Source organism: Janthinobacterium sp. GL_088 (genome assembly GCF_057837845.1).
Genome location: NZ_CM174453.1, coordinates 1,710,966 through 1,764,395, shown reverse-complemented (window position 1 = coordinate 1,764,395; position 53,430 = coordinate 1,710,966). Strand labels below are relative to the sequence as shown.

At 57.9% G+C, this 53,430-nt stretch carries 67 protein-coding genes, 1 other RNA gene and 1 pseudogene (1 of these 69 cut by a window edge); 53 read left to right on the top strand and 16 right to left on the bottom strand.

What is annotated here, in order from left to right:
• The first annotated feature begins 578 nt into the window (after positions 1-578).
• The 9 genes from ompA (at position 579) to AC3IQ7_RS07990 (ending at position 7,199) form a co-directional block, all read left to right on the top strand.
• The gene (gene ompA / locus AC3IQ7_RS08030; RefSeq protein ID WP_034782001.1) at positions 579-1,289 is read left to right on the top strand and encodes an outer membrane protein OmpA; all 711 of its coding nucleotides are present in this window, start codon (positions 579-581) and stop codon (positions 1,287-1,289) included.
• A gap of 127 nt (positions 1,290-1,416) precedes the next feature.
• Positions 1,417-2,112, top strand: coding sequence for a bifunctional 2-polyprenyl-6-hydroxyphenol methylase/3-demethylubiquinol 3-O-methyltransferase UbiG (ubiG, locus tag AC3IQ7_RS08025; RefSeq protein ID WP_489208891.1), 696 nt, complete (start codon positions 1,417-1,419; stop codon positions 2,110-2,112).
• A 68-nt stretch (positions 2,113-2,180) separates the two neighbouring features.
• A complete protein-coding gene (locus AC3IQ7_RS08020) occupies positions 2,181-2,885 on the top strand; it encodes an HAD family hydrolase (RefSeq protein ID WP_489208889.1) in 705 nt (234 codons plus the stop codon).
• 119 nt (positions 2,886-3,004) lie between these two features.
• Positions 3,005-3,365, top strand: a transfer-messenger RNA (tmRNA) gene (ssrA, locus tag AC3IQ7_RS08015).
• A 406-nt stretch (positions 3,366-3,771) separates the two neighbouring features.
• A complete protein-coding gene (locus AC3IQ7_RS08010; RefSeq protein ID WP_489208887.1) occupies positions 3,772-4,026 on the top strand; it encodes a type II toxin-antitoxin system HicA family toxin in 255 nt (84 codons plus the stop codon).
• A 7-nt stretch (positions 4,027-4,033) separates the two neighbouring features.
• Complete coding sequence (locus tag AC3IQ7_RS08005; RefSeq protein WP_489208885.1) at positions 4,034-4,501, top strand: type II toxin-antitoxin system HicB family antitoxin; 468 nt, start codon at positions 4,034-4,036, stop codon at positions 4,499-4,501.
• Positions 4,459-4,968 carry a hypothetical protein gene (locus AC3IQ7_RS08000; protein ID WP_489208883.1) on the top strand — a complete coding sequence of 170 codons (510 nt, stop codon included), beginning with the start codon at positions 4,459-4,461 and terminating at the stop codon, positions 4,966-4,968. The genes AC3IQ7_RS08005 and AC3IQ7_RS08000 overlap by 43 nt, the downstream gene beginning before the upstream one ends.
• 732 nt (positions 4,969-5,700) lie before the next feature.
• Positions 5,701-6,003, top strand: coding sequence for a hypothetical protein (locus tag AC3IQ7_RS07995; protein ID WP_489208881.1), 303 nt, complete (start codon positions 5,701-5,703; stop codon positions 6,001-6,003).
• Positions 6,004-6,536: 533 nt separating this feature from the next.
• On the top strand, positions 6,537-7,199 hold the full coding sequence (locus tag AC3IQ7_RS07990; RefSeq protein ID WP_489208879.1) for a hypothetical protein: 663 nt from the start codon (positions 6,537-6,539) through the stop codon (positions 7,197-7,199).
• Here AC3IQ7_RS07990 and AC3IQ7_RS07985 read toward each other — a convergent pair.
• Genes AC3IQ7_RS07985 through AC3IQ7_RS07975 form a run of 3 tightly spaced genes read right to left on the bottom strand, consistent with a single transcriptional unit; the run spans position 7,182 to position 10,284 of the window.
• A complete protein-coding gene (locus tag AC3IQ7_RS07985) occupies positions 7,182-7,412 on the bottom strand; it encodes a hypothetical protein (protein WP_489208877.1) in 231 nt (76 codons plus the stop codon). The two genes, AC3IQ7_RS07990 and AC3IQ7_RS07985, sit on opposite strands and share 18 nt — an antisense overlap.
• Complete coding sequence (locus tag AC3IQ7_RS07980) at positions 7,409-8,476, bottom strand: phage portal protein (RefSeq protein WP_489208875.1); 1,068 nt, start codon at positions 8,474-8,476, stop codon at positions 7,409-7,411. The genes AC3IQ7_RS07985 and AC3IQ7_RS07980 overlap by 4 nt, the downstream gene beginning before the upstream one ends.
• Positions 8,473-10,284: a terminase ATPase subunit family protein gene (locus AC3IQ7_RS07975; RefSeq protein WP_489208873.1), complete on the bottom strand. Its 1,812-nt coding sequence runs from the start codon at positions 10,282-10,284 to the stop codon at positions 8,473-8,475. The genes AC3IQ7_RS07980 and AC3IQ7_RS07975 overlap by 4 nt, the downstream gene beginning before the upstream one ends.
• Before the next feature lie 136 nt (positions 10,285-10,420).
• Between AC3IQ7_RS07975 and AC3IQ7_RS07970 the strand changes: the two genes are divergently transcribed.
• From AC3IQ7_RS07970 to AC3IQ7_RS07845, 26 genes are all read left to right on the top strand, one after another.
• The gene (locus AC3IQ7_RS07970; RefSeq protein ID WP_489207891.1) at positions 10,421-11,209 is read left to right on the top strand and encodes a GPO family capsid scaffolding protein; all 789 of its coding nucleotides are present in this window, start codon (positions 10,421-10,423) and stop codon (positions 11,207-11,209) included.
• A gap of 48 nt (positions 11,210-11,257) precedes the next feature.
• Positions 11,258-12,277: a phage major capsid protein, P2 family gene (locus tag AC3IQ7_RS07965; RefSeq protein ID WP_489207892.1), complete on the top strand. Its 1,020-nt coding sequence runs from the start codon at positions 11,258-11,260 to the stop codon at positions 12,275-12,277.
• Positions 12,277-12,993 carry a phage terminase small subunit gene (gpM, locus tag AC3IQ7_RS07960; protein ID WP_489207893.1) on the top strand — a complete coding sequence of 239 codons (717 nt, stop codon included), beginning with the start codon at positions 12,277-12,279 and terminating at the stop codon, positions 12,991-12,993. Before AC3IQ7_RS07965 ends, gpM begins: the two co-directional genes overlap by 1 nt.
• 107 nt (positions 12,994-13,100) lie before the next feature.
• Positions 13,101-13,604 (top strand): head completion/stabilization protein, encoded by a 504-nt coding sequence (locus AC3IQ7_RS07955; RefSeq protein ID WP_489207894.1) that lies wholly within the window; start codon positions 13,101-13,103, stop codon positions 13,602-13,604.
• A complete protein-coding gene (locus AC3IQ7_RS07950; RefSeq protein ID WP_034778648.1) occupies positions 13,604-13,819 on the top strand; it encodes a tail protein X in 216 nt (71 codons plus the stop codon). The genes AC3IQ7_RS07955 and AC3IQ7_RS07950 overlap by 1 nt, the downstream gene beginning before the upstream one ends.
• A gap of 73 nt (positions 13,820-13,892) precedes the next feature.
• Positions 13,893-14,264, top strand: coding sequence for a hypothetical protein (locus tag AC3IQ7_RS07945; protein ID WP_489207895.1), 372 nt, complete (start codon positions 13,893-13,895; stop codon positions 14,262-14,264).
• Positions 14,264-14,824 (top strand): glycoside hydrolase family 108 protein, encoded by a 561-nt coding sequence (locus AC3IQ7_RS07940; protein ID WP_489207896.1) that lies wholly within the window; start codon positions 14,264-14,266, stop codon positions 14,822-14,824. The genes AC3IQ7_RS07945 and AC3IQ7_RS07940 overlap by 1 nt, the downstream gene beginning before the upstream one ends.
• On the top strand, positions 14,821-15,333 hold the full coding sequence (locus AC3IQ7_RS07935) for a lysis system i-spanin subunit Rz (RefSeq protein WP_489207897.1): 513 nt from the start codon (positions 14,821-14,823) through the stop codon (positions 15,331-15,333). The genes AC3IQ7_RS07940 and AC3IQ7_RS07935 overlap by 4 nt, the downstream gene beginning before the upstream one ends.
• Positions 15,317-15,805, top strand: coding sequence for a phage tail protein (locus AC3IQ7_RS07930; RefSeq protein WP_489207898.1), 489 nt, complete (start codon positions 15,317-15,319; stop codon positions 15,803-15,805). The genes AC3IQ7_RS07935 and AC3IQ7_RS07930 overlap by 17 nt, the downstream gene beginning before the upstream one ends.
• Positions 15,802-16,260 (top strand): phage virion morphogenesis protein, encoded by a 459-nt coding sequence (locus AC3IQ7_RS07925; protein ID WP_489208870.1) that lies wholly within the window; start codon positions 15,802-15,804, stop codon positions 16,258-16,260. Before AC3IQ7_RS07930 ends, AC3IQ7_RS07925 begins: the two co-directional genes overlap by 4 nt.
• Positions 16,261-16,534: 274 nt before the next feature.
• Positions 16,535-17,242: a hypothetical protein gene (locus AC3IQ7_RS07920; protein ID WP_489208868.1), complete on the top strand. Its 708-nt coding sequence runs from the start codon at positions 16,535-16,537 to the stop codon at positions 17,240-17,242.
• A gap of 140 nt (positions 17,243-17,382) precedes the next feature.
• Positions 17,383-18,309, top strand: a complete 927-nt coding sequence (locus tag AC3IQ7_RS07915) for a restriction endonuclease (RefSeq protein ID WP_489208866.1) — start codon at positions 17,383-17,385, stop codon at positions 18,307-18,309.
• Positions 18,310-18,320: 11 nt separating this feature from the next.
• On the top strand, positions 18,321-19,136 hold the full coding sequence (locus AC3IQ7_RS07910; RefSeq protein WP_489208864.1) for a hypothetical protein: 816 nt from the start codon (positions 18,321-18,323) through the stop codon (positions 19,134-19,136).
• Positions 19,137-19,315: 179 nt separating this feature from the next.
• The gene (locus tag AC3IQ7_RS07905) at positions 19,316-19,978 is read left to right on the top strand and encodes a phage baseplate assembly protein V (RefSeq protein ID WP_489208862.1); all 663 of its coding nucleotides are present in this window, start codon (positions 19,316-19,318) and stop codon (positions 19,976-19,978) included.
• A complete protein-coding gene (locus AC3IQ7_RS07900; protein WP_489208860.1) occupies positions 19,975-20,319 on the top strand; it encodes a GPW/gp25 family protein in 345 nt (114 codons plus the stop codon). The genes AC3IQ7_RS07905 and AC3IQ7_RS07900 overlap by 4 nt, the downstream gene beginning before the upstream one ends.
• Positions 20,316-21,227, top strand: a complete 912-nt coding sequence (locus AC3IQ7_RS07895) for a baseplate assembly protein (protein WP_489208858.1) — start codon at positions 20,316-20,318, stop codon at positions 21,225-21,227. The genes AC3IQ7_RS07900 and AC3IQ7_RS07895 overlap by 4 nt, the downstream gene beginning before the upstream one ends.
• Positions 21,220-21,840, top strand: coding sequence for a phage tail protein I (locus tag AC3IQ7_RS07890; RefSeq protein WP_489208856.1), 621 nt, complete (start codon positions 21,220-21,222; stop codon positions 21,838-21,840). The genes AC3IQ7_RS07895 and AC3IQ7_RS07890 overlap by 8 nt, the downstream gene beginning before the upstream one ends.
• Entirely contained in the window at positions 21,837-23,405 is a 1,569-nt protein-coding gene (locus tag AC3IQ7_RS07885) for a phage tail protein (RefSeq protein WP_489208854.1), read from the top strand. The genes AC3IQ7_RS07890 and AC3IQ7_RS07885 overlap by 4 nt, the downstream gene beginning before the upstream one ends.
• A 2-nt stretch (positions 23,406-23,407) precedes the next feature.
• Positions 23,408-23,932 (top strand): hypothetical protein, encoded by a 525-nt coding sequence (locus AC3IQ7_RS07880; RefSeq protein ID WP_489208852.1) that lies wholly within the window; start codon positions 23,408-23,410, stop codon positions 23,930-23,932.
• 36 nt (positions 23,933-23,968) lie between these two features.
• On the top strand, positions 23,969-25,144 hold the full coding sequence (locus tag AC3IQ7_RS07875; protein WP_489208850.1) for a phage tail sheath protein: 1,176 nt from the start codon (positions 23,969-23,971) through the stop codon (positions 25,142-25,144).
• A 59-nt stretch (positions 25,145-25,203) separates the two neighbouring features.
• A complete protein-coding gene (locus AC3IQ7_RS07870) occupies positions 25,204-25,713 on the top strand; it encodes a phage major tail tube protein (RefSeq protein WP_070300979.1) in 510 nt (169 codons plus the stop codon).
• Between the two features lie 38 nt (positions 25,714-25,751).
• Positions 25,752-26,060: a phage tail assembly protein gene (locus tag AC3IQ7_RS07865; protein ID WP_489208847.1), complete on the top strand. Its 309-nt coding sequence runs from the start codon at positions 25,752-25,754 to the stop codon at positions 26,058-26,060.
• An 8-nt stretch (positions 26,061-26,068) separates the two neighbouring features.
• Positions 26,069-26,182, top strand: a complete 114-nt coding sequence (locus tag AC3IQ7_RS07860; protein WP_071650284.1) for a GpE family phage tail protein — start codon at positions 26,069-26,071, stop codon at positions 26,180-26,182.
• Positions 26,183-29,269 carry a phage tail tape measure protein gene (locus AC3IQ7_RS07855; protein ID WP_489208845.1) on the top strand — a complete coding sequence of 1,029 codons (3,087 nt, stop codon included), beginning with the start codon at positions 26,183-26,185 and terminating at the stop codon, positions 29,267-29,269. It abuts the gene before it with no gap.
• Positions 29,270-29,284: 15 nt separating this feature from the next.
• Complete coding sequence (locus AC3IQ7_RS07850; protein ID WP_034785845.1) at positions 29,285-29,893, top strand: phage tail protein; 609 nt, start codon at positions 29,285-29,287, stop codon at positions 29,891-29,893.
• Positions 29,890-31,122 (top strand): phage late control D family protein, encoded by a 1,233-nt coding sequence (locus tag AC3IQ7_RS07845; RefSeq protein WP_489208843.1) that lies wholly within the window; start codon positions 29,890-29,892, stop codon positions 31,120-31,122. The genes AC3IQ7_RS07850 and AC3IQ7_RS07845 overlap by 4 nt, the downstream gene beginning before the upstream one ends.
• A gap of 84 nt (positions 31,123-31,206) precedes the next feature.
• Here AC3IQ7_RS07845 and AC3IQ7_RS07840 read toward each other — a convergent pair whose 3' ends face one another.
• The 5 genes and pseudogenes from AC3IQ7_RS07840 to AC3IQ7_RS07820 all read right to left on the bottom strand — a co-directional run bounded on the left by AC3IQ7_RS07840 (position 31,207) and on the right by AC3IQ7_RS07820 (position 34,501).
• Positions 31,207-32,229 (bottom strand): hypothetical protein, encoded by a 1,023-nt coding sequence (locus tag AC3IQ7_RS07840; RefSeq protein WP_489208841.1) that lies wholly within the window; start codon positions 32,227-32,229, stop codon positions 31,207-31,209.
• Positions 32,230-32,432: 203 nt separating this feature from the next.
• A complete protein-coding gene (locus tag AC3IQ7_RS07835; RefSeq protein WP_489208839.1) occupies positions 32,433-32,843 on the bottom strand; it encodes a hypothetical protein in 411 nt (136 codons plus the stop codon).
• Between the two features lie 33 nt (positions 32,844-32,876).
• Positions 32,877-33,071 (bottom strand): annotated as a pseudogene (locus AC3IQ7_RS07830) (YdcA family protein); the annotation flags it as partial.
• A gap of 237 nt (positions 33,072-33,308) precedes the next feature.
• The gene (locus tag AC3IQ7_RS07825) at positions 33,309-33,803 is read right to left on the bottom strand and encodes a hypothetical protein (protein WP_489208837.1); all 495 of its coding nucleotides are present in this window, start codon (positions 33,801-33,803) and stop codon (positions 33,309-33,311) included.
• A gap of 254 nt (positions 33,804-34,057) precedes the next feature.
• Positions 34,058-34,501: a helix-turn-helix domain-containing protein gene (locus AC3IQ7_RS07820; protein ID WP_489208834.1), complete on the bottom strand. Its 444-nt coding sequence runs from the start codon at positions 34,499-34,501 to the stop codon at positions 34,058-34,060.
• Between the two features lie 296 nt (positions 34,502-34,797).
• On the opposite strand from AC3IQ7_RS07820, the gene AC3IQ7_RS07815 reads away from it, so the two are divergent.
• The 10 genes from AC3IQ7_RS07815 to AC3IQ7_RS07770 all read left to right on the top strand — a co-directional run bounded on the left by AC3IQ7_RS07815 (position 34,798) and on the right by AC3IQ7_RS07770 (position 40,679).
• A complete protein-coding gene (locus AC3IQ7_RS07815) occupies positions 34,798-35,001 on the top strand; it encodes a hypothetical protein (protein WP_035820909.1) in 204 nt (67 codons plus the stop codon).
• Positions 35,002-35,038: 37 nt separating this feature from the next.
• A complete protein-coding gene (locus AC3IQ7_RS07810; protein WP_046682347.1) occupies positions 35,039-35,227 on the top strand; it encodes a hypothetical protein in 189 nt (62 codons plus the stop codon).
• Positions 35,224-35,487, top strand: coding sequence for an Ogr/Delta-like zinc finger protein (locus AC3IQ7_RS07805; protein ID WP_070300963.1), 264 nt, complete (start codon positions 35,224-35,226; stop codon positions 35,485-35,487). The genes AC3IQ7_RS07810 and AC3IQ7_RS07805 overlap by 4 nt, the downstream gene beginning before the upstream one ends.
• A gap of 120 nt (positions 35,488-35,607) precedes the next feature.
• Entirely contained in the window at positions 35,608-36,009 is a 402-nt protein-coding gene (locus AC3IQ7_RS07800) for a hypothetical protein (RefSeq protein ID WP_489208831.1), read from the top strand.
• A gap of 101 nt (positions 36,010-36,110) precedes the next feature.
• Positions 36,111-36,464 (top strand): hypothetical protein, encoded by a 354-nt coding sequence (locus AC3IQ7_RS07795; RefSeq protein WP_489208829.1) that lies wholly within the window; start codon positions 36,111-36,113, stop codon positions 36,462-36,464.
• Positions 36,454-38,292, top strand: a complete 1,839-nt coding sequence (locus AC3IQ7_RS07790) for a replication endonuclease (protein ID WP_489208827.1) — start codon at positions 36,454-36,456, stop codon at positions 38,290-38,292. The genes AC3IQ7_RS07795 and AC3IQ7_RS07790 overlap by 11 nt, the downstream gene beginning before the upstream one ends.
• Positions 38,289-38,441: a hypothetical protein gene (locus AC3IQ7_RS07785; RefSeq protein WP_175539401.1), complete on the top strand. Its 153-nt coding sequence runs from the start codon at positions 38,289-38,291 to the stop codon at positions 38,439-38,441. Before AC3IQ7_RS07790 ends, AC3IQ7_RS07785 begins: the two co-directional genes overlap by 4 nt.
• Positions 38,435-38,674, top strand: coding sequence for a hypothetical protein (locus AC3IQ7_RS07780; RefSeq protein WP_489208824.1), 240 nt, complete (start codon positions 38,435-38,437; stop codon positions 38,672-38,674). The genes AC3IQ7_RS07785 and AC3IQ7_RS07780 overlap by 7 nt, the downstream gene beginning before the upstream one ends.
• Positions 38,671-39,369 (top strand): hypothetical protein, encoded by a 699-nt coding sequence (locus AC3IQ7_RS07775; RefSeq protein ID WP_489208821.1) that lies wholly within the window; start codon positions 38,671-38,673, stop codon positions 39,367-39,369. The genes AC3IQ7_RS07780 and AC3IQ7_RS07775 overlap by 4 nt, the downstream gene beginning before the upstream one ends.
• Before the next feature lie 164 nt (positions 39,370-39,533).
• Positions 39,534-40,679, top strand: a complete 1,146-nt coding sequence (locus AC3IQ7_RS07770; RefSeq protein ID WP_489208818.1) for an Arm DNA-binding domain-containing protein — start codon at positions 39,534-39,536, stop codon at positions 40,677-40,679.
• 744 nt (positions 40,680-41,423) lie between these two features.
• On the opposite strand, the gene AC3IQ7_RS07765 is transcribed toward AC3IQ7_RS07770, so the two are convergent.
• Positions 41,424-42,644 carry a hypothetical protein gene (locus AC3IQ7_RS07765; protein WP_489208816.1) on the bottom strand — a complete coding sequence of 407 codons (1,221 nt, stop codon included), beginning with the start codon at positions 42,642-42,644 and terminating at the stop codon, positions 41,424-41,426.
• A 477-nt stretch (positions 42,645-43,121) separates the two neighbouring features.
• On the opposite strand from AC3IQ7_RS07765, the gene AC3IQ7_RS07760 reads away from it, so the two are divergent.
• The 3 genes from AC3IQ7_RS07760 to AC3IQ7_RS07750 all read left to right on the top strand — a co-directional run bounded on the left by AC3IQ7_RS07760 (position 43,122) and on the right by AC3IQ7_RS07750 (position 44,825).
• Positions 43,122-43,439, top strand: coding sequence for an HNH endonuclease (locus tag AC3IQ7_RS07760; protein WP_489208814.1), 318 nt, complete (start codon positions 43,122-43,124; stop codon positions 43,437-43,439).
• Positions 43,440-43,644: 205 nt separating this feature from the next.
• Positions 43,645-44,196, top strand: coding sequence for a GNAT family N-acetyltransferase (locus AC3IQ7_RS07755; RefSeq protein WP_489208812.1), 552 nt, complete (start codon positions 43,645-43,647; stop codon positions 44,194-44,196).
• 209 nt (positions 44,197-44,405) lie between these two features.
• A complete protein-coding gene (locus tag AC3IQ7_RS07750; RefSeq protein ID WP_099378885.1) occupies positions 44,406-44,825 on the top strand; it encodes a hypothetical protein in 420 nt (139 codons plus the stop codon).
• A 406-nt stretch (positions 44,826-45,231) separates the two neighbouring features.
• On the opposite strand, the gene AC3IQ7_RS07745 is transcribed toward AC3IQ7_RS07750, so the two are convergent.
• The 5 genes from AC3IQ7_RS07745 to AC3IQ7_RS07725 form a co-directional block, all read right to left on the bottom strand.
• Positions 45,232-45,600 (bottom strand): hypothetical protein, encoded by a 369-nt coding sequence (locus AC3IQ7_RS07745; RefSeq protein WP_489208810.1) that lies wholly within the window; start codon positions 45,598-45,600, stop codon positions 45,232-45,234.
• Positions 45,601-45,613: 13 nt separating this feature from the next.
• Positions 45,614-46,075 (bottom strand): penicillin-insensitive murein endopeptidase, encoded by a 462-nt coding sequence (locus AC3IQ7_RS07740; RefSeq protein ID WP_489208808.1) that lies wholly within the window; start codon positions 46,073-46,075, stop codon positions 45,614-45,616.
• A 211-nt stretch (positions 46,076-46,286) separates the two neighbouring features.
• Entirely contained in the window at positions 46,287-46,739 is a 453-nt protein-coding gene (locus AC3IQ7_RS07735) for a hypothetical protein (protein WP_489208806.1), read from the bottom strand.
• A gap of 14 nt (positions 46,740-46,753) precedes the next feature.
• Entirely contained in the window at positions 46,754-47,599 is an 846-nt protein-coding gene (locus AC3IQ7_RS07730; protein ID WP_489208804.1) for a hypothetical protein, read from the bottom strand.
• Positions 47,600-47,724: 125 nt separating this feature from the next.
• On the bottom strand, positions 47,725-49,326 hold the full coding sequence (locus tag AC3IQ7_RS07725; RefSeq protein WP_489208802.1) for a sensor domain-containing diguanylate cyclase: 1,602 nt from the start codon (positions 49,324-49,326) through the stop codon (positions 47,725-47,727).
• A gap of 361 nt (positions 49,327-49,687) precedes the next feature.
• On the opposite strand from AC3IQ7_RS07725, the gene AC3IQ7_RS07720 reads away from it, so the two are divergent.
• Positions 49,688-50,029, top strand: coding sequence for a hypothetical protein (locus AC3IQ7_RS07720; protein WP_099378878.1), 342 nt, complete (start codon positions 49,688-49,690; stop codon positions 50,027-50,029).
• Between the two features lies 1 nt (position 50,030).
• Positions 50,031-50,399, top strand: coding sequence for a hypothetical protein (locus AC3IQ7_RS07715; protein WP_099378877.1), 369 nt, complete (start codon positions 50,031-50,033; stop codon positions 50,397-50,399).
• Between the two features lie 46 nt (positions 50,400-50,445).
• On the opposite strand, the gene AC3IQ7_RS07710 is transcribed toward AC3IQ7_RS07715, so the two are convergent.
• Entirely contained in the window at positions 50,446-50,688 is a 243-nt protein-coding gene (locus tag AC3IQ7_RS07710) for a hypothetical protein (protein WP_070303981.1), read from the bottom strand.
• A gap of 274 nt (positions 50,689-50,962) precedes the next feature.
• Between AC3IQ7_RS07710 and AC3IQ7_RS07705 the strand changes: the two genes are divergently transcribed.
• The 3 genes from AC3IQ7_RS07705 (at position 50,963) to AC3IQ7_RS07695 (ending at position 53,050) form a co-directional block, all read left to right on the top strand.
• Positions 50,963-51,712: a hypothetical protein gene (locus tag AC3IQ7_RS07705; protein WP_489208799.1), complete on the top strand. Its 750-nt coding sequence runs from the start codon at positions 50,963-50,965 to the stop codon at positions 51,710-51,712.
• A gap of 5 nt (positions 51,713-51,717) precedes the next feature.
• Positions 51,718-51,960 carry an Imm32 family immunity protein gene (locus AC3IQ7_RS07700; protein ID WP_489208797.1) on the top strand — a complete coding sequence of 81 codons (243 nt, stop codon included), beginning with the start codon at positions 51,718-51,720 and terminating at the stop codon, positions 51,958-51,960.
• A gap of 76 nt (positions 51,961-52,036) precedes the next feature.
• Positions 52,037-53,050, top strand: a complete 1,014-nt coding sequence (locus AC3IQ7_RS07695; protein WP_489208795.1) for an SMP-30/gluconolactonase/LRE family protein — start codon at positions 52,037-52,039, stop codon at positions 53,048-53,050.
• Here the strand turns inward: AC3IQ7_RS07695 and AC3IQ7_RS07690 are convergent.
• On the bottom strand, positions 53,037-53,430 hold the 3' portion of the coding sequence (locus AC3IQ7_RS07690; RefSeq protein WP_489208794.1) for an SDR family oxidoreductase. Its footprint extends 674 nt past the window's final position; the window shows 394 of its 1,068 coding nt (coding positions 675-1,068); its start codon lies off the right edge, out of view; it ends in the stop codon at positions 53,037-53,039. The genes AC3IQ7_RS07695 and AC3IQ7_RS07690 overlap by 14 nt on opposite strands.

Sequence of the window (53,430 nt, the reverse complement as noted above, 5' to 3'; positions counted from 1 at the left end):
GCTGTCGTCGTGGACGCCGCACCGCGCGCTGCTGGCGCGGCCCGGCTTCCATGTCGCAGAGTGCCAGAACAAATCGGCGGGCTGGCGGCGCGGCCAGTACGGGTACCGCAGTGGTACGTGCTGGCCATGCAGTGCCGCCGTGGGCATTTGCCCGACACTCTTAACAGTCAAGCGCACGATTTTAGCATGCGCGCCCTGCTACCTGTACAAATTGGCCATACCAACAAGATTGGCAGTTTGCACCGGAGCCGTGCAAGTTGACCTGTCGATAATGCACAATGGCAATATCAGTTCAAGACACCTGCCCTTAAAAGAGGCAAAAAAAGCGATCAATTGTTACAGACGCGTTACAAATGGGCATTTTCGTTGCGCAAAAACAACGCACGGTCTAAAATCGGGCAAGCTTTGATTTAACCACGGTCGTGCGCCCCTGATGCGTGTGGCAAAATGACTGGGAAGTTAATTGCTAGTTTCGCAATCTGAAACGAGCGCATATGGTCTACATGATAAAATCTTGGCACGTAGCACCAGTAGCGCAGTGTTGTTCTGCGGATATCACCCCCCGAAAGGAAAAAAGAATGAATAAATTTGTAACGCTGTTTTTCGCTGCATCCGCAGTGATTGCTGGCTCGGCTTCGGCCCAAACCCCAACCTCCCCACCATTCGCGCCAGTTACCACTGACATCAAAGCACCAAGCCCAAAAAGCGCTTACGTGCAAGATGCCCGCGGCGTAATCGTGCGTGACCCATTCGGCCTGTGCTGGCGTACCGGCTACTGGACACCTGCTGACGCAGTGCCAGGTTGCGACGTGCCACTGTGCGTAGAGCCAGAAACCCTGCAAGACGGCAAATGCGTGGCTCCTCCAGCACCAGTCGTACCAGCACCGGCACCAGTCGTTGTCGTACCAGTACCAGTTGTTGTTGCTCCTACCTCGGAAAAAGTCAGCTTCGCTGCTGATGCATTCTTCGATTTCGACAAAGCTACGCTGAAGCCAGAAGGCAAAGCCAAGCTGGACGAGCTGTCCGCACAACTGGGCGGCATCAACCTGGAAGTCATCATCGCTGTGGGTCACACCGACTCCGTCGGCACCGATGCTTACAACCAAAAACTGTCGGTACGTCGTGCTGATGCTGTCAAAGCCTACCTGGTCACCAAAGGCGTTGAAAGCAACCGCGTGTACACCGAAGGCAAAGGCGAGAAACAACCTGTTGCTGATAACAAAACTGCCGAAGGCCGTGCGAAAAACCGTCGCGTGGAAATCGAAGTTGTTGGTACCCGCAACAAGTAATAGCTGAACTCCTGGACTTGCCGCAAGTCATCGCGCAAGTCAAGAACAGCATGAAAAACCCCGCCACGGCGGGGTTTTTTTTCGTCCGTGGCTGCCCAATTGTAAAATTGCCGCTATTATTCGACCTATGAACGCCGACCCTCTCGAAATCCAAAAATTCAGTGAGCTGGCCCACCGCTGGTGGGACCCCACTTCCGAGTTTCGTCCCCTGCACGAAATTAACCCCCTGCGCCTGGAATGGATCAACGCGAAAGTGCCGCTGGCCGGCAAGCGCGTGATCGACATCGGCTGCGGCGGCGGCATCCTGGCCGAATCGATGGCCCGCAGGGGTGCCGACGTAACGGGCATCGACCTGTCCGAGAAGGCGCTAAAAGTTGCCGACCTGCACAGCCTGGAATCGGGTGCCAAGGTACGCTACAAGCTGATCGCCGCCGAAACCATGGCCGAGGAAGAGCCGGGCCAGTACGACGTCGTGACCTGCATGGAAATGCTCGAGCACGTGCCGGACCCTGCCGCCATCGTCAAGGCTTGCGCCACCCTGGTGAAACCGGGCGGCCACGTGTTCCTGTCGACCCTGAACCGCAACCCGAAAGCGTATCTGTTCGCCATCCTGGGCGCCGAATACCTGCTGCGCCTGCTGCCGAAAGGCACGCACGACTATGACAAATTCATCACCCCGGCCGAACTGTCGCAATACCTGCGCAGCGCCGGCCTGGACGTCAACAGCATGCGCGGCATGGGCTACAATCCGCTGACCAAGATTTACTCACTTAATAGCGATACCAGCGTCAATTATCTGGTGGCCTGCACCCGGCCGCTGTAACCATCACGCACATTACAAGGCGGCTGCGGCCGCCATTTTTCATTCCTACTTGACACACTTTGCCCGCCATGATCACTGACCCTCTGCCAGCCCCGCGCGCCATCCTGTTCGACCTCGACGGCACCCTGGCCGACACCGCGCCCGACCTGGCGGCGGCCATCAACCTGCTGCGCGCACGCGCCGGCCTGGCACCGACCCCGTATGACATCCTGCGCCCCACGGCCTCGGCCGGCGCGCGCGGCATGATAGGCGCGTCATATGGCATCGGCCCAGGCGAAAGCGGCTACGAAGCCCTGAAAGACGGTTTCCTGAACAATTACGAAGCGGCCCTGGCCGTGGAAAGCCGTTTATTCGACGGCATCCCCGCCATGCTGGAAGGCCTGCAAGCCCTGGGCCTGGCCTGGGGCGTGGTCACCAACAAGGCCGCCCGCTTCACCGACCCGCTGGTCGGCCAGATCGGCCTGGGCGCCGCCGGCTGCGTGATCTCGGGCGACACCATGGCGCACCCGAAGCCGCACCCCGCCCCGCTGCTGGAAGCGGCGCGCCGCCTGGACCTGGCGCCGGAAGACTGCTGGTACGTGGGCGACGACCTGCGCGACATCCAGGCCGGCCGCGCCGCCGGCATGCGCACGGTCGCCTGCGCCTGGGGCTACTGCGGCCCCATCGAACCGCAGCACTGGAACGCCGACCATTTGCTGGAGACGCCGCAAGCGTTGCTTGAACTGGTCAGCGCCGTGGTGAAGGCAGCGCAGGAGCGGCAGCTGGCGGCTTGAGGCACATCCCTTTTCGCAGCAGAAAGCTGGCGTCTGACCCGACGGGTCAGACGCCTTACGTCAATGGCGCGAATGCAGCATGCAAGAGTGGGCAGATTGCGCTACAATGAAGGTTCTGTGGGGACGACCTGGTTTCGACGTGGGTTGCAAAGCAGCGCAGGGCATACCGAGGGCGGGCTACCTCGTAAATACAACCTGAAAAAACTTAACTGCAAACGATAACTCGTACGCACTGGCAGCTTAATCGCTGTTAGCTCTAGAACACCTCGTCCCTGGGGTGGGCCGTCAAAAGCTCTAGAGTCATTTACAGGGACTCGTCGTATGCTGGGTTACTTAGCGTCCGACTAAATAATAGGTAACTCGCTTGCCCATAACGTGCACATCCGTGCTGGCTGAGTTAAATTAAATGATAGTGCTAAGTATGTAGAACTGTCTGTAGAGTGCTTGCGGACGCGGGTTCGATTCCCGCCGTCTCCACCACTGAATTCTTTAGAATCAAGTAGTTAGAAAAAAGAAGGCTGTCATTATTTGGGTTGTTTTTGGGCTGTTTTAGCCTAGGAATGACAACAAAATGACAGCCTTTTTTCTATGCGCGCCCCTCAAGCCATGAACCGGAGATCTGCTCTCTACGCGCACTCAGCATCATCAGTACGGGAACAGATCGACTTACCTCCAAAGAAGCACTTTTGTCGTGCCACGCAAAGTGGGACGCCCAATGCCATCAATAGGTTTTTTGCCAATTCAGTAAAATTCGTTACAATGACATACTGAAGCAAATGCATTATTAGCAACCAACGAACATGACACTGATGTAGGTCATGTGTTTGCACAAATGCCCTGCAACTATTTTTTAGTTGCGGTACACTGAACTCTAATCCACAATCCCGTGACTAAAAAAGAAAAACTACTCCAAAAACTATGCAAAAATCCGGCACCGACCGACTTTGCTTGGTCGGACCTAGTGACCCTACTCCGCCAGTGGGGCTTTAGCGAGCACTGCGATGGAGGGTCGCATTATACTTTTGAGCACTCTTCAGGATTTCGCTTCGGGGTATCAAAAACACATCCTTCCGGGGTTTTGAAGCGATACCAAATCGATGCCGCAAAAGCGGCAATTGAAACAGTTAAAGGGGAAGAATGATTTCATTATGAGCAAAAAATTAAATAATCTGATCCATAAAAATTATTCCGGCAGTAGCGAAATTAGTTACGAAGATAATTGCTTACATGGAAAAATATTATTTATTGACGATTTAATTACCTATGAAGGTGAAAATCCAATACAACTAAGAGAATCATTCATCAATGCAGTAGATCGATATTTAGAGTATTGCAAAAAAACTGGCAAAGGAGCCAACAAACCTTACAGTGGAACTTTTAATGTAAGAATTGGTTCGGAGTTACATCGTGATGCATGCAAAGTAGCTTCAGAAAATAACCAGTCTTTAAATGAGTTTGTTCGTGAATCCATTGTTGCAACCCTTACTAAACGGAATATGGTTTTAGAGGTTAAAGAGAACCACCATCACTATCACCAAGAGCAAAATACGTATAACGAGGATACAACCGCGCTATGGCCACAAAAAAAACAATCAGTAAAAAGTCTCCCTCACTAGAGACATCTACACAGAATGAATCTCAAGTAGGTGAATTCTTACTTGTTGATTACCGCATAGTTAAAATTATTGCTGAGCAACACATAAGTCCCGAATTAGCGAAAAAGGGGATGTTTGTAATTAATGAAAAAACAGGCGAAATTTCAATTCCAGACGAAGGCGAGCCTACCAACGGAAAATTACGTTACTTCATAGAGCTCAATGGGTACAAATCCGATGAAGAATCCGATGAGAACAAGGAAAAATCTTTTCATATAGAACTAGAAATAGAAGGAAACTTCAAAATTATCGACTGCAAAATAAGTAAAGGCGATGACATGAAAAATTTGCTTCCTCCAATCTATCAGCAAATACGTGTCATAGCCATGGAAAAGGTTCGCAACCTTGCTCACGATTTGGGCTATAGAGGTGTCAGGCCAATTCTGGGTCTTAAGCGCTTAATATTGAGTGAAATTTCTGAGGCCTAATTTTTTATATCTAAGTATTATCCCATGCCATTACACCGCACAAACGCCTAACACGCCATCGCTGTCGCGAATTCTTATTCCATCCGCAGGATCAAAGCTTGAATATCTCGCGCCAACGCATCAGTCAATAGCCCGCTGGAGAGATCGGCTACAGGGCTGCTCCCGGCGCCAATGGCGCTGGTCGGGACTGCATGTCCACCACGTGCACAGAAGGCATGTAGTCACATTCGCTCAATAGCAAGGCAAGATCTTCAGTACTAATTTCCTCATCGTAGGCTTTCGTAATGTCCAACGCAGTTGCGGCCGATTTTCTTGTGAATATGAAGTTCTCGGCGACGCGTTCTGGGGAGGCGAGGGGGATGCGAGGGCCAGTTCTACCATTCAGACACAGGCTCATGCGTTGTGCGCTGCAAAAGCCAGCTCATTCGAAACCCTAATTAGAGCCACTAAGCGCGCCCACGGCGCGCGGAGCTGCCGCGCAGCGGCAGCAGGCGAGCGATTCGGGGCGGGCTGGGCCGGTAGGCGCCCTGCTCGCTTCCGCCAGGCAGTAATACAAAAAATAAGCGCTCCTGCCACTCCTAAGGCATCAAAAAACTTCATACCTACAAAAATACCTACAGCAGAAAATTGCAAAAAAATCTTTCCTAAAAGTACCGTTGAAATCCCATGTTCTGCCTCAATGTTGATGAACGGGATACGAGTGGCGTATCCAACTGACAACAGTGAGTTTATATGACGAAATATTGTATTACGGGAGCAAATCGAAACAACTCGGAAGATGACCGCGCCTCAGAGTTCAAAGTCTGGGAGTGGAAGTGGCACGACGATGAAGGAAAACGGGTCTGGTTTCCCCTCGGCAAGAAATCTCTAGCACAAGTTGCGGGTTTACTGATCGACGGAGATGAAGTTGTATCTGGTAAGGAAGGCGTCAAGAATGGCAAAGGTGTAATAACAGAAGGTGCAGCAATAGAAATTTCTTTACGTATCGCTAAGAATGACGCCCAGTTCAAGATTACCGATTTGCCAGAATTTTAAAATTCTCTCAGCAGGGCTACTGCCCTCAAAAAAGTTAGAAAAACATCTTCTGGGCTCCAATCTAGCCCAGAAGAGACAAAAGTTACTATGGCTACCACTCTTTAAAAAAAATCCTTAAGAATGCGTCAGAACGCGTCAAATTTGACGCGCCCTTTTCGCCCAGCCGCGCCAGTCCTCATGCGCCTTCGGCCATGGCGCAAATTTGAGTCAAAAGACCCCTATATAGCGGGCAGGTGTGGAGCGGGGACAACTGCGCGCGCCGGGCCGAAATGGGCTTTTTTCTTACATCCAAAGCAACACCAATCGTCGGGACATGAAAAAAACGCCTCGTGGGCGGCTTGCACGGTGGGAGGAGAACTCCGGCGTGGAGGAAGTGTGCGGGGCCACGCCCTGCCGACTATAGCGGCGTGGCGGTCATCCTGGTGCGGAAGGAACGGGTAGCGGAGTGACGGGCCAGCGTACAATCGGAGGCCAATAATGATAACCTCTCGACAACTCCTCCTTGCAGACAGCGATATACCCTGAGACACCTTATGAAAAAGATGACGGCGACAGAAAAGAAGGCGATTACTCAAGACTGGAAAGAAGCGATTGGTGCGTATGAAATATATAAGCCACTTCACTTATTGAAGCGTAACGGCCCTCTACTGACTGGCATTTATCTACAACCCGTGTATGGCGAGGAACACTATGTTCCCGTGTTCCACACGCACTCACTGATGACGCCGTTTCCTGTGGTTTCGCTGGCCACACCGAGTCCTTTACTGAATGGTAAAGGCGTAGATGAGTCAATAAGTCCCTTGCGCCACTCAACCAAGTTCGATGAACTAGTTGAACGGTTTGGATTGCAATGCCCTACTGCATTTCTCAACACACTTACCTGCTCCACGCTGGACACCCTGTATCAAGATGCTGTAGCAAGTGCGCATAACTTCCCGATACAAGCCATGACCGACAATGTCTTGTTGCTGGCTTGGTGCAAAAAGGAGGCAAGGGTCGCCGAACGTATTGCTTATTACAAACTCATCTTGCAGGGATGGCCGGAAGGTGTAACCCAACACGTAGGGGGAGCTACAGGCTGGGAGCGTGAAATCAAGAAGTTATTAGAACCTCAACGTCTTGTAGAGTCCGTTACACAAGAATTGAAAAAATTCAAGTTGAGCCACTTCCCAGATCACTCACTGACATGTGATTAATCCTGTGCGGCCGGCGCGCGCCTTGGCCGCTTGCTCCTTGTCATAGTCGTCGCGGCAGTCCACGCCGCAGAACAGCAGCGCGGGCGCCAGCGACTCGTCGCAGTAGTGGCAGCAGCCATGCGCCACCAGGGCGGGCCGGCGGCGCACGGCAGCCAGGCCGCGCGCCACCTCGGCAAAGATGATCTTGTCGGTGTTGTCGACGTGATCGCTCATTGCGCGCCCTCCCCGCCCGTGGCCAGGTCATACGGGGCGAAGCGCACCACTTCTACCCCGGCCCACTCGTTGATCGCTTCGAACTGCGCCTGCAGGGGCACCAGCTCATTGCGCGCGAACACGCGCGCGGCCGGCTCGACGGCGCCGAAGCCGCCGGCATTGTTCGGCAGGATGCCCATGAGCTGGGGCGGCACGCGGTGCGCGGCCAGTTGATCGTCGCGCGTGACGCTCTTGATGTTGAAAAACTCGTCCTTGGCGGCCACGTCCGACACCGGCAGGATCTGGATACCGTCCTTCTTGCCGTTCGGCGCGTACATAAACAGGTTGCGGAAGTTGCCCGGCCCCTTGCTGTCGCGCATGGCCTGGCGCAGGTTGTCCACGTCCTGGGTGTTGGCGGCGGCGTCCGTCATGTAGAACACGAAGCCGGCATGCGAGCCGTTCTTGTAATACTTGCGGCGGAACAAAGTAGCCGCCTCATTGAGCCAGGCCGACTGCAGCGCGCTCAAGTACTGCGGCACGCCATACAGCTCCTGGTTCACGTCCGGTTCCATCAAGTGAAACACGCGGCCCTTATCGAACTGGTGCGCCGTACCGTGATTGGTGACAAAAAAATACGTGTCCCAGTCGACGCCACGCCGCATGTACTTGGCCAGCGCATGCGCATAGCTCAACGGACGCCCGCTGCGGCTGGGCCTGTCTTCCAGGTAGCAGTTGCCGAAGGTGAGGAAGTCGAGCGCCAGGCGTTTAAATGCATCGCGCGACAAATACTTGCTGGGCACCAGGGTGGACGCCAGCACGTTGGCCTTGAAGTGAATGGCGCTTGAGTGATGCACGCCGGCATTGAATGACTTGGCCAGGCCGGCCAGGTTAATGGGCGGCTCATACCATTGGCCATTCTTCCAACATTCGAAGCAATCGAGAATGTCGGCGTGCTCGAGCACGGGCGTCGGGTCGCCGAAGGAAAACGCCTGGATGCCGGCGGCGTCCGGCGCCGCTGGCGTGGCTGCGTTCGTGTTGGCGCCGGGCGCGGAAGGCGCGCGGGCGCGCTGATGTCGTTTGCTCAAGAGTAAATCTCCATGATGGATTGGTTGTTGTCGGTACTACCTTCGAAGGGTTCGTGGTCGAGCGCGTGCATGCAGGCCCATGCCAGGTCGGCATGGCCTGTCTCGTCGCTGCGCCCGGCCACATAGGTGACGTGCCGCCCGCTGGGCGTGAGGGTCTTGCGGATCGCCATGAAGGACTGCGCGATGTCGATCCAGCCGGCGTCAAACTCCAGCCGGCCCTTGCTGATGATGTTTTTCGCCTTCAAGACCATGCGCGTTTTGACTTCGGGCGAATAGTTCAGGGCCGTCACGGCGGGGAAGAAGCCGCGCACGATGGGCAGCACGCCGATGCCCATGCCGGTCGTGTCGATGCCGATGTATTCGACGTTGTAGCGCTGGGTCATCTGGCGGATGGCGTCGGCGTGATCTTCGAAACTCTGCCCGCGCCACTGGTGGCGCTCCAGGATGCGGAACTTGCCGCCTGCCGTCATCGGCGGCGCCAGCACGACGCAGCCGGCGCTGTCGCCGTTCAAGGCCGGGTCGTAGCCGATCCACACGGGCCGGTTGCCGAACGGGCGCAGGCCCAGCAAGGGCTTGTAGTCATCCCACTCCACCCAGGAATCGACCATGCAGCGCTGCAGCTCGGCCAAGGGGAAGACACTGGCCGAGTCGTCGATAAAGTTGCACATCAGCAGGTTGTCGAACTGGTCCGGGCTGTATTCGAAGTTGCGCAGCTCGTCAATGTCGAACAGGTTGCAGCCGCCGCGCTCGGCGTCGAGGATGGTGACGATCTGGCGCCAGATTTTGTCATCGCCCGTGAATCCCGACGAGAGGCGGCCATGGCTCACGTCGATATTCACCTGGTCGGCCTTGGCGCGGCGCTTGTTGAACAGCTCGCCCGTCCAGAATGGATAGGCTTGGTGTGTGGTCGAGGATGGTGTTGAAAAGTAGGTCTTGCGCCATTTCTTGTGGATGGCCATACCCGAGGCCACCTTGTTGAGTTCCTGGAAATTCTGCGTCCAGAAGAATTCATCGAAGTAGAAATTGCCGTGGTAGCCCTGCGCCGTACGCGCATTGGTGCCCAGGAAATACAGGTGCGCGCCGTTCGGCAGCACGATGGGGTCGCCCGTCAGCTCGATGCCGGCCGCCTCGCGCGCGAATTGCACGATGTATTGCTTGAAGACGTGGGCCTGCGACTTCGACGCCGACAGGAAAATCTGGTTGCGGCCTGTTCCCATCGCGTCGGCCAGCGCCTCGCGGGCGAAGTACCAAGTGGCGCCGATCTGGCGGGACTTGAGGATGGCGCGCGTGCGCTGGTCGCCGTTGCGATACCAGACCTTTTGATAGTCGAAGAGCGAATCCTGGAAGGCGTCGAGCAGCTGGATTTTCTGTTCTTCGCTGAAGTCGTTGCGTGTCGGCTTCTTTTTTGGTGCGGCATTGCGGTTCGCCAGCTTGGGGTTGAGATCAACCTCATTGCCGCCCGGCTGCTCATAGCGCCGCACGCGCGCCATCTGCACGATGGTGCGCGCGAGTAAATCGATTTCCTTGTAATCGCTGCCGCTCTTGACCTCTTTTTCGATCAGTTTCACCAGACGCAGCTCGGCCGATGCCTCAACGTGCTCGATGGCCTGCGCCTTGTCCCACTCGTCGCGCAGCTTCCAGCTATTGATCGTGCTGCGCTTGATCCCCAGGTGACGGGCGATGGACGAAATGCGCCATCCCTTCCAGTACAGGGCGCGCGCGGCACGGCGCGGCTCGGATTCGGGCACGGCCAGTTCGGCGATTTTTTCGTCGGGGGTTTGTTCGCTTGTTTTCTCGATTGTCAGCATGCCGCCAGCGTAGGCCGCGCGCGCGCGGAGCGGGGAAAGGCAAAAGTCGCTATGGCCCATAGCAACCCGCACCGCATTGAATCGTAGCGCCAAGACGTTGACCATGGCGTTATCCGATCAACCGAGACACGCCACCATGCCTAAATCCCAATTCTTCCGCGTCGCCACCGAAGGCGCCACCACGGACGGTCGCAACATCGACCGCGCCACCATCGAGCAGCTCGCCGCCACCTACAACCCGAAAACCTACGGTGCGCGCATCTGGCTCGAGCACATTCGCGGCATCCTGCCCGACAGCCAGTTCAAGGCTTACGGCGACGTGATCGCGGTGAAAGCCGAGGAAGTAGACACCGACAGCGGCAAGAAACTGGCCCTGTTCGCGCAGATCGAACCCACGCCCGAACTGGTGGCCATCAACAAGGCGAAACAAAAGCTGTACACCAGCCTGGAAATCCAACCCGACTTTGCCGACTCGTCGCAGCCCTATCTGGTCGGCCTGGGCGTCACCGACAGCCCGGCCAGCCTTGGCACCGAGGCACTGAAATTTTCCGCCGGCCGCAAGCAGCAAAGCGCCAACCTGTTCACCTCTGCCGTCGAGGTGACGCTGGAATTTGACGAGCCGCAGGGCATCAAGCTGGCCGACGCCGTGAAAAACCTGCTGTCGCGCTTCTCCAATAAATCCGGTACCGACGCCGCGCAGTTCGCCGACATCAGCGAAGCCGTGCAGGCGCTGGCCGGCCACGTCGTCACCGCCAACGACAACTATGCCGACACCCTCAAGCGCCTCGACGCGGCGGAAAAGGCGCAAAAAGCGACGCAGGAAGAGCTGGCCACCTTCAAGGCGCAGATGGACGAAGCGCCCGGCAACGGCCCGCGCCGCCCTGCCGCCACCGGCAACGACGGCGCCGTGCAGACCGAGTTTTAAGCGCCCGCGCCATCCACCTACCCCAATTCAACAACGGAGCAATGATTTATGAAAAAGCAAACGCGCCAGGTATTTGGCCAATATGAAACCCGCCTGGGCCAACTGAACGACACGGACAACGTGGCCAAGACCTTCAGCGTCACGCCCAGCGTGCAGCAAAAACTGGAAAACAAAATGCAGGAATCGAGCGAGTTCCTGTCGAAAGTGAACATCATCGGCGTGGGCGAGCAGGAAGGCGAAAAACTGGGCCTGGGCGTGTCCGGCCCGATTGCCAGCCGCACCAACACCAAGGACAAGGAACGAGAAACGCGCGACCTGTCCACCATGGACAGCACGAAGTACCGCTGCGAGCAAACCAACTTCGACACGCATTTGAGCTATGCCAAGCTGGACGCCTGGGCCAAGTTCCAGGACTTTCAATCGCGCGTGGCCAATGCCATCCTGACGCGCCAGGCGCTGGACCGCATCGTCATCGGTTTCAATGGCGTGAAAGTCATGGCCACCACCGACCTGGCCGCCAATCCGCTGCTGCAGGACGTAAACAAGGGCTGGCTGCAGCACCTGCGCGAGCAGGCGCCCGAACGCGTGCTGGGCCTGGTCGCCGCAGGCATGCCGGGCAAGGTCATCATCGGCGACGTGGACGGCGCCGACTATGCCAACCTCGACGCGGCCGTCGCCGATGCCGTCAACCTGCTGGACCCGTGGTATCAGGAAGACACCAACCTGGTGGCCATCGTCGGGCGCAAGCTGTTGAACGACAAGTATTTCCCGTTGGTCAACACCAAGCAGGCGCCCACGGAAACCCTGGCGGCCGACATCATCATCAGCCAGAAGCGTATCGGTGGCTTGCCGGCGGCGCGCGTGCCCTTCTTCCCTGACAACGCCATCCTGATTACGCGTTTCGACAATCTGTCGATCTACTTCCAGGAAGGCGCACGCCGCCGCCGCGTCGAGGACGTGCCCAAGCGCGACCGCATCGAGAACTACGAGTCGTCCAACGACGCCTACGTCATCGAAGACCTGGGCCTGGCCGCGCTGGTGGAAAACATTGAGCTGAAAGACAAGTAATGGCGAACCAATCCCCCGCCCTGCGCCACCGCGCGCGCATGCTGGCCGAGCGCACGGCCGGCGCCGCGCCGCCGCAAGGCGTGACCACCGGCACGGCCTACGAAATGATGCTCTACAAGCTGTCCGACGACCGCCGGCGCCTGAAATCCATCCAGTCGGTGGAACGCAAGATCGAAGTCAAGGCCACCTTGCTGCCCGACTATGCGCAGTGGATCGACGGCGTGCTGGCCGGCGGCAAGGGTGCGCAGGATGACGTCTTCGCCACTTTGCTGGTGTGGCACATCGACACGGGCGAGTATGAGCGCGCCCTGGTCATGGCCGCCTACGCCCTGGAGCACAAATTCACCTTGCCCGACACCTACAGCCGCGACATCGCCACCCTGATGCTGGACGAGTTCGCCGAAGGCTATTTGCACGGCAAGCTGGCCGCCGATCCGCAGCACGCCGCGCAGGTGCTGGGCCAGGTGGAACAGTTGACGGCCGCCAGCGATGCGCCCGACCAGGCGCGCGCCAAGCTGCACAAGGCCATCGGCCTGGCCATGATCGCCGTGCTGGATCAGGCCGACGATACCGACATCGCCCCGGCGCTGGTGGCACAGGCGGAAACGGCCATGGGCCAGTTGAAACGCGCCCGCGCCCTGTCGGAGTCCTGCGGCGTCAAGAAAGATATGGAACGGCTTGAGCGGCGCATCAAGCGCGCGGCCGGTTCCACGTAAAGAGCATCCCCCGCAGCACGGCGGCACGGGGGGATTCTGGCCACGCATCGTCAACGATATTTGACCTGATGAACCCCGTCCACCGCCCATTTTTGAAAGCGCCCCGTATGTCCTTCATGGCCCTGCCCCCGTCAACCCAGCCTGGCGCCGCCCCGGCACCGCCAGCGCCGCCCCCTGGCATCATCGAGAACGACGGCTGGTTTCCCGACATCCTGCTTACCGATATGCGCGACGCCATGCGCCTGGACGGCACCGTCACCGACGCGCGCCTGGTACAAGCCGTGGTCGATGCCATCCTGCAGGTCAACCGCGAGCTGGCCGACTGGCAAGGCAAGCAGGCCGCTGCCGGTATCGCCACCCTCGTGGATGTGCCGGCCACGCACATCAACCGTGAATCCCGCCTGCTGGCGCAGTACCGGCGCGCTGTCTACAGCACGGCGAAAGCGGACCTAATCGAGCGTTACCGCGACTACGACAGCACGGCCACGTCCGTCAGCGACAAGAAAAGCATGGAATGGCTGGATGAGGCGCCCGGCGCACAGCGGCGCAATGCGCAATGGGCCATCGCCGATATCGTCGGGCGCACGCACCTGACCGTGGAATTGATCTGATGCAGGTACGCACGCAACAGCACGACACGGTAGACGCCCTGGTGTGGCGCTACCTTGGCGACGGCGCGGGATACGTCGAGCACACCCTGGAAATGAATCCCGCGCTGGCGCGCCACGGCGCCGTGCTCCCTGCCGGCCTGGTCGTCACCCTGCCCGAGCCGGCGCCCAGCACGGGCCAGGTGGCCGCAGCCGATCTTGTGCAGCTTTGGGACTGATCCTGGCATTTACCCTTTATCCATCATGAAAAATCTCTCACCCCTCTCACCCCTCTCACCGGAGAATCAAGCAATGTCCGCAGAATCGTTTGGTGGTTTCGCCACCCTGGTCAAACTGTACGGCTTCAAGGCGGCGCTGGGCATGGTCGGCGCGGCCATGCTGTACATCGTGCTGCCGCCCTTGAATGCCGACGGCACCTTCAACAAGGGCGAATTCGTCGCCCGCCTGGCCTGCGCCGGCGTGTTCTCGTGCCTGCTGGGCGGCACCGTCTACCAGCTTCTATGCGCCCAGGTCCCTGCCATCGGCGCCATGGTCAACGCCTCGGCCATCGACCTGATCGTGGGCGCCCCCGGCTGGTGGGTATCGCGTGCCGTGGCCCTGTGGTTCCAGCGCCGCAGCGACAAGGACATCGCCGAGCTGGTCAAAGACGCAAAGGAACACTGATGGCCACCTCTGACAATGCGCTGATCGCGCGCACCATCGACGCCATCCTGCGCGCCGAAGGCGGCTATGTGAACGACCCGCAAGACAAAGGCGGCGAAACCAATTTCGGCATCACCGTGGCCGTGGCGCGCGCCAACGGCTACACCGGACCGATGCGCGACCTGCCCGTGGCTATAGCGCGCACCATCTACACGGCCCGCTACATCACGGAACCCAAGTTCGACCAGGTGCTGGCCCTGCATGCCGGCATCGGCGCCGAGGTGATCGACACGGGCGTGAACATGGGGCCGCACCGCGCGGCCGAGTTCCTGCAGCGCTGGCTGAATGGTTTCAATGACACGGGCGCGCGCTATCCCGCCCTGTTCGTCGACGGCCGCCTGGGCACGCAGTCGCTGGGCGCGCTTGCATCCTTCCTGAAATGGCGCGGCCAGGAAGGCGCCACCGTGCTGCTGCGCGCCTTGAACGGTCTGCAGGCAACGCGCTATCTGGAAATCACCGAAGCTAACAAGACCCAGCGCCGTTTTCTGTTCGGCTGGATCAAGGAACGGGTGGCCATGTGAGCACGACCACCTGGCGCCCGATGGCCGCCTGCGTGCTATGCGGCGCCCTGACGGGCTGGACGGCGCAGGGCTGGCGCAAGGATGCCGCCATCGCCGAGCTGCAGCGGGCGGCGGCCACCAACAAGACAACAGCCGCCACCGCGCTGGCCCAGTCCACCGCCCGCGTGCTCACGCTAGAGCGCGCCGCCGACGTCGCCCTGGCGCAGCGCGCCGACCACCTCACCCAGGAGCAAACCCATGCGAAAACTGAACGCGACCGTTTCAATGCTGACGTGCGCAGCGGTGCTGTGCGCCTGTCAATCCCCGTCGCCAGCGGCCAGTGCGCCGCAACTGCAGATGCCGCCGCTGCCGCAAGCGATCAGCACCAAACGCGCGCCGAACTTGACCCAGCGACTGCGGCAGCTCTTGACGCCATTGCCGGTGACGGCGACGACGCCACCCGCCAGCTAAATGCCTGCATCGACGCCTACAACACCGTGCGAGACACCTACCATGTACAAACCGAATAGCCTGCGCCAGCACCTGGCCGCCGCCATCCCCGATCTGCAGCGCGACCCCGACCGCCTGCTGGTCTTCGCCGACGAGGGCAACGTGGTGGCGTCGGCCACCGCCTCCCTCTCCTTCGAATACCGCTTCAAGCTCAACCTGATCGTGACCGATTACGCGGGCGACGCCGACGCCATCATGGTGGCCCTGATCGCCTGGCTCAAAGTCCACCAGCTTGACCTGATGGCCAACGAAGAAACCCGCAAGCACGGCATCGCCTTTGAAGTGGACTTCAACAACCACGAAACGGTCGATATTTCCATCAAACTGGACCTGACCGAGCGCGTAGCCGTCAAGGCCGGCGAGGCCGGGCGCCTGGACATCAAGCACCTGGCCGAGATACAGCACATGCCGACTTACGCGGATGAGTTCTGGAAGCTATACGCCGGCGACACCCTGCTGGCCGAATGGCGCACGCCCGAGGCAACGCCATGAGCGACGACCTGCACGCGCTGGAAGCCTGGGCCGGGGCGCTGCTGGCCAAGCTGCAGCCAGCCCAGCGCCGCGCCATCAATCACAAGGTGGCCATCGACCTGCGCCGCAGCCAGGCGCAGCGCATCAAGGCCCAGCAGGGGCCGGATGGCGCGGCCTATCCGGCACGCAAGCGGCGCAAGGAATTTAAGGGGAAGAACGGGCGCATCAAGCGGCAAAAGGCGGCCATGTTCGCCAAGATTCGCACTGCAAAACACTTGAAGGTGAAGGCGACCGGCAACCAGATCGAGGTCGGGTTCTTTGGCTGGGTGGCGCGCGTGGCGCATGTGCATCAGTTTGGCCGGCAAGACCGTGTGACCAAAAAAGGGCCGGTGTACAAGTACCCGGAACGCCCGCTACTGGGGTTAAGTGAACCGGATCGGACGTTGATACGCGATTCCTTACTGCGTCACATGTAAAGAAACTAGGTTACATTAAAGAAAACATCAACTGACTTTAGTTGCCAAATAGGTTAGAGTCTTATGACTACTCGCATCAATCACATGCATACCTTAACAACGCGGTATAACAATGAATTCATTTGAGCTGCGTCTAGCGAGAACTTTCTTTGCGAAAGCTATGCATTACCCTTGCTCGCAGCGAATTCCTCGATCTGGCCCTGACGGAGCGCGGGTGAACTGCTTCGCCATTCATGTCGACAAGGTAGGAAAACCGTATCTACAAGTGCTTAGCATGTCCGATGACAACCTCGACTGCCTTGAATGGTCTGGACAGTCCTTCGATCAACCGGTCACTGTAGCGCTCAGTTCAATCGACGCGAAGGATATATCGATCACACATTTCTATGGATACAGCGAGGTGCAATATAGAGGATTAGGTGACTTTGTATTGGGACGAACTTTTTTTCTACCATACGTCAGGCTTCATGTTGTACGCGCCATAAACAATGCTGATCAATACTTTTTTAATAAGAAAAAATTCTTCACGCGGAAAAGAATTGATCTATTGAAGTTCTTAGTTCAGCGTCGACTAGAAGGTATCCCTAACTTTGGGGCCGTCGAACTGATGACTGACCTATACTCTCTCAAATGGGTACTTCATCCGGGCAAGGATTCACAGTTGAAGCTACTTAACTTTTATCTCGATTCTCTCGTTGATACCGGTGAACTTCAGCGTTTAAATAACAGCTACCAACTTACTGGGGAAGCACTTAAAGCAATTGAGATCTATGAGGAGCAAGAGCGAAAGCACACGGAAAACGTAAAAATCCAGCGACGTATGTTCTGGTTAACGCTCACAATCGTCTTACTCACAGGAGCGCAAGCCGGTCTATATAAGTTGCCCACACTTTTAGATTTGAGCGAATTGAGACCATGGCATAACACGTCGATCTCCTCAACCTCCCTCAAACCCGCATCTGCTACTCCGCCTCAACACTGAAAGTGCTATGACTATAGCTCAAGGTTCTTCTAGGCGTATAGGGTGTAACGAAGACCACTGGCCATGACTCTAGTCGATGCTCTATCGCAAGCACCCATGTTTTATTGATATTTCTGACATATAACACGTTAGGCTACAAGATGCGTTCAGACGGAAAACAGCTAGAAGCACTGGTCTCATTCGTTGAAAAAACTCTGATTCCTCCGGGCTTCGAGGTGAAGCAGAATAGTCGCATATTCAATGACGAGGGAATACAGATTGCGGAATTTGACATCGAAATTCGTGGAAAAGTAGGCTCGACTTCGATTGCATGGCTAGTTGAATGTAGAGACCGCCCAGGTCAAGGTGCTGCTCCTGGATCATGGATTGAGCAACTGGTTGGTAGGCGGGATCGTTTCGGCTTCAATAAAATTACTGCGGTATCAACGACGGGATTTACAGTCGGAGCTATCGACTACGCCAAAAGGTCGGGTATCGAACTTCGTGAGGTGCAAAACCTTGAACCGGCGAATTTCGAGAGTTGGCTTCAAATTTCCGAAATGTCTCAGATCACGAAGATTAGCGATCTGACACACGCGAACATTTTCATCGGTTTAACTGAGACGGAAGAAGTAAGAGTTGCAGCCGAGCAAGCTATTAAAAAAGCAGATGGGAATGACGGGTTATTAGTGACCTTTCTGACAAAGGAACGCGTGACGGTGACGCAGGCGTTCATGGCCGTTGTTCAGGCGGATCCATCCTCGTTCGATGGCGTGTCCCCTGAACGTCCAAAGAAAGTACACATAAACGGTCAGTATGTGGGAGACGATCACTTCTATATCGAAACCGAAATGGGAAACGCCCGAATAGACAGAATCGAATTCTTTGGAGAACTCAGAATTGAAGAGAGTAAGACTCCTGTTGTACGCACAGTAGAGTATCGGCACCTTGAAAACGGCGAAGTCATCGCCCAAGTTGCCGCATTCGCTCCCCACTCCATCTTAGGAATGAAGCTCGCGTTAGAGTTGCACCGCATGGGTGAGGAGGGAGAGACACACGTTATCATGAGACGGCTTCCAGACGACTGAGCCTAAAGTACGTGGAAAGATATTTAATTTTATATAAGAATAAAACCACAAAATTACATAAAATGAAAAAAATAAAATCCTTTCGGAAAAACGTTTTTATTGCTGCGACAATCCTATCAATATCAATTGTGATATTAGTATTACTATCCATTCTTAATATCTGCGGAATGTCTGAAAAAGTGAGAAATATTCAAACATTCCTAGGCGGACTTGCGGTTTTGACTGCAGCACTATTTTCTTTATATGGCACCACTGCCATTCCAGAACAAAATGAAAAAAGACATAAAAAATCAGAAAGGGATCTAATATTAAACACGGAAATAAATGCAACATTAATAGCAGAATCTCTACGACAGCAAAGCCACGTAAGATTAAATGATTTAAAATTTCAAACAAAAGAATTTCAGGATGCTTCAGTAGGCGATAGGTTTTTAACTGGATTAACCATATCTATGCCTGGTAGAGTTGATGAGGTTTGGAAGCACATTCATCTACTTCCAGAAGAGGCTCGCATAACACTTCAAACTCTTTCCACTTATGTAAGTCTCGTTGAGCAGGAACTAGACATCATTACAATAGTTGTAAAAGATGTAGGTCACGAAATAGATAAGACAGAAAACCTACATATGAAAGAAGGAGGAATACTAAATTCCGAAGATGGACGAGAAAAATTCGCACAGTTAAAAATAAAAGCAAGACGTTATGAATGGGAAAGAGTTGCAAAAGCCATTTCATTAGTTAACACATCAGCCATACAAGCATTGAAAGAGATACCACACTCTAGCCAATGGAAACCAGAATACGCATCATACCCCCCATGTTTCTAAGCAAGAAAAATGAGGGAAATCGGCGCTGAAATAATGTACTTATTTTGAAAACAATCTACTCCTCCTTCGGTTATCACACTAAGGATAAAAACACATGCCTTAAACATTGATTGTCGCTAATCCATATATCAACCCGCCCCCGCGTGCATCCGCACGCGGACTTCGGCAACATGCATTGCATGAACGCCGACCTGTCCGACCTCCTCCGCTTGCTGCAAAACCTGATCCGCCTGGGCACCATCGCCGAGGTCAAAGGGGCCAAGGCGCGCGTGCGGCTCGGCCCGACACTCACCACCGAATGGCTGAACTGGGCCACGCCGCGCGCCGGCAGCACGCGCATCTGGTCGGCGCCCACGGTCGGCGAACAGGTGATCGTCTTTTCCCCGGGCGGCGACCTGACGCGCGGCATCATCGTGCCGGCGCTGTACTCACAGGAATTTGACGCACCCGAATCGAGCGACACTGTCCATACCACGCATTACCCCGACGGCGCCGTGGTGCAGTACGACCACGCGGCCCACGCCCTGACGGCCGTGCTCCCCGGCGGCACGGCCACCGTCACCGCCGACAAGGTCACGTCGAACGCGCCCAGCACCATCTGCACGGGCGACCTGACCGTCATGGGCAATCTGCTTATCAAGCAATCGGCCACCGTCAACGGCGCCACCACCCTGAACGGCGGCGTGAACGCCAAGGCTGGCGCCGCCGGCGGCGTGGCCATGGCCGTGCAAGGGACGATCAAAGCCAGCGAGGACGTGCTGGCCGGCGCCGTCAGCCTGACCAAGCACCAGCACGGCGGCGTCAAGGGCGGCGGCGACCAGTCGGGCGGGCCACAAGCATGATGGGCATGCACGCCGCCACCGGGCGCAGCCTGACGGGCCTGGGCCATCTGCGCCAGTCCGTTGCCGACATTATCACCACGCCGATGGGTTCGCGCATCCGGCGCCGCCGCTATGGTTCCGAAGTGCCCGAGCTGATCGACCAGCCCCTGAACAGCGCCATGCAGTTGCGCATCTACGCGGCTACCGCCTTTGCCCTGCGCCGCTGGGAGCCGCGTCTGCAACTCGCCAGCGTGCAGCTCACGCGCGACACGGACGGCGCCATCACGCTGCTGCTCGATGGCACCGCCAATGGCCAAGGCATCACCCTGTCCGTGCCCGTCAAGCAAGGGGGCGCTGTATGAGCACGCCCATCGACCTAACCCAGTTGCCGGCACCCAGCGTGGTCGAGGTGCTGGACTTTGAAGCCATCCTCGCCACGCGCAAAGCGCACCTGGTCAGCCTGCTGCCGGAATCCGAGCGTGCGGCCGTCACGGCCCTGCTGGAGCTGGAATCGGAGCCGGCCACCAAGCTGCTGGAAGAGAACGCGTATCAAGAAACCATCCTGCGCAACCGCGTCAACGAGGCAGGCAAGGCCGTCATGCTGGCGTTTGCCCTCGACGGCGACCTGGACCAGCTGGGCGCCAACGTCAACGTGGCGCGCCTGACCATCACGCCGGCCAATCCCAACGCCCTGCCGCCCGTGGCCGCCATCATGGAAGACAACGACGCCTACCGCCTGCGCATCCAGGAAGCGCCGGACGGCCTGTCCGTGGCCGGCCCGAAAGCGTCGTACGAATTCCACGCCCGCAGCAGCGATGGCCGCGTCAAGGACGCGAGCGCCACCAGCCCCGCGCCGGCGCACGTCACCGTCACGGTGCTGGCCAACAACGACACAGGCATCGCCGACGCCGACCTGCTGGCCACCGTGGCGCGCGCGCTCAACGCCGAGGACGTGCGCCCCCTGGGCGACCGCCTGACGGTACAAGCCGCCCAGGTCATCGACTACCAGATCGAGGCCACCCTGTTTATTGGAGTCGGCCCGGAAGTGCCGATTCTGCTGGACGCCGCGCGCGCCAACGCCGCGCGCGTGTCGCAGCCGCGCCGCCCGCTGGGCCACAGCATCTATCGATCCGCCTGCAGCGCCGCCGTCCACGTCGAAGGTGTGCGCAAGGTCGTGCTCACCAGCCCGGCGGCGGACATCGAACTGAACGCCACCCAGGCCGCGCGCTGCACGGCCATCAAGCTCAATGTGGTGGTGCTCGATGAATAAGACCGTGCCGACCCTGCCCCCCAACACCACGGCGCTGGAACGTGCCATTGCCGTGGCGTGCGCCGAGCTGGTCAACGTGCCCGTGCCGCTGCGCGACCTGTGGAGCGCCGACCGCTGCCCGGTCAACTTGCTGCCATTTCTGGCCTGGGCCTGTTCCGTTGACCGTTGGGACGATGCCTGGCCCGAATCGACCAAGCGCGGCACCATCAAGGCGTCCTATTTCATCCACAAGCACAAGGGCACGATTGCTGCCGTGCGCCGTGTGGTCGAATCCCTGGGCTATTTGATCCGCATTACCGAATGGTGGCAAACGACGCCACCAGGCGTGCCGGGTACTTTCCGCCTCGACGTCGGCGTGCTGGACACGGGCATCACGGACGCCATGTTTCAGGAAATGGAGCGCCTGATTGCCGACGCCAAACCCGTTAGCCGTCACATGACGGGCCTGGCGCTGTATCTGGAAACTCGCGGCACGGTTTACACCGGCATTGCCGCGTACCACGGCGACGTCATGACCGTGTATCCGTGGATCGCGGAAACCATCGAAGTGCGCGGCACGCTGTTGCAGGCCGGCGCATCCCATACCATCGACACCATGACCATCTATCCATGAGCACATATTTCGCAATTCTGACGCAGGTGGGCGAGGCCAAGCTGGCCAATGCCATCGCCCTGGGCCAAACCCTGAAACTCAAAAAAATGGGCGTAGGTGACGGTAACGGCACCCTACCGGTTCCCGACCGAGGACAAAAGGCGCTTGTGCGCGAGGTGCACCGCGCCGACCTGAACAAGTTGGACAAAGACCCGGACAACACCAGCCAGATCATTGCCGAGCAAGTCTTGCCCGAGAATGTGGGCGGCTGGTGGATGCGCGAACTCGGCATTTATGACGAGGCGGGCGACCTGTGCGCCGTGGCCAACTGCCCGCCCAGCTACAAGCCACTGATGGCGGAAGGTAGCGGCCGCATGCAGGTGGTGCGCATCGTGCTGATCGTCGCCAGCACGGCCGCTATCGAGCTGAAAATCGACCCGTCCATCATTCTAGCCACGCGCAAGTATGTCGATGACCAAGACATTACCGTGCGCGCCTACAGCGACGCGCAACTGGCCAAGCATCTGGCCGCTGCCGACCCGCACCCGCTCCTGGCAAAAGTCACCTACGTCGATCAGCAGGACACCAGCGCGCGCACCTATGGCGACCAGCAGCTGGCCAAGCACCAGGCTGCTGCCGACCCGCACCCGCTGCTGGCAAAGGTCACCTACGTCGATCAACAGGACACCAGTGCACGTACCTATGGTGATCAGCAACTGGCCAAGCACCAGGCGGCCGCCGATCCGCACCCGCTCCTGGCAAAAGTCACCTACGTCGATCAGCAGGACTCCAGCGCACGCACCTACGGCGACCAGCAACTGGCCAAGCATCTGGCCGCTGTCGACCCGCACCCGCTCCTGGCGAAGGTCACCTACGTCGATCAGCAAGACACCAGCGCGCGCACCTACGGCGACCAGCAACTGGCGATGCACCTGAAGGAAACGCAAGGAAACATCGGGCCAATGGGGATCGTGAGTGCATCTCGCACTCTGACCGCTTCCGATGTGGGCAGCAGCCTGTTTTTCAACAGCGCAGGCTTGGCATTAACCTTGCCCAAACCCAGCGATATCGGACTCGTTGGCGGCACCGGAAAGTGTGTTTATCTGTTCGGAACAGTCGCTGCAGGCACGATTGCGCCTGGTGCAGGAGTTACTCTCGGCTTCAATGGCGTTTCCGTGCCGTCGCTCACCTTGAAGCCTGGGCAGTCCATCACGATGACCGCCAACGGGCCTAGTGCCTGGCAAATCCTCCATTCCACGGCCGATATGTTTCGCAACCTGGATTTTTCTGGCGAACTCAGCGTATTAAGAAATTGGCGGCGCCTTCCGAATGGCGATATTGAACAATGGGGAACCATCGCAGGATCCGCCAGCATGGCGCCGTTCACGCCGAACCTGACGTTTCCCATCGCCTTCCCAAATGCCTGCCGCGCGATCACGGTGCAGTGCATGAATGAACTGTCGTCGGCTGGTTATAGCGGTCGCACGACAGATAAAACACTCTCACGCACCGGCGCGTGGGTTTCCAACTCCAACGGCGTGACTGCCGTTCCCGACGTTCTCTGCTGGCGCGCGATTGGCAACTGAGCATGACGTCCATTATCGAAAGCGAGTCCACTATGTTTTTTTCAAGCAGTACGCGCGGCTTCTATCCAGAGCAAATGCGTGCCGATTACGATGCCGCCGGCACCTGGCCGGATGATGCCGTTGAAGTATCGTCCGAAGACGAAGCGCGCTTGCGCGACGCCATCGCCGCCTCCGCCTCCATCAGCATGACCGCTGGCGGAAAGTGGAAAATCACCGCCGCCCCGCCGCCACCGTTTGCCGTGCTGGCAGCGCCCTACCTGGCCACCGTGCGCCAGACGCGCAACGCCATCCTCAACCGCCTGGCCGGCATCGGCTTTGCCGCCATGGCCGACGACGATGCGGATACCGTGCAAGCCATCGCGGCGGCGCGCGCCTGGCTGCTTGACATCACCATCTGCCCTACGGTTGCCGCCGCGCAGGACATCGAGGTGCTGCAAGCAGCCGTCAGCGCCGAATACGCGCGCATCGCGGCCACCCTGTCCGACGAGGCACGGCGCGCCTTCGATGATGCAGGCAACACCCAGTAACACCCCGACATTCACCACCTACCAGGAGAGCCCTACATGGCCACCGACTACCACCATGGCGTGCGCGTCATTGATATCAACGAGGGTTCGCGCCCGATCCGCACCGTGTCCACGGCCGTGCTGGGCCTGATCGCCACGGCCGACGATGCCGACGCGGCAGCCTTCCCGCTCGACACACCCGTGCTCGTCACCAACGTGCTGGCCGCCATGGGCAAAGCCGGTAAGACCGGCACCTTGTATCGCAGCTTGGCGGCCATCGCCGCGCAGACCAAGCCGCTCACCGTCGTCGTGCGCGTGGCCCAGGGCGAGACAGAAGCGGAAACCACCAGCAACGCCGTGGGCGGCGTGTCGCCCGATGGCAAGTACCTGGGCGCCCAGGCGCTGCTGGCCGCGCAAAGCAAGTTGGGCGTGAAACCGCGCATCCTGGGCGCGCCGGGGCTGGACACCCAGGCCGTGACAAATGCACTGGCCAGCGTGGCACAGCGCCTGCGCGGCTTCGTGTATGCGTCAGCCTATGGCTGCGCCACCGTTACGGCGGCGACCACCTATCGCGGCCAGTTCGGCCAGCGCGAGGTAATGATGATCTGGCCGGATTTTGTGAACTGGGATACCGCCACCAACGAAGAGGCCAGCATTTCTGCCGTCGCTTACGCCATGGGCCTGCGCGCCAAGATCGACGAGGAAACGGGCTGGCACAAGACACTGTCGAACGTCGTCGTCAACGGACCGACCGGCATCAGCAAGGATGTATTTTTCGACCTGCAAGACCCGGCCACCGACGCCGGTGTGCTCAACGCCAAGGAAGTCACGACCCTGATTAACATGAGCGGCTACCGCTTCTGGGGTTCGCGTACCTGCGAGGAGCCTGGCGGCTTCTTCTATTTCGAAAGCTACACGCGCACGGCCCAGGTGCTGGCCGACACCATCGCCGAAGCGCATTTCGCCTATGTCGATGTGCCCTTGCACCCTTCGCTGGTGCGCGATCTGCTGGAAAGCATCAATGCCAAGTTCCGCGACTTGAAACTGCAGGGCTACATCATCGACGGCCATGCCTGGTATGACGAGCAATACAACGATAAGACGGCGCTGAAAGACGGCAAGCTGGCCATCGATTACGACTACACGCCCGTGCCGCCGCTGGAAAACCTGAAATTCCAGCAGCGCATCACCGACCGCTACCTGGCCGACTTCGCCTCGCGCATCGCCGCGTAACCATCCAATCACCACCCTGCCCGCGCCCGCGCGGGCGCATCGAATCACTGGAGAACAATATGGGCCTGCCCCGCAAACTGAAAAATTTTAACTTGTTCCAGAACGGCGTCTCCTTCATGGGCATGGTGCCCGAAGTCACCCTACCCAAGCTGAGCCGCAAGATGGAAGAGTACCGCGCCGGCGGCATGAGCGGCCCCGTGTCCGTGGACTTCGGCAACGAGGCGCTGTCGCTGGAATGGAGCGGCGGCGGCCTGATCGCCGAAGCCCTGAAACAATACGGCGCCCATTCCCACGGCGCCGTGCAGCTGCGCTTTGCCGGCGCCTACCAGGAAGACGATGACGGCACCGTCGCCGCCGTCGAGGTCGTCGTGCGCGGCCGCTACAAGGAAATCGATATGGGCGGCGCCAAGATGGGCGACGACACCACCCACAAATACACGATGGCATGCAGCTATTACAAGCTGATGATCGACGGCGCCACCGTCATCGAACTGGACTTCATGAGCGGCACCGAGAACTTTGGCGGCGGCGACACCAATGCCGCCATCCGCAAGGCCATCGGCCTGTAATCCCTTTTTATTCACCACCACCCTACCAGGACAACACCATGCACAACGATACCCAAAACCAAGCCGTCATCGAGCTGGACGAGCCAATCAAGCGCGGCGACACCTTCATCACCTCGCTGACGGTGCGCAAGCCCAAGGTGGGCGCCCTGCGCGGCATTTCCCTGATCGAGCTGGCCAACCTGAACGTGTCGGCCCTGCAGATCGTGCTGCCGCGCATCACCGAACCGACCTTGACCGCGCACGACATCGCCAACATGGACCCGGCCGACCTGCTGGCCGTGGGCGCCGAGGTTGCCGGTTTTTTGGCGAGCAAAGCCGATCGTCTTTCGGTATCCCCGACGAAGTAGAAGACGCCATGGCCGACATTGCGGGCGTCTTTCACTGGACGCCGGCAGCGATGGACGGTTTTACGATTGATGAACTGATGGCCTGGCGCGAGCGCGCCCGGCAACGAAGCGGAGCGGAATAGATGGCTGGTCGGGATTTGAAGTTACAGGTGGTATTTGCGGCACTGGACAAGATTACCGGCCCGCTCAAGAAAATCATGGGCGGCTCCAGCGACACGGCCAAGGCCTTGAAGGCCACCAGCGACCGCTTGCGCGACTTGAACGCCCAGCAAAAGAACATCAGCAAATTCCGCGAGCTGCATGGCGGCCTGGACGCCACGCGCACCAAGCTGGAAGCGGCGCAGCAGAAGGTGGCCAGCCTGACCACCAAAATGAAACAGACGGAGGCGCCCACGCGCGCCATGACGCGCGAATTTAACGCCGCCGTCAAAGCGGCTGGTGCCTTGAAGACGGCCGGCCAGCAGCAGGCCCAGCAACTGCAGGTCATGCGCGAGCGCCTGGCAGGCGCCGGCATCGGCACCAAAGACCTGGCCAACCACGAGCGCACCTTGCGCCGCGAAATCGAGGCCACCAACAAAACCATGACCTTGCAGCAGCAGAAGCTGGCCGCCTCAAACGCCAAGCACCAGCGCGTCACCAATGCCACCCAGCATGCCGACAAGCTGCGCAACAAGGCGGGCAACCTGGCCATGGCCGGCGCGGGCGCGACCGCCACGGGCGCCGTCATCGGTGCGCCCGTCGTCAAGGGACTGAACGAGGCCAAGCACTATCAAACGGAAGTGGGCCGCGTCAACGCCCTTGGCCTGGGCGACAAAGTGTCAGCTGAAGCCGTCGCCTTCGCGCGCAACATGAAAACCTACGGCACCAGCCAGCTCGACAACCTGCAGTTGATGCGCGACGGCATGAGCGCCTTTGCCGACGTGCACCACGCGGAAATGGTCGCCCCTACCCTGGCCAAGATGAAGTTTGCCAATCACGCCTTCTTTGGCGAGGCCGAAGGTGCCGACAACGAACGCAAGTTCATGGACATGCTCAAGGTGATCGAACTGCGCGGCGGCCTGGAGAGCAAGGAAAAGTTTGAAGCCCAGGCCAATATCGTGCAGCAGGTCATCACCGCCACGGGCGGGCGCGTGGGGCCGAATGAATGGCTAAACATGATCAAGACGGGCGGCATCGCCGCCAAGGGCTTGAAAGACGATGCGTTTTACTACCAGATGGAACCGCTGGTACAGGAAATGAGCGGCAATCGCGTCGGCACGTCCCTGATGAGCGCTTACCAGAACTTGTATCAGGGCCGCACCACCAAGCGCTCAGCCAGGAAGCTGGAAGAGTTCGGCCTGATTGGCGACAAGAGCAAGGTCAAGCACGACAAGGCGGGGCAAGTCTCGTTCCTCGATCCCGGCGCGCTGCTGGGCGCGGAACTGTTCCGCGAAAACCAGTTCGAATGGCTGGAAAAGGTGCTGTTGCCACAACTGGCCAAAAAAGGCATTACGGAAAAGAAACAGGTGCTCGACGCCATCGGCAGCATCTTTTCCAACCGCACCGCGTCGAACCTGTACTCGCAGATGTACTTGCAGCGCGTGCAGATCCACAAGAACGAAAAGCTCAACCGTGGCGCCGCCGATATCGGCAAGCTGGAAAAACTGGGCCGCGACTCGGCGGCCGGCAAGGAACTGGAAGCGCAGTCAAAATTAGCCAACCTCAAGCTCACCATGGGCGAAAAAATCCTGCCACTGTATGCGCAGGGGCTGGAAATGGCGATTTCCGCCGTCACGCGCCTGAACGGCTTCATGGAACGCAACCCGACCGTGGCCAAGATCATGATCGCCGGCTTTGCCGTGCTGGCCGGCCTGCTGTTGGTGCTGGGGCCGCTGATGTTGGGCATTGCCGCCATGATCGGCCCGTATGCCATGCTGCACGTCATGTTCGCCAAAATGGGCGTGACGGGCGGCGTGCTCACGCCCATCTTGCGCAAGCTGGGCGGTGCCTTCATGTGGGCGGGGCGGGCCGTCCTGTGGCTGGGCCGCGCTCTTATGATGACCCCGATTGGCATCGCCATCACGGTCATTGCCGGCGCCGCCTTCCTGATCTACAAATACTGGGAACCGATCAAGGGATTCTTTGGTGGCCTGTGGTCAGACGTCAAGACGGCGTTTGCCGGCGGCTTCGTTGGCATCAATAGCCTGATCGCCAACTGGTCGCCGCTGGGCCTGTTTTATCGGGCCTTCGCAGGCGCGCTGGGCTGGTTTGGCATCGCGCTGCCCGCCCGGTTCACCGACTTTGCCGCCAGCATCCGGGGCCGCTTCGCCAAGGGGCTGGCGCCGCTGGCTAGCTTCTTTACCGGCATCTGGTCGCAGATCAAGATGGCCTTTGCCGGCGGCATTGGCGGCGTCAACGCCTTGATCGCCAACTGGTCACCACTGGGCCTGTTCTATCGCGCCTTCGCGGGCGTGCTGGGCTGGTTCGGCATCACGCTGCCGGCCAAGTTCACCGACTTCGGCGCCAGCATCCTGCAGCGCATTACCGCATCCTGGCAACCTATCGCCGCCTTCTTCGCCGATATCTGGTCGCGCCTGCGCACCGTCTGCGCCGGCGGCATGGGCAACATCACGGCCCTGATTATCAACTGGTCACCGGTCGGCGTGTTTTACCAGGCGTTCGCGGGCGTCATGAGCTGGTTCGGCATCAAGCTGCCGGCCCAGTTCACCGAGTTTGGCGCCAACATCCTGCGCGGCCTGGTCAACGGCATCACCGGGTCCATGGGCGCCGTCAAGGACGCCATCAGCAATGCCGGTTCCAGCACCATTGCCTGGTTCAAGGAAAAGCTGGGCATCCACAGCCCGAGCCGCGTGTTTGCCCAGCTCGGCGACTACACCATGCAGGGCCTGGCCGTGGGCCTGGACCGCAGCGAGGGCGCGCCGATTGCCAAGGTTTCCGGACTGGCGCAGCGCCTGACGCAACTGGGCGCCGGCATCGCCATCGGCACGGCAACCGCCCTGCCGGCCAGCGCCTTCGATACGCGCGCGCCGCTGTCGCAAGGCGGCTTCGGCGCCGGCATGACGATTCAGGGCGACAAGATCGAAATCACGATCCAGGCACAAGCCGGTTCCGATCCGCAGGCCATCGCCCGCGCGGTGTATGCGGCAATGGAACAGCGCGACCGCGAAAAGGCGGCACGCATCCGCTCGTCGCTGCGCGACCACGATTAAGAAGGAACAACCACCATGATGATGATTTTAGGAATGTTCGTCTTCAGCCTGCCGACCCTGGCCTATCACGAGCTGCAGCGGCAAACGGAATGGAAGCACGCCAGCACGGCACGCGTGGGCCTGCGCGACGCGCACCAGTACGTGGGGCCAGGTGACGACACGATCACCCTGTCGGGCTGGGTGGCGCCGGAACTGACCGGCTCCCTGTACTCGCTCGATGCCTTGCGCATGATGGCCGACACGGGCAAATCGTGGATTCTGATCCAGGGCACGGGTCGCATTCTCGGCTCCTACCGCATCACCAGCATGACGGAGGGGCGCAGCATTCTCGACGGCAGTGGCGGCGCGCGCCGCGTCGAGTTCTCGATTGCGCTAAAGCGCGACGACGACGGCGTGCTGGCCATGGTCGGCCTGGGCGACATCGGCGACCTGAAAAACATGCTCAGCATCGACGGCATGACCAGCAGCATCGCGGGCGCGGCCAAAAATGCCGTGGGCAGCGTGGTGGGCAATGTGGTCGGCGGCATCACATCGAAATACGGCGGCGTGGTCAGCGAGATGAAAGACAAGATCGGCGGCAGCATCAGCGGCGCCATCGGCAGCGCGGCGGACAAGTTCAAATGAGCGAGCATATCCCCGCCTTCAAGGTCAGCATCGAAGACAAGGATTTGACGGCAATCGTTTCACCGCGGCTAATCAATCTGACGTTGACCCTGTGCCGTGGCGACGAGAGCGACCAGCTCGATATTTCCCTGGATGACAGCGACGGCAAGCTGGCCCTGCCCCCGCGCGGCGCGCAGATCGCCCTGGCGCTGGGCTGGCAGGCCACCGGCCTGGTGGACATGGGCAAGTTCACCGTCGACGAGGTGGAGCACAGCGGCGCGCCCGACACCATCACCCTGCGCGCCAGGTCGGCCAACCTGATCGACACCTTCAAACAGCAGCAGGAGCACAGCTTTCACAAGACCACCCTGGGCGCCATCATCGAGGCCATCGCCTTTCGCAACGAGCTGGCGTCTGGCGTGTCGGCGCGCCTGCGCGACACCGCCGTCGAGCACATCGACCAGACCCACGAAAGCGATGCGGCCTTCCTGCGCCGGCTGGGCAGGAAATATGACGCGGTGGCCACCGTCAAGAATGACACCTTGCTCTTCATCCCCATCAACCAGAACCGCACCGCCAGCGGCAAGGCGCTGCCCGTCATTCCCATCACGCGCGCCCTGGGCGACGGCCACCGCTACCACAGCGCCGAAAGCGACGCCTACACGGGCGTGCGCGCCTTCTGGCACGACGAGCGCTATGCGCGCCGCCGCAGCGTGGTGGCCGGCGTGCCCGGCAACAGCAAGCGCCTGCGCACCACCTTTGCCAACGAAACGGACGCGCGCGCGGCGGCCGTGGCCGAATGGCAGCGCATCCTGCGTGGCCTGGCCACCTTTGAAATGAGCCTGGCCCTGGGCAATCCGGCCGTGTTCCCGCAATCGCCCGTGACGGTGACAGGCTTCAAGCCTGAGATCGACGCCACCGAATGGTTATCGGTCAAGGTCACGCATAGCCTGGGCGGGAACGGCTTTACCACCCGCGTGGAGTTCGAAACGAAAACGGAAGCGGTGGAGGCAGAACGCGAGGAAGAGAAAGACCCGGACGAAGGCGTTACGGGCGTGGTGGCCAAGTGGAAGGATGTGGCGGCGAAGAAGAAAAAGGCGGGCCAGGAACAGGCCGGCGCCACGGGCACGCTCAAGACGCTGGAGCATCTTTACAAGAGCAAGCAGGCCGCCAAGCGGGCGGTGCTGCATGCGTGGAAGCGCATTCAGGAAGTGCGCGACATCATCAGGGAGAATGGCGAGGTGCCATGAACAGATAGGTACATGGCGGCCCACAATGACAGCGAAACAACATGAGTGTACCCCTACGAGAATACCGCCTCGTTGAGCCAAGGATTAACCCGCCCGCTTTACTCTCTGCTCTGCAGCAGTTGCGCGCAACCAATTTAGCGCGCATATCCGATACAACCTCAGGAGGGTGCGATGTTGTTCGCGTTCTTCAAAGTTGTCCCATGTTCCGATAGTGGGGCAATACAAGTCATCGTGCATCAGCTTTCCTGTATGCAACAATGCAGAACGTATGCTGTATATCTTACTAAATGCCTTCTTATACTCCTGATAAAGATCTTTGCGATTGCCAACACCATATTGAAGACAGAAATCAAGGAACTTTTTCACAACTCGATATCGTTCTTGCCCGCACGTTCCGCAACGTTCTAATTTAAGCTCTCTATGGTTGTAATCTATGAGCGTCTCAAGCGCCGAAACAGCCGAAGCAAAGGATAAGCTTGAATAGCATTGCCATAGATCAATCGCTTGACGAAACAATAAACACGCAGAGAGAAACGTCTCCGTCGCTTCAGCATCAAGTGAAATTACATCTTTCAGCAACTCAGTGATCGAGTCTGGCAGATCGAACTCATGTCCCAGTATGAGTCCAATGCGTGAGTGATACTCATGAATCTCTGTATGCTGAATCGCAGCGTAGTCAGGTTCCGTAAACGCTTCGATACAAGGGCCGATCTCGCGCAGGATGTATGCCTCAGTTCCCCATTGAGGGAGTGGGAACGGATCGACGTGGCGATCCGAATCCGGCCAGAACCATGATGATCGTTGTTTAGGAAAAACAAGCTGGAAGGCCGTTAAAGTGGTGAGCCAAAGTAGTACATGGTTAATGCGGTCAACTCGCCGGCTTTGATTAATCCAGTCAGGCTCGATGAAGCCCATTTCAAGTTGTTTCCCTTGATCTGTGGCCATATACTTCACCTCGATGATGAAAGGATAGGTTGCCTCGATATGATTGGTTGTCGGTGAACCAACGGGCGCAGGGTATATCTGAAATTCGTCGCCAAAACGATAAAGCCCAACAATAGGTGCAGAGGACAACGCTATCGCTCGCCCGTACGCTGCGTATTCCATAATATGGCACTTCCCAAGTAAATACTGTGGTGGTTAGGGAGCCGCGCACATGTGGCACCTAATGAGCTAAAGTCGGACAGGGCCAGCGCGCGCGGTAACGCTATCATTGCGGTATCGATCGTTCTCCTCTAACGTCAGTCTCAGGGGCAGAACATGCCATTGATCGTACGCTAATTGTCAGAATAAACCTGAGCTATTCAAAGTTAACGTCGCTCTCCATTCTCACATTTATTGTGCATCAACCAATATGCGGTCCGACCAGAAGGAATGTATGCGCCGCCGCGCTTGATAAACACCGGCGATCCCATAATTGGGCAAATGGCTTTGACCGCTTCCGATGGTTCACTGGTAAATATTGAAATCACCTGGTCGCCGGCACGATACATTGGTGGCTCGGCATCTTCTTTCCCAACTTGGTCGACTCGAACGGAGCTGATTGTCATGCCAATCTTCTGCATTCTCTCGCCAATATTTTTATAGCCAAAAGTCTTGTCGGCAACGGAAATTCGGGCAATGATTTTCTGGACTTCGACTGGGGACGTGACTGTCTTGGCATCGGCAAAAACGAGGAAAGGAAGCGAGAATAATGCAATGGCAGCGATTGTTTTTTTCATATAAATGTCAGTGTGTATAAAACAAAGTGTGAATCAGCGGCGTCGGTAACTCTTGGCGCCGCTGTCGCTCAGACAGTACTGTCCACCACGCGGTCCAGTGCAGTAGCTTCCACTGCGACAGGAGCAGCCGGAGGAATCAGCCACAGGCGCCTTGGCTGGCTGACCAGTTGCGGAACATATCTTTTTCGATGCACTGATCGAGCCGTCATTGCAGACGAAAGTCGCGCCATCACCGCTTGAGGGTCAGGTCTGCCATTCCGACACAGGCCCAGCTATGCGAATCCGCAAGCTGAAGTCGCTGCGTAAGCTCGGCGCCAATACGCATGCGCAGCATAGTCAGTCGTGCCGTATTAACAATTGGTACATCACAGTTTGCTGTGAGTCTAGACCCCAAGGCTGAGATCGTGTCCGAATGGCAGACCTGCCCCCGCCATCGAACACGTAAAGTGCTGTGTCGACGAGGACTCAAAAACGGCGATGGCCATCATCCGCATCGCAGCGGCCGTTGAACTTGATCATGCCGTCGATCGTGATGGAGCCGCTGCGTCGGTTGATGGATAGGCGAGGCTGGTTAAGCCCGTTCAGGCGAAACTGGCCGCGAATTTCGTCGTGCTCCACGATCAGGTCGTTGATAGACCACCAGCCGTTGTTGCTCTCGCCGTGCAGCGGTGGAATCAGACTTTGGGGTAATTGAATCTCGGCGCGGTCGCCGTGGATGGAGATATTGATTGTGGCCTGAAAGTCAGACTTGCCGCTCTCTACACTTTGCTTGGGGACATACTTGTGCTGTTGCGCGTCCCACTCAAACCCGGAACGGACCTCCGCTGTCGGCTTTTCGGCGCCGCCGTAGCAAACGAGTTGAATATCCTCACCGCGATCGTCACGGTAGCGGTCTTGTGCATACCCAGTAGTGGTGAATATAAGGCTTAGCGCTGACAGAAACCGTAGACAGGATTTCACTTGATTACCTCGCGAAGTTAATAATTAACCACTCTATTGTAGTTGATGAGAATGAAGTCATTGAAGGCTCTCTGCAACTTTAATCAGGCTGATAGGGAATGACCTTAAAGCCAATGTCCGCAACTGGACGAATCCAGCCGAAGTTGCTCAAACGTTGACTTTACGACACCTTCACGCATCAGATCGGTATGCGTAGTATGCAGACAAAACAAGCAGCAATTACAATAAACATAAGAAGATGAATCAGTTGCAGACTATTTTTCCTTTTTTCGTCCGCTGCCGGCCACATTAAAAGTCTGCGGCCCGATGATATTCCCGACGAAATTTTGCCCAATCTTGCCATGGGTTTCAACGTGTGGGGCATTTCCTGCTTGGGATGCTGGGGGCGTTGACGAGCGCATGCCACCAATCATTCCAAGTACGCCCGCCTTCCCGCGAACGTCCATACTTCTATAGCCATCCAACAATTCTCGCTCATCCAGGGTAACGGCTGATTGCAATCTCTCACCCGTAAGTATGTAGTGGACATCGACCCCAATCCCAGCCAGCGCTCGTAAGTAAAGCGCATCCGGGGCACGCTCGTCTTGTTCATACAGCGTTTGTGCGCGTCGCTTCAGCCCGCCGACGGCAGCAAAATCTTCTTGATTCATGCCCAAGCGTTGACGCTCTTCTTTCAGTATTTCACCAATTGATCTCATTTGTGCGCAAATTTTTCTTTACAATGCTCTCATTTGAGAGCTATAGTTATGCCATACCATAGCGATTACAGATCATAACATTATGAAAAACGTATCCATAGTGAGGCGTACTGCCAAGGGCGTCACTACCAAGCCCCTTGGCGTCCGTCTGACATCTGACGAGGTAGCAGAAGTTGAAGGCTGCGCAGAGAAACTTGAACGTTCCCGTGCCTGGTTCCTCCGCTTTCTGATCCTGCGCGGCCTTGCCGATTACAAGCGCGAACTCGCATCCAAATCCCCCCACTAAGGACAACGTCATGTACCCCGATGCAAAACGTATCCGCAGCCACCGCGTCATGCTGCGCCTGGACGATTACGAGCACCAGCTCGTTTCCTCGATCGCCAACTACCAGGGTGAAGAGCTTGCGGTGCTGGTGCGCCAGATCGTGATGCGTGAAGCCTTGGCAGTGATCGCCTTGGATGACGCCACCATCGACAGCGTACAGCGTCGCAGCGTTTAAACCGAGTCACTTTTGAGCAACTCTAAAGTTACAGAAAATGCCAGACCATCAAATTAACCTCAATGACGAAGAGCGCGCGGTGCTGGAACTCGTGCGCCAGCGCCAGGGGCTGGCAAGTATCGATCAGGCGGCTGAATGGCTCGTCAAGTCGCGCTTACGCATACAGTCGAAAAACATGACAGGTCGCGGTCGCGCCCTGTACCAAGTGGAAAGAAAGCTGAAATGAGAGTCATCGGCCTGCCCTGCCCGCATTGCGAGTACACCGTCCGCGCCGTCAAAAGCCGCACGATGTCCGCCATGTTCAAGGAAATCACCTACATGTGCCAGAACCCCGAATGCGGGCACTCCTTCGTGGCGGGCCTGGAAGTGCTGCGCACCCTCTCGCTGTCTGCCATGCCAAAGCCGGATATCCGCATCCCGATGTCCCAGCATGCGCGTACGGCGGCCACCAGCCAGCTGGCCCTGGACCTGACTGCGGGCTGCTGATGACTATCCCGATCCCCGCGCCGCCGTAGCCCGGCCGCCGTATCTCCCCTCTTTTGCTGTGCCCTGCAGCGCTCCTTTTTGAGCGTGCGGGATTCGTTCAACCTGAAATAAGGAAAACCGATGGAAAACACGCTGCACGCCACCATTAATGCCGACAAATCCCCGGCGCCGGCCACACCCCGCCCGGCCCTGCAAAAATGCGTCGTGCCTGTGGCGCCGACCTGCTTCCTTCTGGACGTTAGCGCTGGCGCCAACATCGCCGACCTGTGCGCCTATATCCGCGAGATTGCCAGGACTTATCACGCCTACGGCGCAGCCAATCTGACCTTCATCATCAGCGATACGCAACCGTTGCAGCTTTTCGGCTTTTTCTCACCGACCAACCAGCGCGCACTGGCTGATAGCTTGCCCATCGAGCTGCGCTACCTGTTCGCCAGTGAATCGGGCGTCGTGCAATGCAGCAGCTCGTCGCGCACGCTGACTTACTGGGCCAAATATTTTGCCAAGGCAGAGGAACGCTGATGCAGCGCTTGGCCAAGACCTGCGGCATCTGGCTGCTGTCGCTCCTGATCGTCATTACCCCTGACGTGCTGCGGGCCATCGGCGCCATCAAGGACTGAACCATGCAGGCGTCCCTTATCGACAATCACCTGTCCTTCCAGCCTGCCGCCGAGATTCTGGCCGCGCGCGACAAGGATATGCCGACGCCACCAGGCGCCGGGCATGCGCGGGCCGCCATCGCCGAAGCCAAGGCCCAGCTACGCAGCATCAAGCCGCGCAACCTGGCGCCCTTCATGGCCCAAGCCTGGGGATTGTCGCCGCGCGGCGCGCGCCGTTCCGTGCTGATCGCCGCCGGCATGGACGCTGAGCGCTGGGAATCGCCCATCCACTCATTTACCGAAGAAGAGCGCATCGAGCTGCGCGCCGCCACCTCTGCCGCTATCCGGGTGTACGAAAGACTGTTGAATGCAATCTAAACAAATCCTGCTGCCTGCCCCGCAACGCCACGAAGCCTTCTTGCGCTCCGCCCAGTTCGCGCCCGAGCTGGCCCGTATCCCCTACAAATGGCGCAACCGCGTCATCACGGCGGCCATGGCAAAAATGGCCTGGTCGTCCTGGTACAAAGTCTATGAATCCGTCGCCACCTGCTTCGTGCGCGAGTTCGCCGAACAGTACGTGCCGGCTGGCGTGGACCTGTCGCAAAGCGACGCCGACATCGTGGCCACTGCCGAGCGCGCGGCGGCTGGCGTGACCAAAATGCTGTGGATGGCGGTGTCCGACACGCACGCCCTGCAGATCATGGAAGACGAATGCGCCTCGTATGGCATCGAGCTGCCCGAGTTCGACGCGATGACCGACACCATCGCGCGCCTGGTGGATGCCCGCTGGTGGCGCCGACAACTGCGCAAGCGCGTCAAGCGCGCCTTTGAAGCGGGCAATATCCGCCTGGGTTACGTCAACTATCGCGGTGAGCCCTACGCCAGCAATGATGCCGTGCTGTCGCGCCTGGCGCAAAACCGCCGCAACGCGGCAGCGCTGGCCGCCACCCTGGTGCAGAACGAGAACGGCCAGCAATTCAGCATCGCCGAGCTGGCCGAGAAAACTACCGCCAACAAGGCCATCCGCCGGGGCGAACTGATGTTGCGCATCAACGGCTTTGAGCAGATCGCCCGCGAGTGCGGCGACCAGGGCATTTTCATCACCTGGACGTGCCCATCGCGCTTCCACGCCATGCAGCACAGCGGCAAGCCAAACGACAAGTTCGACGGTTCGACGCCGCGCGAGGCCAACGCGTATTTGGGCAAGATGACATCGCTGTGCCGCTCCGCGCTGGCGCGCCGGGGCATCGGCCTGTACGGCTTTCGCATTGCCGAACCACATCACGACGGCTGCCCGCATTGGCATCTGCTGCTGTTCGTGCGCCCGACCGCGAAATACAAGACGGTCCACCTGCAGGACGTGGCGGGCCGCGCCATCCGCATCATGAAGCGCTACGCCTGGCGCGTGGACCGTGGCGAAGCGGGCGCCTTCGCTCGTCGTCTGGACGTGAAGCGCATCGACTGGGCCAAGGGCAGCGCCGCCGGCTACATCGCCAAGTATGTGGCCAAGAACATCGACGGCGTGGCCGAGCACAAGACGAAAGAAGGCTATGTCGTCACGGCTGACACCGAAGGCGATGTCGAGCTGACGCCATCGGCGCGCGTCGAGTCTTGGGCCGCGTGCTGGGGCATCCGTCAATTTCAGCAATGGGGTGGCGCGCCCGTCACCGTGTGGCGCGAGCTGCGCCGCATCGAGGAAAGCATGGTCAATGAAGCGCCGGCCGCCATGCGCCGCGCCTGGGACGCCGTGCAAAAGATCGACGGCGAAAAGCGCGCCTGCTGGACCGAATATCTGCGCGCCCAGGGCGGCGCCCTGGTGCCGCGCAAGGAGCTGGTCGTCACCCTGGCCAAGGACGAAAAGACCGTCATCGGCCGCTACGGCGAAACGCAACGCATCACGCCCTACGGCGTGCGCTGCAGCGCCCTCATAGGCGTGGTCTTCAAGTCCGTGCGCCATACGTGGACGCCGGTACAGGCCACAGGCGGGCGCGGGGTAGCTGTTGGGGTTGCCGTTCCTCGGACTCGTGTAAATAACTGTACGCACCCCGACCGCCCTGCCCCGGCCACGCCGCCAGCGGCACCCGTGCCGAACCTGTCGGACGAGGCAAAAACAGCACTGATTGCCGCCTGGGCGGCCGTCAATGCCTGCCCATGGCCCCGGCTGATCCTCCCCGACACCCCACCCCAAGAAGGAAATGGCACATGAGCACCTATGCCGTGATCGTTCGCACGCAAACAGAACGCTTTGAATTTTTTGAGGTTGCCGCATCCAGCGGCGATGTGATCGACGCCGCCATCGACCGCTACGGCGTGTGCGGAGTTACCGCCAAACTGAAAGGAGCACCACAATGCTGAACACCCTGACCAATTCACCGCGGCAAATCGCCCGGGGCGACCGCGTGACATTCGATACCGATGAAGGCTACCAGGCCGGCACCGTCAACGACCTGCGCCGCGACGTGGGTAATGGCGAGCTGCATGCTTGGGTGGAGCTGGATCACCAGTGGCCAGGCATGTTCCGGGCCGTGCCATTGGGCGCCATCGAGGCGATTAAGAAAGCATCGGCCGCCCTGGGGTGCCAGCTATGACGAGCGAACCGCTTGCGCTCTTCTTCCGTGATCTGATCACCATGAATACAGAACAACGCTCCAGGTGGCTATACGGCCACTTTAACCAATCGGCTAAATCACAAGGTAACTACATGGATCAATACAAGGAATTTTGCCGGCTGCGCGACTTCCGCAAACCAGGCATGGAAGCTTGCGAATACACCGAGGCCGAAGCGTTTGCAATGGTGGCAATCCAAGCTGCAGCAGGTGAACTTGCATTTCTAGCTGCACGGCACGAATACGTGATGGACAGTGCGTTTCAATTAGCAAGAGAGTTTGGCAACGGCGATACCCCATTGGACGGCGCCATGGCATTTCGCAATTTCGCTTCAGTATTGGCCGGTCTTAAGGAACGACACCAGCTCATAGCCCTGCAAACCTTAGCCGCCTTCAACGCGGCAAAAGCTAATGAAAGCGTTGACACGCCAGCGTTCCAGGAACTACTGACTTGGTTTCGCGCTGCATGTGTCGATCCATACAGCGATATTGAAACCAAAGCAGTGGAGCAGACACGCCAGGCAATCATTACCCACCTCACCACCTGGGGAGCACAGCAACGTGAAGCGGGGCGCCTACAAGGCTGGGATCAGCGCGACGAGGCTCTTAGAAGAATGGAGTTCATGAAGAATCAGTTCGACCAACATCAACGCCATCAAGACGCTGAGCGGAGGTAAGGAAAAATGCTTCGCTACATGACCATACCGAAATTCTCCATCGAATCAGGCTATACCCCTGACGCGATCAGAACAAAGATCCGGGACGGGATCTGGCCGAAAGACGCCGTCTGGATCAAGGCGCCAGACAATCGAATTTTAATTGATGTGAAAGGATATGAAACATGGGTAGAGACGGGCGAGGTGTTAAAGCTGCATCGGAAAGCAGCATCGAAATCACCTTCATGTATCGCGGCACCAGGTGCCGGGAAAGGATCGCACTCAAGCCCACCTCCGCTAATCTGAAACGTGCGGAAAACCATCGAGCGGCGATCCTGCACGCCATCGCCACCAACAGCTTTGACTATGCCGCCACCTTTCCGCAATCGTCCAATGCCGTCAAGTTTGCCGACCAGGTCGGCGACGTGCAGACCATCGAGGCGTTTCTGGACAAGTGGCTGGACAGGCAGAAAAAGCACCTGAAGGCCAGCACGTACAACGGCTATCGCAAGATCGTGGTTGGTCAGCTGATCCCCTGGTTCGGAACCATCATGCTGTCGGCGCTGCGCAAGAAAGACGTACGGGCGAAGCTGGAGCCCATGAACGCAACCAACAAGACCATGGCCAACATCCAGAGCGTGCTGCGCAAGGCGCTGGACGACGCGATAGAAGACGAGTTGATCGAGGTTAATCCTCTGGCGCGCTGGTGCTATTCCAAGGTCGAGGCGCCGCAGTCGAAGGACGATATCGACCCGTTCACGAAGGAAGAGCAGGCGGCGATTCTGGGGCAGGCAACCGGCCAGGGCCGCAACCTGCTGCAGTTTGCCTTCTGGACCGGCTTGCGCACGTCTGAGCTGGTAGCGTTGGATTGGTCAGACGTCGACTTCGTGCGTGGCGTGGTGATGGTGACGCGCGCCCTCACCCAACACTCCAAAGCGGCAGAAAGCACCAAGACGAACGCCGGCCGCCGCGAAGTCAAGCTGCTGGAGCGTGCCATGCATGCGCTGCAAGAGCAAAAGGTATTCACCTGGGCGAAGGGCGAAGAAGTGTTTCAAAATCCTCGCCTGGAGCGGCGCTGGGAAGGGGACCAGCCGATCCGCAAGACTTTATGGGCAGGCATTCTGCAAAATGCTGGCGTGCGGTATCGCAACCCTTATCAGACGCGGCACACATACGCCAGCATGATGCTCTCAGCTGGCGAGCACCCTATGTGGGTGGCCAAACAAATGGGGCATGCTGACTGGACGATGATTGCTAGGGTTTATGGGCGTTGGATGCCGGATGCAGATCAAGCAGCCGGATCAAAAGCTGAAATAGTGTTTGGTCTTTGAGGATTAAGTCTTATCGGCTGGCTTACATGCAACATGACCTATCCTGACTGAGGGGCTGGAAACGCCCCGTTGCGGACCTTCGCAATTATTTCGGTTTTTTACTTTTTGCTGTGAGTATGTTGAGTTGCACTGAAAACTGATAATTCATCTACCGAAATGCATCTTATGGCGCCGCAGTTGTATTAACAAGTCGCAGCTTTGCGAGCGTATGTGCTACCTTTGCGAACTTCTTCAAGTAGGGAAGATTTAACCTATTCCATTTCGGGTCTTGGAAGGTATACCGCCAATCAACGAAGGCTGTACCTATCTGTGACAGATGAACCTCGAACATTGAAACATCGGCGCCGACCCCAGCCATAAGCTCCAACTGAGTATTCTTGTCCAAATCCTGAAACAACTTTGGTACGTTGTGTTTTAGCTTGCTGACGACACCCTTGTCCTGAAAGTATAGGCACTTGAGACAAACCTCAAGTGCGTACACGGCACATACGATAGAGGGTTGGACTAGTTGGTCGAAATGAATCCCTCCTTCTAGCTGCCTCTGCTCCATACATCGATCCGCAGCAGCCAAGAACATGTCCGCTTCCGTACATGCAACGATAGGATCGAATTTACTAACGATATCGTTCAATCTTTTAATCCTTCGATGTAAGTCTTTGGTTAGGTAGTTAGGTATCGTATCAATAAACATACGTCTGCAACTGGCCGAAAGCGGAATCTATTTTCAAACGCGAGCCGTTACAATTATGCGGCGTAGTCCTTTAAACCGTTATATGAGGATATCATCTGGCTAATAAGCTTGCCCATGCTTTCCTTGCGTTTCTCGATGAGGTCATCGCGGTTTTTGAGGTCGAAAGGGGGCTTGTATTTTAGAGAAGCCCCTATGTCGTCGTAGTATGAGTCCATCCTAAGCTGCTGAAACATGGCTGCGAGTGAACCTCTGAAAGCATCCTGGTGCTGACCAGCCACGACATTCTTTGATTTAAGTCGCTGAAAAAACCAGTCGTTGCCAAGGTTGTCAGCGTATTCCATCAGCACGTTCATAGGGAAAAAATATCCTGCCTCACTGCCTCGCCCAGGAAGTTCCGCAAGCGCCAGGGAAAAGTAGTCCAAGAATTCCCTTACCTTTTGCTTGTCAACTTCTATGTGGTTCGAGCTAATCGGGCTGACCCCTAGAACGCTGCAAATCTGATCCTCTGGCAACGCAAAAAGCTCTCGTTCCAAACATGCAGTGTCATAGACTCCGCTGGCGTCCAAAGACTCTGCTCTTTGGATCTCACTTAGGGTTTTCGAAATATGAGCTGACACCCCTTGGAACTTATCGTTCAAAACGTAGTAAAAATTTCGGATCGGCGTGATAGTTGACCAATACGCTTTGAGCTTATTGAAGTCATCCTTGACCTTGGTCTGTGCTTTCTCGTTGTTAGTGGAAAGCTCTTCCGGTGCGTAGACCTGGAAGTATGTACCTGAGCTTGGCAGCCACCCATCGTTTCCGCGATCTCCGATATTACCGTGTGGCTTCACCTGCGCGAAGTCCGGGTGCACGTAGTTCTTCACCTTGGAGAATAGTATTTCGAACTGTGTTGCATTGGCTTGCAACACTGCGATTTTAAATTTGTCCCGCAAATCCACTAGAGTCTCCATTGAAAAGTGTAGGCTTATTGTAGCCTGAGCAATATTGTTCGTCGCCAGGTCGTGTACTACGGCGCCGTGCTGAGGTTTGGCATCATCGCCGCCATGCGCTCGACCAGCGCTCTCACGTATGCGATGCTTAGGTGACGGGCATTGCACAGAAGCTGTCGGTAAAGCAGGCTGACGATCTGGATCGCATCGACAGCGCGAACAGGCAGCGCCACCGCTGCCCGACCACGCTGAAGCTCGGTCTCGATCGAACATCAACGCCCGCTTTTGGCCGACAGCTGCCATTGCGGGTGATTGTCTGCATTTTGCCAGCAAAACCTTCAAGATGCCTAAAAGATCTAAGTTTACGGTAGGTTCGATTCCCGCCGTCTCCACCACTGAATAAATAAAAAGGGCTTCCCCGTTTTGGCGGGGAGGCCCTTTTTATTTATTCCATGCATGCAGAACGCGGGCGTCGCATCCGCGTCCGGTACGGACGCGGGGGTTTTGCGGGACTTCGGCGAGCGCAGCTCGGCGCCGCAAAACCGGGTTGCGCTTGCAAGCGCAACCCTCTCCGATTCGTCTGGCTGGCTCTTGCGCCGCAGGCGGTTTTTCCTAGCAACAACATCAGCCGCTCAGGCCGTGTACGAATGCCGGACTAGCTCAACCTGCCTCTTACTCCTTGCGGATGCAGATCAGGCGACCGGATCACAAGCGGAAATTGTGTTCGGTTTTAAACGATGAAATCTACCTCCTGACTGCCATGCAACATCAGGAGCCAATGATATAGTGGCGGCCATGTATTCACTGAAAGAAACTGCCATGAAAAACGACGCAACTGCTCGCCCGCAAGCCACCCAAGCACCTGCCAGACTCAGCAAAGGGGACTTCGTCACCGCACTGCGCAAGCTGCTGCAAGAAGAAGGAAAGGCCGGCAAGACCAGCGTGGACGTACGCGCTGCGACCTTGCACACCGACGTTGGCATTTATCCCGCGCGCGGCCACTCTATGCCGACCTGTTGCACGGTAATGTATGAAGAGATGCAGCCCGGTGACGAGATACTGCTGACGCCATCCGGCGGCAAAGGGCCTACGCTGCTGGTACGGTATAAATTCCCACGCGGTGAATCGCGGTCTTAAGCTACTGGTAGCGATTCAGAGCGCTAATCGGCTTTGTCCGCTTTCGCCTGCGGATCATCGGATATATGCCACGATTTAAATCCCAGGGGATGTCCCTTCATTCACGAAAATTTGCAAATAAGCAATGAATTTTCGTCGATAGATGGAATGAAGGAATTTACAATGTCGTCCTACATTGCATCCCCTCTCACTAGATCGAAATAATATGATTAATATTCGTGAAGCCAGAACCGCTGACCTGAGTACTCTACGTGAAATTGGCTGTCAGACCTATCGAGAGCATTTTTCGGAAATTTGGTCCTCTGATGGAATATCAGATTTCTTAGACCAAGATTTTTCGCCCAGCGCGCTTGAAAGTTCGCTGAATTCATTAAACCAAGTCTGGCTTGTTGCTTCCGACGAAGGCGGCAAAGTCGTAGGATTTTCCAAGGTCAACTTGTCGAAGCCGGTGCCAATAATCGGTGAGGTGGGCTTAGAGCTCCAAAAGATATACTTCCTCAAATCCGAGGCCGGGCGTGGCTATGGAAAACAGCTTTTAAGCTACATTTACGACCTGGCGATAAAGCGCGGGGAGAGCTTGGTATGGCTCGATGTACTCAAGACCAATTCAAGTGCTCGGCGCTTCTACGCAAGCCTCGGTTTTCAAGAACGCTGTGAAATCCCCTTCAAAACGGACATGGCAGAAATTGGAATGATGGTAATGGTCTGCCAACTTTCCAATAACACGCTTCCTCATCACGCGTCCATTGCCTCGTAATTAGCCTCGTTCAAGTCTGCCTCCGTTGTTATCGGTCACGCCGACCAGACCAACCCGAACATAATGAGCGGCGGCGAGAAAAATAGTGAGCAGGACTACAGACATGGCCAGCGAGCCATAGTCAGCAAAGGCAAGATCATCAAAGTAACCACGCAGAAGCACCACCTGGCCGGGAGCGATCTCGACGCATTGGCAAAGAAATCCCAACCATGAAAATTGCGCGCCTGCTTTCCTCCAGTTTCCTCGTGCTAGCTGTGGCCCTCGTCGTCTATGGTCTTTTCGGCTTCTCCCGTTTTACGTGGCACACCGGCGTCTACTATGACGAGCGCATGATCCTGTTCGACCACGGCGTATATCCTTTTGCGTGGGGTATCGCATTGCTGCTGATGGGGCAAATCGCCCGCTTGCACCATCGTCGTCCAGCCATGCTGCTCGCCGCTGGCGCCGCCCTGCTGCTGCTTCTCTGGAAGCGTGTAACAGTGCCCGCTGCCATCGCCAATCAGCAACTTTTTCCGGATCCTGCTTTACTGGAGGGACTGATTGTTACCGCTGCCGTGGTGATCGTCCTGGCGCTGATAGACCGCCCCGTCGAGCAGGCCATCCGCAAGGCGCTTGCTCGTACCCGGTGACCCTTGAAGGTCCACCGCCGCCCCCACTACTCGCCACACACCGCCCCACCAACCGCTCCTCCGATACTCAACCCCGTCGACAAATCAAAGCCAAAATCGCAGTGATGGCCATCCTTTGGCCGATATCGGCACAGCAGCATGTCACGATGGCGAACGCGTATTTGTGCATCGGGACAGCCATTGGGTAAATCCGGCCCCATGGCATCGAACATGTCTCTGGCAACGGCTCCCGTCAAACGAAACGCGACTTTGGTATCGCCCGCAATCGGGACTACGGCTTCGTCAAGATATCCGCCATAGATCGCGTACGAAGCTGAAAAATTCCTCTCTGCAAACGCCCATACGGCCCGAGCCTGGTGCGCCAACAGCAGGCACAGTAGCGTGATGCCTAGCAGGCTGGCGCGCCTCAGCATATGGAGCCGCCGATGCTGCGCCCCGTCAGCAGATCAAAGCCAAAGTCGCAATGATGGCCATCACGGGGATGGTAGGAGCAGCTCACTTCCGCCCGCTGGCGCAATCGATATTCGCCATCCACGCCGCACGCGTTGCGCAAGTCGGGCCCCATCGCATCAAATAGCTGTTTCGCCGCCTTGCCGTCGACCCAGAACGCGATGCGCTTGTCTTTCCTGGTTGGCGGCTGCGGATCGCTCAGGCTTCCGCCATAAATCGCATAGCGGCCTTTGAATGACTGGTAAGAAAATAGCCATTTGGGAGCGGATTGGGCCATGGCCATAGCCAAAACAAGAAGAAGAAAAACAGCGAGAAGGCGTTTCATATCATCAGCCTTGCTACTTGATCGTGACATGAAAATGGTCGTCGTGCCGTATGAGGGGTCTTACCCGGGGAATAGTGGGATCATTAAAAAAAATAACGTGGACAAAGCTGAATTTAAAAAATATGCGGATTAACTGGGCCGTGGCATCGCGGTCGTACTGAGAGTCAAACCTTGTTACAGGGCTATCCATTTTGTCTTTGCGAAGCAATCGGACGTCGACGTCTTTTCCGCTTCGATGACTTTTATGTTCACTGTAGGGAGCGCCATCAGCCAGGCTGATATTTCCAAAACCAATTTTCCGGTTATCGATACCCTGCCATTGATGCTCAACCAAAAACAGGAGCGAAAGCAGCTTGGGATGCGCATATTGGCCGGCGCCATTCGGCGGCGTCCCGTAGGTGTAATATCCCGCGCCTTCAGGTCGTTGCGGAAGATTGAAATAGCCGCGTGCATCCTTTGGCTGCAATTCCAGCATGCGTACTCCTGAATGTAAAATCCCGAACTCAGCTCAAACCAATGGCAGGATGCCCCCCCCCCTTGGCAGGACTCCTTGCACGCTCGCAAAGAAATCTGTGCGCTCGACAATTCTTACCGCTATGCATTTTCTGAGCATTGCGAAGGATCAAAGATCCGTACGTTGGTGGACTTGTTGCCAGTTGAAGCGATGGCGTTGCGCCATTTCGAAGTTAAAAAACATCACCCCTTAAATATTCCATCGCCCGCCGATACTTCTCCACCCGCTCCAGATCCTTCTGCGTCGGCCTATCTATCCTCGACAAATCGCTATTCTCGGCCAGATCCGCCAGCTTGACGGCCTTGCCGACCGGGTCCAAGGCCGCGCGGGCGATGAACGCTTCGTAGGACTCGCCGTCGATCTTGGTCACGGCGCGCACGCCGTCGATGACTTCCCGGGGAAATCCTTCGCGCGCCAGGTCGTCGAAGGTGATTTTTCCATCGCTGTCTTCCACTACATCATGCAGCACGGCAACGATCTGCTGAGCACCGGGCGCGACGCGCAGCATGACGCGCAAGGGGTGGAGTATGTACGGCGCACCGCCCTTGTCCGTCTGGCCCGCATGGATGGCGGCGGCAATTTCAATCGCCCGCTCCAGGGTGCCGCGTCTTGCGTGTTCACTCATTGTTCACTCCTTGTTCACTCCACCTTGATTGGTGACCCCGTTGCGCGCCAGCCGCGGCGCTGCAAATGGCAAACACTGCTGCACAGCAAGGCTGGCACCAGTAAATTGAGGACCGGTACGAGCATCAGCAAACACAACAGCAATCCGAGGGCAAAAATCGCCGGACGTTGTTCGCGGCGCAACGCCGCTTGCTGTTCCGCGCCAAGCACCTTGTCGGCCGCCGCGCCGTAGACCATCTGGACATTCCAGGCCAGCAAGTACGAAATCAGCACGCACATGGCCCACACCGGAATCAGCAGGGAAAACAGCAGCAACAGGCGCCGCCGCCAGACAGGGCGCGCGGAGGATGCATCCAGGCCGGCCGGCGGCTGCCAAGCGGCATAGCGGCGCGCTGCCACAGCCTTGGCGCGCTCCAGCAACAGCCAGCGCAACGGCAAGCGCGCCGTGCCGATGGCGCCGACGCTAAAAACCATCACATAGAAAAAGCCAGCCAGCGCCAGCAAGGCCAGGGCGATCTGGCCTATCGACAACAGAGCTTTGGCGGCACTGCCCAAGCCGCCGGCGATATTGCCCATCTGCGAAAGCGTGGCAGGCCCGTTGGCCAGCGTCCCGATGCCATCCATCACGCCCAGGCCCAGCAAGCCGGTGACGGACACCAGCGCCAGCATGGCGCTCAGCTCGACAAAAAAACGACCGAAGCAGCTATACAGTCCCAGCCACAGCGCCACGACCGCCATGCACCACAGCGCAGAGCGCCACCATAGCCCCGCATGACGCGCATCGCGCAGCCCCAGGCCAACGCACGTAAAGGCTTCCCGCCAGGCCAGTAGCCAGGTTTGCAATATTTGTGTCACGCTCAAGCGTACTCCGCAGTGAAGGGACGGATACGTCGATCCATATGTTGCCGATTGTACATGGATCAGACTGGCGCACGCGCCACCCAGGATCTGCAGTTGACGCCCACCCCGCCACCATTCAAAAATGGCTATCGAAATGCAAAAGCAGTCGCGGCCTGCTCGGCAGGCTCGCAAGACGATTCATAACAGACCTGATTTCTTCCCGATGCCTTTGCCCTGTAGAGTGCCTTGTCAGCGAGTTCAACCAACTCGACCGCCTGATTTTCCAGGTGCGTCGGCATGAAAGCGGCCACGCCGACGCTGGCCGTCACTACGCCAAGGGGATTGCCACTATGCTCGACGCCCAGCGATTGCACGGCCTGGCGGACGCCTTCCGCCACCGCCAAGGCACCCGGCAGATCCGTTCCGGGCAATAAAATGACCATTTCCTCGCCACCGTAGCGCGCCGCAAGGTCGCCCGGCCTGCGCATGCTGTAGCCGACCACTTTGCCGATTTTTCTCAAGCACTCGTCGCCAACCACATGGCCATAGATATCGTTGTATTGCTTGAAGAAATCGACATCGATCAACACGAGTGCCAGAGCACTATTTTCACGCTGCGCACGGCTGAACTCGGCAAGCAGCGACTGGTCGAAGTGGCGCCTGTTTGCCAGCCCCGTCAAGCCATCCTGGTTGGCAAGACGGGCCAGGGTTTCATTGATCAATTCCAGTTCATTGCGCGCTTCAAGCAAACCCGCTTCGCTCTTGACCCGCAAATCGATTTGCCGCACCACGCGGTATCCGATGAAGGCAATCAGCAGTACCAACACGCCCCCCACCGCGTTCTGCAAAATCATGTCGAGACGCCACTCGGCGAGCACTTCATCCTGTGACAATGCGGCAGAGACCACCAGTGGGTATTCCTCGATTCTTCGATAGCTATTGATACGCGTCACGCCATCGACTCGCGACTTGATCACTGCCGTGCCAACGGGACTTTTGGGCAAATAATCATGAAACACGGGAAATTGTGAAAGATCACGTCCCAGCAAACTCTCATCGAAGGGCCGTCTCAATAAAAGAATCCCTTTTCCATTCGCAATGAAAATGGCGCCTTTTTTTCCTATCGAAAAGCGTTCGTAAAACTGCCGGAAATAATTCATGTCGATGGTCGCCAGCGCCACGCCGCCAAAACTTCCGTCAGGCATGTTGATTCGCCGCGACACAGTGACTATCCAGTGCCCCGTTGATTTGCTGCGCACGGGAGGACCGACATACGGCCCCCGGTCCTCATGCGTTCGATGGTAGTTGAAATAATCCCGATCAGAATTATTCAGATTGCTCAACAGCGTTTTCTGCGAGTTCACGAGCCAGCTGCCATCCCTGGCATAGATGAAAATGCCGTGCAACTGGCGCAACTCGGCGACACGGGTCACCAGCAATTTGTGCGTACGCGCCAGTTCAGAATCGGAAACACCATCTGTTTCCACCCGCTCCACCAGTCCGACCAGCACCGTATCGGCCTCCTTGATGGTGTCATAGGCATGCTGCGCAACGGATTGCGCCAGATTGGCGCTTTCACGGCCCGCTTCATTCAGTTGCACTTCCCGTGCCCGCAAGGTCATCCATAACTGGATCGCCAAGAGCGACAGGCACACCAGCACGACAAATGAGATGGCCAGCGGCAGCAGGGAAAAGCCACGGAAGCCAGCTCCCAGCAATCGTGGCGGCAAGCTGCGTGACCTGGTCATGGGTACACTCCCGGTTTGATATGCCGCAGAGTGTGCACCAAATAGGTGGCGACATACTCACACATCGTCACAAACACGATATAAAAAAGTTACCGTGACACTTGCCGGGCAAGGAGTCCTTTCACATGCTATCGATGAATCCGGTTCCAGTTCGCCACTGTTTGCGATACCGCAATTACCTATGGAAAGGAATGCAAAACAATGCCAACTCCCCCACCGTTGCGCATAGCGGAGTTGACCATGCTTGAAGTTCAGCCCAGGGATAAGCGCGGTTTCGTCATCCTGCCGCAGGCTCCGGAGGGTGCCGGGTACTACGTCTATGGTACCCCGGGCAGGGGTGCGGGCCAATGCGCACCCGAATATGATGATGGCACTGCTGTATGTGGAGCGCGAATGGCAGGCGTCGGATACACGGAAATTTGGTATCGGCAACATTAGCCTGGCGAACGGGACCGAGTATGGGCAACACTCCACGCACAAGTCCGGCCTGGAGGTGGACATACGTCCACTGCGCAAAGATGGCCTGCCCATACCGGTACATTGGTACAACAAAGAATACGATCAAGCCGCGACGGCAAAGCTCATCGCACTTTTTCGTGCCCATGCCAATGTGCGTCGGGTGCTGTTTAACGATACCGGCATTCCATTCGTGACGCCGTTCAAAAATCACGACCATCACTTTCACCTGGAACTGAGAGCTTGAAATGAAAAAGCAGTATGCTCTGGCGTGGGGTGCCCTCACCCTGCTTTCACTGGCTTATGCGGCCGGCAACAGCGACTGGGGCGAATACAGGCCATTCAAGGGTTCTTATCTGATCTATTCGAATACCTTGGGCGAGCAACAACCGCCGACACCGCATGAACGCAAGATTTCTTTCATGGTCACGGGGGCAGTGGCCAAGGACATGTTTGACTCCATGGCTCCGGATTCAAAAGAGCGCTGCAGTTTGGAGCAAGGCTATCGACAACGCGACAAGGAAAATGTTTCCTGTGTCCGGGATCCCGACGGCCATAGGTGCTACTTCGGCTTTAACTTGCGCAGTGGAAAAAGCATAGGTGGATCGATTTGCTAGATCGCCTGTTGCCTGGCACCGTCAACGGCACCAGGCTCACAAGCCCCTACCGCCGGCTCAACGGCACATACTCGCCCGGCAAGCTGGCCGCTTCCAGCGCATCGGCAAAGGCCAGTAAAAATTTCGCCGGGCCATGCTCGGAAACGAGCAGGGAGGCGCCCTTGTGGCGCAGCAGTTTCAGCACTTCCTGCTGGTGCGCCTGGTATTCGCTGGAGTGGCCGTAAAAGGTTTGATACATCTCCAGCGTTTCCATGGCCTTGGCGGCCAGGATGAATTCGGGTTTGTCCATGATGTCTCCTCGTTGTCATTGCTGCCAAAACCACGAAAAAAACCTGCAAGATGTGCGGCCGGTGCCGGTCGCACGGCCTTGCGGCAACCACATCTGTATTTCCATCATACGCCTCAACCCGGCCATTGCGCCGTCCAGTCGCGCATCTTTTTCCATCTCGCCCGTGCGGCACCGCCACCATGCATCCATGGCCAGCACCATTCCTCACGTGCGCGCTAGGCACAGGGGGTCCGCGCATGGCATCATGCGCGTTGCCCATTTACTCTGACGACACATGGATCAATATCACTTCCTGGTAGGCGAATTCAAGAAAGATAGCCCCTTCATCGCCGCCGCAGCCAGCGCGCAGCTGTTTGCCTGGTTCGCGCACATCGGCGAACCCGTCGAGCGCTATGGCAACAAGCGCGGCAAGGTCGTCAAGTTCTCAAAGCGAAATTACGAGAAGATGCTGTTTGCGCCAGAGACCGACAGCATCGAGCTGTTTTCACCGCGCATCGTGCCGCCCGACGAAGCCGACGAGACCACCAACTGCGACGCGCTTGTCGTGTATTCATCGGGCTCGTTGTTCGTGCTGGCCATACGCGCCAGCAAGCTTGCGCAGGCGCCCTTGTTCGACGCTGCGCGGGCCATACCCGGTCTGTTCGAGCATTGCGAGTATATGTACTGCTACGCTGAAACGCAGGGCTATGGCACCGGCTACGCACTCGGCTACCGGCAGCTCGACGAGGCCCATCCGATGACCTTTGGCATTCCTTGCCCCGCAAATAACTGGGCCGCCATCAAGCGGCGCGGACTGCAAGACTCGCACCTGCGGGATGTATATCCCATCAATGGTTTTACGCAAGCCCGACTGGATGCGCTGCCGCCCGAGCGCCGACAAGCCCTGCGCGACGCAATGCAGGCGTATGGCCGCTGCGAAGAGCATGCCGACTGGATCTTCTGGTACCTGCAGCCAGGGGAATTGGAAGCGGCCCGCGCCGCACTGAACGCACACACCATGCTGGGCGCCTACATCAACAACTGACACCCATGAGTACACATTTATCGCTGCACTGCTATCTGCAAGACGAGGCCGCAGAACGTCCCAAACGTTGTTCCGACGTGACCATCCAGGCCGACCCGGCCACCTTGCGCGCCATCGCCCATTTTCTGCTGGCCAGCGCGGATGCCTTTGAGCAGGCGCAAGACCGGGCCGGCATGCACGCCCATCTGCAAGACGAGTGGGATGGCTGGCAGGACGACTTCCCCGATCTCGTTGTGGTGGCTGCCTAGGGTGGCCGCCTAGCCAGGCGCCTCCGTCTGCGCGCGTCGGGTAACATACGCCACCTTTGCCATACAGAGAACACTGATGCACCAATCCCGATATGCCCTGCCATCGCTGCGCACGGCCGTGCTGGCCGCCGCGCTGGCCAGCCTGTCCGCCTGCGCCAGCCAGCCCGCGCACGAAACGCTGTTCCTCGCCACCACGCTCACGCCCGCGCATTCCTTTACCAAGGGCATCGAAGGCCCGGCCGTGGATGCGGATGGCAATATCTATGCCGTCAACTTTGCGCGCCAGCAAACCATCGGCAAGGTCAGCCCCGGCGGCATTGGCGAGGTGTACCTGACCTTGCCCGGCACCAGCATCGCCAACGGCATCCGCTTCGGCAGCCGGGGCCAGATGTATTTGGCCGACTACATGGAACACACGATTTACCTGGTCGACCCGGCCACGCGCGCGCTGACCATCCACGCGCGCGAGCCGCGCATGACGCAGCCGAACGACATCGCCATCACGGCCGACGACGTGCTGTATGCGAGCGACCCGAACTGGAAGGAAAATACGGGCCGCGTGTGGCGCATCGCAAAGGACGGCACGGTGACCCTGGCGCTCGACACCATGGGCACGGCCAACGGCATCGAGGTCAGTCCCGACGGCAATATCTTGTATGTGAATGAAAGCGTGCAGCGCAATATCTGGATGTATGACATCGCCGCCAATGGCAGCCTGAGCGGCAAGCGCCTGCTGATCAAGTTCGACGATTTCGGCATGGACGGCATGCGCGTGGACGTCGACGGCAACCTGTACGTGACGCGCTACGGCAAGGGCAGCGTCGTGAAACTGTCGCCGCAGGGGCGCATCCTGCGCGAAATCAGCGTGCCCGGCGCCAAGCCCAGCAACATCACCTTCGGCGGCCCCGATGGCCGCACGGCGTATGTGACGGAAGTGGTGCAGGGACGGCTGCTGCAATTCCGCGTCGACCGCCCTGGCCTGGAATGGCAGCGGGCGCAGCAGCATAAGGCAAATGCGGCAAATGCGGCAGCAGCAGCAGCAGCAGCAGCCCCGCCACCGGTCGCCACGGAACCCGTCAGCGCGGAATGACGCGCTCCGCCTTCAACTTCTCGAACAGATTGAAGAAGGCATCGGGCGTATCCTGATAATCGAGAAAGCCCGCCTTGCGGCTCTTGCCCATGTCCGTCATCACTTCCATCGGCCGCCCCAGGTCGGCATCCGTATGCCACCAGGAAGCGAGGCGGCTGACATCCAGCTCCACCAGGCCATGCTGCTGCGCGATGGCGCGCCACTGCGCGGGCGCGTCCTGCATGCGGTCGGCCAGCGGCGCCATCGCCTCGGGCAAGTCCGCCGCCTCGACGCCGAAGTAGGCGGCCAGGCGCGGCCACAACCACTTCCAACGGAATACGTCGCCATTGACGATATTGAAGTCCTCGTTGCGCGCGGCGGGGCTGTCGGCCGCCCATGCC

Bases quoted from the DNA above. Each gene is read 5' to 3' on its own strand.
- AC3IQ7_RS07890 (WP_489208856.1), top strand. From the start codon at position 21,220: ATGAATAAGACCGTGCCGACCCTGCCCCCCAACACCACGGCGCTGGAA.
- AC3IQ7_RS07810 (WP_046682347.1), top strand. From the start codon at position 35,039: ATGCCAGACCATCAAATTAACCTCAATGACGAAGAGCGCGCGGTGCTG.
- AC3IQ7_RS07945 (WP_489207895.1), top strand. From the start codon at position 13,893: ATGTCCGCAGAATCGTTTGGTGGTTTCGCCACCCTGGTCAAACTGTAC.
- AC3IQ7_RS07720 (WP_099378878.1), top strand. From the start codon at position 49,688: ATGATGATGGCACTGCTGTATGTGGAGCGCGAATGGCAGGCGTCGGAT.
- AC3IQ7_RS07785 (WP_175539401.1), top strand. From the start codon at position 38,289: ATGAGCACCTATGCCGTGATCGTTCGCACGCAAACAGAACGCTTTGAA.
- ompA (WP_034782001.1), top strand. From the start codon at position 579: ATGAATAAATTTGTAACGCTGTTTTTCGCTGCATCCGCAGTGATTGCT.
- AC3IQ7_RS07755 (WP_489208812.1), top strand. From the start codon at position 43,645: ATGATTAATATTCGTGAAGCCAGAACCGCTGACCTGAGTACTCTACGT.
- AC3IQ7_RS07835 (WP_489208839.1), bottom strand. From the start codon at position 32,843: ATGAAAAAAACAATCGCTGCCATTGCATTATTCTCGCTTCCTTTCCTC.
- AC3IQ7_RS07695 (WP_489208795.1), top strand. From the start codon at position 52,037: ATGCACCAATCCCGATATGCCCTGCCATCGCTGCGCACGGCCGTGCTG.
- AC3IQ7_RS07870 (WP_070300979.1), top strand. From the start codon at position 25,204: ATGGGCCTGCCCCGCAAACTGAAAAATTTTAACTTGTTCCAGAACGGC.
- AC3IQ7_RS07860 (WP_071650284.1), top strand. From the start codon at position 26,069: ATGGCCGACATTGCGGGCGTCTTTCACTGGACGCCGGCAGCGATGGAC.
- AC3IQ7_RS07865 (WP_489208847.1), top strand. From the start codon at position 25,752: ATGCACAACGATACCCAAAACCAAGCCGTCATCGAGCTGGACGAGCCA.
- AC3IQ7_RS07780 (WP_489208824.1), top strand. From the start codon at position 38,435: ATGCTGAACACCCTGACCAATTCACCGCGGCAAATCGCCCGGGGCGAC.
- AC3IQ7_RS07880 (WP_489208852.1), top strand. From the start codon at position 23,408: ATGACGTCCATTATCGAAAGCGAGTCCACTATGTTTTTTTCAAGCAGT.
- AC3IQ7_RS07990 (WP_489208879.1), top strand. From the start codon at position 6,537: ATGAAAAAGATGACGGCGACAGAAAAGAAGGCGATTACTCAAGACTGG.
- AC3IQ7_RS07710 (WP_070303981.1), bottom strand. From the start codon at position 50,688: ATGGACAAACCCGAATTCATCCTGGCCGCCAAGGCCATGGAAACGCTG.
- AC3IQ7_RS07940 (WP_489207896.1), top strand. From the start codon at position 14,264: ATGGCCACCTCTGACAATGCGCTGATCGCGCGCACCATCGACGCCATC.
- ubiG (WP_489208891.1), top strand. From the start codon at position 1,417: ATGAACGCCGACCCTCTCGAAATCCAAAAATTCAGTGAGCTGGCCCAC.
- AC3IQ7_RS07895 (WP_489208858.1), top strand. From the start codon at position 20,316: ATGAGCACGCCCATCGACCTAACCCAGTTGCCGGCACCCAGCGTGGTC.
- AC3IQ7_RS07925 (WP_489208870.1), top strand. From the start codon at position 15,802: ATGAGCGACGACCTGCACGCGCTGGAAGCCTGGGCCGGGGCGCTGCTG.
- AC3IQ7_RS08020 (WP_489208889.1), top strand. From the start codon at position 2,181: ATGATCACTGACCCTCTGCCAGCCCCGCGCGCCATCCTGTTCGACCTC.
- AC3IQ7_RS07800 (WP_489208831.1), top strand. From the start codon at position 35,608: ATGGAAAACACGCTGCACGCCACCATTAATGCCGACAAATCCCCGGCG.
- AC3IQ7_RS07950 (WP_034778648.1), top strand. From the start codon at position 13,604: ATGCAGGTACGCACGCAACAGCACGACACGGTAGACGCCCTGGTGTGG.
- AC3IQ7_RS07965 (WP_489207892.1), top strand. From the start codon at position 11,258: ATGAAAAAGCAAACGCGCCAGGTATTTGGCCAATATGAAACCCGCCTG.
- AC3IQ7_RS07760 (WP_489208814.1), top strand. From the start codon at position 43,122: ATGAAAAACGACGCAACTGCTCGCCCGCAAGCCACCCAAGCACCTGCC.
- AC3IQ7_RS07995 (WP_489208881.1), top strand. From the start codon at position 5,701: ATGACGAAATATTGTATTACGGGAGCAAATCGAAACAACTCGGAAGAT.
- AC3IQ7_RS07805 (WP_070300963.1), top strand. From the start codon at position 35,224: ATGAGAGTCATCGGCCTGCCCTGCCCGCATTGCGAGTACACCGTCCGC.
- AC3IQ7_RS07770 (WP_489208818.1), top strand. From the start codon at position 39,534: ATGGGTAGAGACGGGCGAGGTGTTAAAGCTGCATCGGAAAGCAGCATC.
- AC3IQ7_RS07840 (WP_489208841.1), bottom strand. From the start codon at position 32,229: ATGGAATACGCAGCGTACGGGCGAGCGATAGCGTTGTCCTCTGCACCT.
- AC3IQ7_RS07735 (WP_489208806.1), bottom strand. From the start codon at position 46,739: ATGAGTGAACACGCAAGACGCGGCACCCTGGAGCGGGCGATTGAAATT.
- AC3IQ7_RS07725 (WP_489208802.1), bottom strand. From the start codon at position 49,326: ATGACCAGGTCACGCAGCTTGCCGCCACGATTGCTGGGAGCTGGCTTC.
- AC3IQ7_RS08000 (WP_489208883.1), top strand. From the start codon at position 4,459: ATGGCCACAAAAAAAACAATCAGTAAAAAGTCTCCCTCACTAGAGACA.
- AC3IQ7_RS07815 (WP_035820909.1), top strand. From the start codon at position 34,798: ATGTACCCCGATGCAAAACGTATCCGCAGCCACCGCGTCATGCTGCGC.
- AC3IQ7_RS07905 (WP_489208862.1), top strand. From the start codon at position 19,316: ATGAACGCCGACCTGTCCGACCTCCTCCGCTTGCTGCAAAACCTGATC.
- AC3IQ7_RS07775 (WP_489208821.1), top strand. From the start codon at position 38,671: ATGACGAGCGAACCGCTTGCGCTCTTCTTCCGTGATCTGATCACCATG.
- AC3IQ7_RS07820 (WP_489208834.1), bottom strand. From the start codon at position 34,501: ATGAGATCAATTGGTGAAATACTGAAAGAAGAGCGTCAACGCTTGGGC.
- AC3IQ7_RS07900 (WP_489208860.1), top strand. From the start codon at position 19,975: ATGATGGGCATGCACGCCGCCACCGGGCGCAGCCTGACGGGCCTGGGC.
- AC3IQ7_RS07885 (WP_489208854.1), top strand. From the start codon at position 21,837: ATGAGCACATATTTCGCAATTCTGACGCAGGTGGGCGAGGCCAAGCTG.
- AC3IQ7_RS07920 (WP_489208868.1), top strand. From the start codon at position 16,535: ATGTCCGATGACAACCTCGACTGCCTTGAATGGTCTGGACAGTCCTTC.
- AC3IQ7_RS07875 (WP_489208850.1), top strand. From the start codon at position 23,969: ATGGCCACCGACTACCACCATGGCGTGCGCGTCATTGATATCAACGAG.
- AC3IQ7_RS07850 (WP_034785845.1), top strand. From the start codon at position 29,285: ATGATGATGATTTTAGGAATGTTCGTCTTCAGCCTGCCGACCCTGGCC.
- AC3IQ7_RS07985 (WP_489208877.1), bottom strand. From the start codon at position 7,412: ATGAGCGATCACGTCGACAACACCGACAAGATCATCTTTGCCGAGGTG.
- AC3IQ7_RS07845 (WP_489208843.1), top strand. From the start codon at position 29,890: ATGAGCGAGCATATCCCCGCCTTCAAGGTCAGCATCGAAGACAAGGAT.
- AC3IQ7_RS07700 (WP_489208797.1), top strand. From the start codon at position 51,718: ATGAGTACACATTTATCGCTGCACTGCTATCTGCAAGACGAGGCCGCA.
- AC3IQ7_RS07715 (WP_099378877.1), top strand. From the start codon at position 50,031: ATGAAAAAGCAGTATGCTCTGGCGTGGGGTGCCCTCACCCTGCTTTCA.
- AC3IQ7_RS07975 (WP_489208873.1), bottom strand. From the start codon at position 10,284: ATGCTGACAATCGAGAAAACAAGCGAACAAACCCCCGACGAAAAAATC.
- AC3IQ7_RS07955 (WP_489207894.1), top strand. From the start codon at position 13,101: ATGTCCTTCATGGCCCTGCCCCCGTCAACCCAGCCTGGCGCCGCCCCG.
- AC3IQ7_RS07790 (WP_489208827.1), top strand. From the start codon at position 36,454: ATGCAATCTAAACAAATCCTGCTGCCTGCCCCGCAACGCCACGAAGCC.
- gpM (WP_489207893.1), top strand. From the start codon at position 12,277: ATGGCGAACCAATCCCCCGCCCTGCGCCACCGCGCGCGCATGCTGGCC.
- AC3IQ7_RS07915 (WP_489208866.1), top strand. From the start codon at position 17,383: ATGCGTTCAGACGGAAAACAGCTAGAAGCACTGGTCTCATTCGTTGAA.
- AC3IQ7_RS07855 (WP_489208845.1), top strand. From the start codon at position 26,183: ATGGCTGGTCGGGATTTGAAGTTACAGGTGGTATTTGCGGCACTGGAC.
- AC3IQ7_RS07705 (WP_489208799.1), top strand. From the start codon at position 50,963: ATGGATCAATATCACTTCCTGGTAGGCGAATTCAAGAAAGATAGCCCC.
- AC3IQ7_RS07745 (WP_489208810.1), bottom strand. From the start codon at position 45,600: ATGAAACGCCTTCTCGCTGTTTTTCTTCTTCTTGTTTTGGCTATGGCC.
- AC3IQ7_RS07970 (WP_489207891.1), top strand. From the start codon at position 10,421: ATGCCTAAATCCCAATTCTTCCGCGTCGCCACCGAAGGCGCCACCACG.
- AC3IQ7_RS07740 (WP_489208808.1), bottom strand. From the start codon at position 46,075: ATGCTGGAATTGCAGCCAAAGGATGCACGCGGCTATTTCAATCTTCCG.
- AC3IQ7_RS08005 (WP_489208885.1), top strand. From the start codon at position 4,034: ATGAGCAAAAAATTAAATAATCTGATCCATAAAAATTATTCCGGCAGT.
- AC3IQ7_RS07750 (WP_099378885.1), top strand. From the start codon at position 44,406: ATGAAAATTGCGCGCCTGCTTTCCTCCAGTTTCCTCGTGCTAGCTGTG.
- AC3IQ7_RS07930 (WP_489207898.1), top strand. From the start codon at position 15,317: ATGTACAAACCGAATAGCCTGCGCCAGCACCTGGCCGCCGCCATCCCC.
- AC3IQ7_RS07795 (WP_489208829.1), top strand. From the start codon at position 36,111: ATGCAGGCGTCCCTTATCGACAATCACCTGTCCTTCCAGCCTGCCGCC.